Here is a 50,821-nt window from a genome sequence, read left to right on the forward strand (position 1 = left end):
CCAGCGCCTCCTGGGTGCCCGGCTCGACGTGCGCCCAGGTGGTCGCGCCGTCGTCCACCAGGTAGAGCGCGTGCTCGACGTGCCCGTTCGGGGCGCCGGGACCGGCGGCGCTACGGCTTGATGCGGACCACCTGCGGGTCGTGGTCGCTGGCCTGCTGGGCGAACTCGGCGTTGATGTGCACCACGTCGTACTTGGCGTAGCCGACCTCGGGGCTGACCAGGATGTGGTCCAGCACCTGGGAGTTGCCCTGGTAGACGTACGAGTACTGCTCGGTCTCCGGCAGCTCGTTCACCAGGTCGCGCAGCACGCCGTCCTTGGTGAGCGCGGCCAGCGCGGGCGAGAACTGGTAGTCGTTGAAGTCGCCGAGGGAGACGACCTTGGCCTCCTTGTCGGCGGCCAGCAGCTGGGCGACGAAGCCCTGCTCGACGGTGGCCTGCTTGATCCGCTGCACCTCGGAGCCGCGGGTCGGCTGCTGGAAGCGGCTGTCGATGCCCTGGTCGCCGCCCTTGCTGTTGAAGTGGTTGGCGATGACGAAGACCTTCTTGCCGCGGAAGGAGAACTGGCCGACCAGCGGCTTGCGGCTGTTGGTCCAGGCCTCGTCCTCGGGCGCGATCCGGCCGGGCGAGGCGGTCAGCGCGGTGCTCGCGCCGGTGCCGGTCACGCCGACGGCGGTGGTGGCGGTGCCGCCGGGGATGTCGGTGAAGGACACCCGCTGCGGGTTGAACAGGAAGACCTGGCGGATGTTGCCGCCGGGCTCGCCGCCGTCCTTGCCGTCCTGCGGGTCGACCGAGCGCCAGTCGTAGGCCGGGCCGCCGGCCGCCTTGATCGCGGCGACGAACTTGGCGACGGTCTGGCTCGCGTCCACCGTGCCGTCGTTCTTGCTGCCGTTGTTGTCCTGGATCTCCTCCAGGGCGACGATGTCGGGCGAGCGCAGGTTGGTGACGACGCCCTGGGCCAGCTCGGCGAACTTGGCGTCCGGGTTGCCCGGGGCCAGGTTCTCCACGTTGTAGGTGGCGAGGGTGAGTTCGCGGTCGGTCGCCTGGGCGGTGACCTCGCGCTGGAGGTGGTTGTCCTTCAGCGTGCCCATGGTGCCGGCGACCAGGGTGTAGCCGCCGAAGTTGTTGTAGTCCAGCGGACCGGTGGTGGTGCCGGTCAGCTCGTCGCCGACGTTGGCCACCGGGAAGGGCTGCTGGTTGACCGGCGCCTGCTGCTGGATCATCAGGCGGCCGACGTTGGGCTCGCGGTAGGACTCGTACAGCACGCCGCCGCGCTTGCTGCGCTGGTCCTGGCGGTCGGCGGCGACCCACAGCTCGTTGTACTTGTCGGTCGCCTGGATCACCCGGACGTCCTTGACCTGGACGAGCATGCCCTCCAGGGACTCGTAGAAGTCCAGGGTGTACTTCTCCGGGTTGAGCGCCACGCCGTCGATGGAGCCGTCCGGGCCGGCCGGCGGGGCGTAGGTGCCGGGGATGTTGCGGGTGTCCACGACGACCGGGGCGGGCAGCGGGTTTCCGGCCGACAGGACGGTGACGCCCGGGGCGGAGATCTCGGTGAGGGACTGCGAGCCGCCGCCGAGGTTCGGGTAGTACTCGGTGACCTTGCCGCTCACCAGCACGGAGTCGCCGACCTTGACGGTCGGGTTGCCGCCGGTGAAGACGAAGACGCCCTCGCTGGTGGCCGGGTCGGCGTCCGGGTTCGGGTCCTGGAGCCAGAAGCCCTTGGAACTGCCGTACGCGCGCACGCCGGTGACGATGCCGGGCACGCCGGTGACGGCCTTGCCGGCCTGCGGGGATATCCGGGTGGAGCCCTGGATGTCGTGGATCCGCAGCACCCCGGCCTCGGTCGGGGCCGGGGTGGCGGCGGCCGCGGCGTTCGCCACCGGCAGCGGGACGAGCACCAGCGAGGCGGCCAGCGAGGCCGGGATCAGGGCGGCGCGCAGCAGGGCTCTGCGGGGGCGGGGAGCGGGGGCGGTGGTCACCGGGGCAGGACTCCTAGCTCCGTCGTGCGGCACTGGTGTGGCACGGCGGTCCGGGCGGAGGCGCGCTTCGAGCGCGGCTACTCGCGTAGAGAAGAAGCGGAGGACGGGCTCCCGCCCCCCGCGGCGCCCCTAAGATACGCGCGTAGAAAATCCCCCGACAAGACCCTGGCGGTGAACTGTCGGTTCCCGGGAGGTGACGTGACGCCGGGTCAGTCCCGGCTTCTCACAGCCCGCTCCCAGCTGGCTCCCAGGAAGCCTCGATCCGCTCCACGATCAGCTCGCACAGCTCGTGGGTGCGCAGCGCGTCGTGGGCGTCCAGGGTGCGCCCGGCGCGGACGGCCGTCAGGAAGGCGAGCACGCACTGCTCGATGCCGCGCTGGCGGGCCACCGGCACCCAGTCGCCGCGGCGGCGGACGGTGGGCTGGCCGCGGTGGTCGATCACCTCGGCCAGGTTGTGCACCTCGCGCTTGGAGTCCCCGCCGGAGACCTCCAGCACCTCCTCCGTCGAACCGGACACCCGGTTCATGATGCCGAGCGCGGTGAACCCCTCCCCGCCGAGGGTGAGCACCACGTGCTCGACCAGCCCGTCCCGGGTGCGGGCCCGGACGTCCACGTGCTCGATCTCGCCGGGGGCCAGGAAGCGCAGCACGTCCACAACGTGGATGAAGTCGTCGTACACCAGGGTGCGGGCGGCCTCGGCCAGGCCCTCGCGGTTCTTCTGGAGCACGATCAGGTCGCGCGGGCGCTCCTTGGCCTGGGCGTAGCCGGGGGCGTGGCGGCGGTTGAAGCCGACCATCAGCGAGCGGCCGGTGCGGTCGGCGAGGCCGACCAGCCGGCGGGCGCCGTCCAGGGTGTAGTCGAGCGGCTTGTCGACGTAGACGTCCACCCCGGCGGTGAGCAGCTGCTCGACGATCGGGACGTGCTGGTCGGTGGCGGCGTGCACGAAGGCGGCGCGGATGCCGCTGCCGATCAGCGCGCCGAGGTCGGTGAAGCGGTGCTCGGGGGCGATCCGGTGGGCCTCGCCGATCCGGTCGAGCTTGGCCGCGTCCCGGGTCATCAGCCGCAGGTCGAGCCCGGGCAGCGCGGTGAGCACCGGCAGGTAGGCCTTCTGCGCGATGTCGCCGAGGCCGATCACCCCGACCGGGAGCGGGGTCTCGGGGGCGGCGGTCGAACTCATGGGGACTCCTGGTGGTGCGTGATCGTCGGCCGCCCCCACCCTATGTGCCGCGCGCCGGGGCCGTACGGCCGGTCGGGGCCCGGGCGGCCCGGCTCCTCGGGTGCGCGGGGCCGGGGCGCGGCCGGGGCCGGGGCCGGGGTGTCAGGCCGTGAGGAAGGCCGCGCCGGACGCGAGGAGCGGGGGCAGGGGGGCGGCGGCCGGGTGCCACGGGGCCTCGTACTCCCAGCAGATCCAGGCCTCGGGCGGCAGCAGGCGCAGGCAGTCGGCGATCGGCAGGACGCCGGCGCCCAGCGGGAGCGGGGTGCGGTCGTGCGGCCCGGCGATGTCCTTGACCTGGACGTGGCCGAGGTACGGGGCGAGCGCGGCGTGGCTCTCGGCCGGCGTCTCCCCGGCGAGGTGGGTGTGCATCAGGTCCCACAGGGCCCCGACGGCCGGGTGGGCGACCCGGGCCAGCAGGGCGGCCACCGCTCGTCCGCCCCGGTGGGAGTCGTGGGTCTCGACCAGGATCCGCACGCCGAGCGCTCCCGCCTCCTCCGCGACCGCCGCGAGCCGCCGGACGGCCCGGTCGTCGGCCGCCGGACGGGGGCCGTCGCCGCCGCGCGGGAAGACCCGGACGGCGGCCGCGCCAAGGCCGGCGGCGAGCCGCAGGTGGTCGCGGAGCGCGTCGGTCACCGGGCCGTCGGGCCCGGGGGCGGCGACGCCGACGTAGGAGGCGAGGGCGAGCGGGGTGAGGCCGTGGGCCCGCAGGGTGCGGACCGCGGCGCGGCGTTGCGGCCCCGTCATCGCGGGGTGGACCGGCTCGCCTTCGGCGCAGCGCAGTTCGAGCCCGTCCCAGCCGTGGTCGGCGGCGAGCCGGGCGGCCTCGGCCAGCGGGAGCCCGGGGACGCCGAGCGTGGAGTAGGCGAGCGGCATGGCGGCCTCCGTGGCTGGTCGGGCGGCCCGGGAGGGCCGGGCCAAGGATATATTCAAGCCGAGACAAAGTCCTGACCGCCCGGGCGCCGGCCCGGTCCGAGGAGCACGTGATGCCCACGAGCCGCACCCCCGCCACCGCGACGACCCAGACCGTCGCGCAGGTGAACCAGACCGTCCTCCTGGAGGTGCTGCGACGGCACGGCACGCTGTCCCGGCAGCGGCTGGCCGCCGAGAGCGGGCTGAGCACCGCGACCGTGCACCGGCTGGTGGAGGTGCTGCGCGCCGAGGGGCTGGTGGAGGTGGAGACGGAGCGGGCGCCGTCCAGCGGCGGCCGGCCCCCGCAGCTGATCCGCTACAACGCCCGCGCGCAGACCGTCCTGGCGATCGCGATGCGCCCGCGGCGGATCGTCGGCGTGGTGGCGGCGCTGGACGGCACGGTGCTGCACGAGGCCGAGCACCACTGGGCGTTCCCCGGCCCGGACCGGCCGCGGGAGATCGCCGCCGGGGACCTGACCGGCCCGCTGCTGGACCTGGTGGACGGCCTGCGGGACTGGGCCGGCCGCCACGCGGGCGCCCCCCGCGCCCTCGTGGCGGGTGTGCCCGGGGTGGTGCGGGACCGGACCGGGCTGGTGGAGTTCGCGCCCGCGCTGGACTGGCCCGGCCTGCGGCTCGGGGTGCTGCTGCAGGAGCGGTACGGCGTGCCGGTGGCGGTGGAGAGCAACGTCAACCTGGTCGCGCTGGCCGTCCGGGAGTCCCCGGCCGCGTCCGGGGTGCGGGACCTGGCGGCGGTCGTGGTGGGCATCGAGGTCGGCGCCGGGATCGTGCTGGACGGCCGGCTGCACCGCGGCCGGCTGGGCGCGGCCGGGGCGCTGGGCCATCTGATGGCCGGGCACGCGGCGCTGGACCGGCCACTCGGGTGGACCGGCGACACCCAGGCGAGGATCGGCGACCACGCGCTGGACCGGCGGATCACCGAGGCCGGCCTGGCGGTGTCCGGCAGCCCGGCCGAGCGGGTGGCGGGGCTGTTCCGGCTGGGGCGGGAGGGCGATCCGGCGGCCGTCCGGCTGATCGGCGAACTCACCGACGACCTGGCGCTGTTGGTGGCCAATCTCAGCGCCGTGCTGGCGCCGGAGCTGATCGCCCTCGGCGGGCGGCTGTTCTGGGAGAGCGGCGGCGAGCTGCCGGCCGCGATCGAGAGCCGGCTGCAGGGCCGGGTGCCGGTGCTGCCGCGCCTGGTGGTCGTGCACAGCACCACCACCGAGCTGGTCGGCGCGGCCGCGGCGGCGGTCCGGCTCGCGGACGGGGCCACCTTCATCACGCGCTGAGGCCCGGGTCCCGGCCACCCTGCGCCCCTCTCCTCCCGCCACTATTTCTCACTATGATAGAAACTCCTTGTGCGTCAGCGACCCGAGGAGAACCGGATGCCCACCGCCGCCTTCGCGATGGACCCGGAGCGCTTCCCCGACGTCTACGGCCCCGAGGCACGCGCCCGGGTCGCCGCCCGGGCCGAGGTGCTGGCCGATCCGGCCTCCCCCGACGGCGTGTGGAGCGCCGAGCGACTGGCCGCCGCACCGGAGGCGCTGCGCGAGGTCGAGGTGCTGTTCACCGGCTGGGGCGGCCCCGTCCTGGACGCCGCCGCGCTGGCCCGGCTCCCCCGCCTGCGGCTGGTCCTCTACGCCGCCGGATCGGTGCGCCGGATCGCCGGCGAGGCGTTCTGGGCGGCGGACGTCCCGATCGTCACCGCCGCGCACGCCAACGCCGTCCCGGTCGCGGAGTTCACCGTGGCCCAGATCGTCTACGCCCTCAAGGGCGGCTGGCGCCACGTGCTCGCCGCCCGGGCCGCCCGCGCCGCCGTCCCCGCCGCCCGCACCCCCGGCGGCTACGGCTCCACGGTCGGGATCCTGTCGCTCGGCGCGACCGGACGGCTGGTCTGCGAGATGCTGCGCGGCTACGACGTCCGGGTCCTCGCGCACGACCCGTACGCCCCCGCCCCGCCCGGGGTGCACGCCGTCGACCTGGACGAACTCTTCGCCACCGCCGACGTGGTGAGCGTCCACACCCCGCTGCTGCCGGCGACCCGCGGCCTCGTCGGCCGGCGACTGCTCGGCTCGATGCGGCCCGGCGCGACACTGGTCAACACCTCGCGCGGCGCCGTCCTGGACGAGCCCGCGCTGCTGGCGGTGCTCACCGAGCGGCCCGACCTCTTCGCCGTGCTGGACGTGACCGACCCCGAGCCGCCGCTGCCCGGCTCGCCGCTGTTCACCCTGCCCAACGTGGTCGTCACCCCGCACCTGGCGGGCAGCCGGGGGCTGGAGCGCCGCCGCCTCGGGGACCTGGTCGTCGGCGAGTTCGAGCGCTGGCTGCGCGGAGCGCCACTGCGCCGGGCACTCGACCCGCACACCTACGAACGGATGGCCTGACCCGTGCCGGAGCCCCTGAACCGACGCCACCCCGACGTGGTGCTGATCCTCACCGACCAGCAGACCGCGGACGCGATGAGCGCCGCCGGGAACCCGTACCTGCGCACCCCCGCGATGGACGCGCTAGCCGCCGCCGGCACCCGCTACCCCGCCGCCTACTGCGCCCAGCCGCTCTGCACCCCCTCGCGGGCCAGCCTGATGACCGGCCGGCTGCCCAGCACGGTCGGCGTCACCGGCAACACCGGCGGCCCTGAGGACCCGCTGCTCGGACGGCTGTTCACCGGGGCCGGGTACGACTGCGGCTACGGCGGCAAGTGGCACCTGCCCGAACTGGACCTGCCCGCCGACCGGGGCTTCCGCCGGATCCACCCGGCGGGCGACGACGCCGGGCTCGCCCGCGCCGCCGCCGCGTTCGTCCGCGCGCCGCGCGACCGGCCGTTCCTGCTGGTCGCCTCCTTCCTGGAGCCGCACGGCATCTGCGAGTGGGCCCGCGGCCAGGACCCGCGCACCGGCCCGCTCCCGCCCGCGCCGCCCGTCGCCGAACTCCCGCCGCTGCCCGCCAACTTCCCGGTCGCGCCGTACGATCCGGCGCTGCCCCGGCTGGCCCGGCTCGCCCAGCCGCACACCCACCCGACCGCCGAGTGGCGCGAGGACGACTGGCGCCGCTACCGGCACGCCTACTACGCCCTCGTGGAACGGGTGGACCGGCACATCCGCCTGCTGCTGGACGCGCTCGCGGAGCGCGGCGGCGACCGGGAGACCGTGGTGGTGTTCAGCTCCGACCACGGGGACGGCGCGGGCGCCCACCGCTGGAACCAGAAGTGGGCCCTGTACGAGGAGTGCGTGCGGGTGCCGCTGGTGGTCACCGGTCCCGGGGTGCCCGCCGGCGCGGTGGACGAGCGGCTGGTCGCGGCCGGGCTGGACCTCATCCCGACGCTCTGCGACCTGGCCGGCGTCGAGGTGCCCGACGGCCTGCCGGGCCGCAGCGTCCGCGCCGCGCTCCCGCACGACAGCGTGGTGGTCGAGACCCGCTGGGAGATCCCCGGCTTCAACAACGCGCTCGGCCGGATGGTCCGCGCCGGGCGGCACAAGTACGTCTGCTACGCCTGGGGCGACCACCGGGAGCAGCTCTTCGACCTCGCCACCGACCCCGGCGAACTGGTCAACCTCGCGGTGGACGCCCGGCACGCGGCGCTGCTCGCCCGTTTCCGGACCCTGCTGTCCGAGCACTGCGCCCGGCTCTTTGACCCGTTCGCGCGGTTCGTGCCGCGGGCCGTGTCCTGAGGTCTGTCTTCAAACTCGCGTCTGCGGGGGCCGACCCGGGCGGGTCGGCCCCGTCCGCGGGTGGAACTACGGCCGGACGGCGATCAGTTCGCGCCCGCGCAGGGTGTAGAGCACGCCGTCCTCGTCCGCGGCCAGCCGGGCGCCGCTGTACCACTCGGCGTCCAGCTCGACCAGCACGGTGGCGGCCAGGGTGTCGCGGTCCAGCCGGAACAGGGTGCGCTCGCTGACGCCGTACAGGGTGCCGCCGAGGGCCAGCAGCCGGGGATTGGCGCCGGACACCGCCCCCAGGTCGGCCCGGCGCCCGATCACGGCGGCGTACCCGGGCCGCCCGGAGCCCCGCAGGTCGACGGTGAACGCCCGGCCGTTCACGGTGAGCCCGTACAGGGTGTGGCCGTGCACGACCAGGCTGCTGATGCCCGCGCCCAGGTCCGTCGCGGTGCGCCACAGTTCGCGGCCGGCCACCGGGTCCCAGCCGGCGAGGTCGCCGCGCGGACCGGTGGGCCGGGCGTTGTCGCCCCCGAGGAAGGCCTGGCCGCGGCCGGCCGCCACCGCGCGCACCAGCTGGTCGGGGCCGAGCGGGTCGGTGTGCACGGTGGGCCGGCCGCTGCCGGGCCGGTAGGTGACGAAGGAGCCGCCGCCGGTGGTGTCGGCCTGGACGCCGAGCAGCAGCAGGCCGCTGTCCCGGTCCAGCCGGATCACCTGCGGCCGGTTCTGCTCCTGGGGCAGCGCCGCCTCCTGGACGGGTGCCCGGTCGACGCCGGGGCGGTAGCGCCAGATGCCCTGCGAGGAGTAGACGCCCAGGTAGAGGGTGCCGTCGTCGAGGACCAGGGTGTCCTTGGCCTCGCCGGGCACCGGGAGCTTGCGGACGGTGCCGGCGGCCAGGTCGTGCAGGGCGAGCGAGCCGTTGCCGCCCACGTACACCCGCCCGGCGCGGGCCGCGACCGACATCCCGAGCTGGGCGGCGGCCGGCGCGCCCGCCTCGACCAGGTCCCGGGTGGTGACGGCCCGGGTGCCGAGGTCCAGGGTCCACACGGTGCCGCCCTCGGTGACGCCCGCCAGGGTGTCGCCGAGCCGGCCGAGGCCCCAGGAGTTGCCGTCGGGCACCGGCACCGCGAGCTGTTCGAGCGTGCCGGTGGCGAGGTCGTGGTGCCACAGCACGCCGTGCTCGGTGGAGGTGAACCAGAGGTCGTCGCCGCGGCGCTGGAAGTTGGTGACGCTCTTGGTGCCGGGGACGGCGAAGGAGCGCAGCACCCGGTGGTCCGCGGGGTCGAGCAGCGCGACGTGGGCGGGCGCGCCCTCGGTGGACACGGCCAGCAGGTCGTCGCCGAGGACGGCGATCCGGCGGATGATCGTGTCGCCGCGCAGGTCGGGCGGGGTGATGTCGGTGACGGTGCCGGTGGCCCGCTCGACGGCGTACAGGCTCGCCCGGGTGGCTCCGCCGCCGCCCGCGAGGTTGCTGCCGACGCCGAGGTAGGCGTGGGTCGCGGTGGCGGCGACGGCGCGGCCCTGGGTGGCGTTCGGAGCCGGGGAGGCGACCTCGGTGACGGTGCCGGTGGCCGGGCTCCAGGCGTACAGGCCGGGGCCGGCGGCCCGGCCCTTCTGCCGTCCGGTCGCGTAGACGGTGCCGTCGGGGGCGACGGCCACGTCCCGCACGTCGGCGCCGGGGACGTTGCCGAGCGCGGTCAGCGTCCCGTCGTAGCGGTAGAGGTTGGCCGCGCCGGGGGCGTCGGTGACGCCCAGGTGGAGGACGCCGTCCCGGGCGGCGGAGCCCTGGACGAAGTTGCCGGTGGGCAGCTCGACGGTGGCGGTCACCCGGCCGGTCGGCAGGTGGTGGCCGACCACCCGGGCGGGGGCGAGGTTGCGCGAGCCGATCCACAGGGTCTCGCCGATCAGGGTGGCGCTCATCAGGGGGAAGTCGGCGTTGCCGGGGCCGAGTGCGGTCACCTCCGGCGCGGTGGTCGCGGCCGCGCCGGGGGTCGGGCCGAGCACCGAGAGGGCGGCCACCGCGCCGGTGCCGAGCAGGAGTCGGCGGCGCGAGGGGTTGACGGCAGGCATGGGGCTCCAGGGTCCGGTCACGGGCGGGGCGGGGTCACGGGGCGGGGTCACGGTCGGGGCGGGGTCACGGCGCCGGCGGCGGCGAGCAGCTGCCGGGTGTACGGGTGGGCGGGGGCGGCGAACAGCTCCGCGGTGGGGGCCCGTTCGACCACCCGGCCCTGCCGCAGCACCAGCACCTCGTCGCACAGGTGCCGGACCAGCGCGAGGTCGTGCGAGATGAACACCAGTCCGATGCCGGTGCGTTCGCGCAGGTCGGCGAAGAGGTTGAGGATCTGCGCCTGGACGGAGACGTCCAGGGCCGAGGTCGGTTCGTCGGCGACCAGCACCCGCGGGCCGACGGCCAGGGCCCGCGCGATCGCGACCCGCTGGCGCTGTCCGCCGGAGAGGCGGTGCGGCCACGCGTCGAGCACGGCCTCCGGCAGGCCGACGAGCTCGCACAGCCCGGCCGGATCCCGGTCGCGCAGCCCGTGGGTGGCCAGCGGTTCGGCCAGGGCCTCGCGCACCGTCATCCGGGGGCTGAGCGAGGCGTACGGGTCCTGGAAGACCATCTGCACCCGGCGCCGCAGCTCGCGCTCCTCGCCGCGGCCGGACCCGGCCCAGGGCCGGCCGTCCACCCGCACCGTCCCGGCCTGCGGGCGCACCAGTCCGAGCAGCGCCCGGGCCAGGGTGGACTTGCCGGAGCCGGACTCGCCGATCACCCCGACGGCCCGGCCCGGCGCGGCACTCAGTGAGACGTCCGCCAGGGCCGGGGGCCGGCGCCGGCCGTAGCGGACGGTGAGCCCCTCGGCCACCAGGACGGGGTCGGAAGCGACCACCTCCCTTGGCCTGTAAACTTCCTGACGATCGGTCACTGCGGCGCTGCCCACCGGGAGGTGGCAGGCGAAGCCCGAGCCCCCGTCGGCGGTCCACTCCGGTTCCGAGGTCGCGCAGTGGTCCGCGGCGGCCGCGCAGCGCGGGGCGAAGGCGCAGCCGGCCGGTGCCTCGCCGGCCGCCGGCGGGCGTCCGCCGATCACGGTGAGGGGCCGGCCGGGCGGGCCGTCGAGCCGGGGCACCCCGGCCAGCAGCCCGGCGGTGTAGCGGTGCCGGGGCGCGGCGGCCAGCCGCTCGGTCGGGGCCCGTTCGACGATCCGGCCGGCGTACATCACCTGGACGGTGTCGCAGCTGCGGGCCACCACGCCGAGGTCGTGGGTGATCAGCAGCACGGCGGTGCCGGTCTCGTCGCGCAGCCGGACCAGCAGGTCGAGGATCTCCACCCGGGTGCTGGGGTCGAGCGCCGTGGTGGGCTCGTCGGCGATCAGCAGCTCGGGCCGGTTGGCCATCGCCATGGCGATCAGCACCCGCTGGCGCATGCCGCCGGAGAACTCGTGCGGCCGGTCGCGGTAGCGGCGCGCGGGCCCCTCGATGCCGACCAGGTCGAGCAGTTCGAGCGCCCGGGCGCGGGCCTCGCGGCGGCTCGCGCCGTGCACCAGGGCGGCCTCGGCGAGCTGGCGGCCGACCGGCATCCGGGGGTTGAGATGGGCCAGCGGGTCCTGGAAGACCATGCCGATCCGCCGGCCGCGGACCGCCCGCACGGCGGGCTCGGGCAGGGCCAGCAGGTCGGTGCCGTCGAAGCGGACGGTGCCGCCGGTGGTGCGGCAGCCCGGCGGCAGCATCCGGTTGACGGCCAGCGCGGTGAGGGTCTTGCCCGACCCGGACTCGCCGACCAGGCCCAGGATCTCGCCCGGCCGCACGGTGAAGTCCACCCCGCGCACCGCCTCGCCGGCGCCCGCCGTGACGCGCAGGCCGCGCACCTCCAGCAGCGGTGGGCCGGGCACGGCGGCGGGGGTCGGGGTCTGGGCGGTCTCGGTCGTGGTCACCGCAGTCTCTCCCGGTTGAACGAGTCGGCGAGCAGGGTCAGGCCGAACACCAGCAGGCCGAGCAGGACGACCGGTGCCAGGGCGTAACCCGGGTGGAGGAAGAGGTACTTGGAGCCCGTGTTGATCATCGTGCCGAGCGAGGGGGCGGGCGGCTGGATGCCGAGGCCCAGCACACTCAGCCCGCCCTCGATCTTGACGGCGTGCGCCATCGCCACGGCGAGCAGGGCGGTCGTGGCGTCGACGACGTTGGGCAGCACGTGGCGGCGCAGGATCCGGCCGCGCGGCACGCCGAGCACCCGGGCGGCCACCACGTGGTCGCGGGCCAGCTGGCCGAGCAGGGCCGCCCGGGCCTGGCGGCCGAAGGAGGGCAGCGCGCTGAGCACGACGGTGGCCACCACGCTGCCCAGCCCGGGGCGCACCAGCAGGGCGAGCGCGAGGCCGAGCAGCAGGCCGTGCAGGCCGAGCAGCAGGTCGAAGAGCCGCTGGACGGCTTCGCCGAGCAGCCGGTTCAGGCCGCCGAGCAGCCCCAGGGCGGTGCCGAGCACGGCGGCGGCCGGGACGGCCAGCAGGCAGACCAGCAGTTCGGTGCGGATTCCGGCCAGCGCCCGGGCGAGCAGGTCGCGGCCGACCTCGTCGGTGCCCAGCAGGTGGGCCGCGGACGGCCCGGCCAGCGCGTCCGGGCCCTGCCGGTACGGGTCCAGGGCCGCCAGCGGGCCGAGCAGCCCCAGCAGCACCACCAGGAGGACGAGGAGGGCGCCGGTGCGCCCGCGCCGGGTGCGCAGCGCGGCCGGGAGCGCGGGGCGGCCCGGCCCGCGGCGGCGGGCGGCGGCGGTGACGGCGGTCAACGGTCCTCCCCGGTGCCGGCGCGGGCGATCCGCGGGTCGAGCCGGCCGACCAGCAGCTCCGAGCCGAGCTGGACGAGGACGGCGACGGCCACCGCGAGCATGATCAGGGTCTGGGCGACCGGGTAGTCCCGCTGGTTGATGGCGTCCAGCAGCAGCTGCCCGAGGCCGTGGCGGGCGAAGAGCTGTTCGGCGACGACCGCGCCGCCGAGCAGCTCGCCCAGGTGCAGCCCGAACTCCACGCAGAACGGGGCCAGGCTGTTGGGCAGCACGTGGCGTGCCAGGACCCGCCGGGGCGAGGCCCCCTTGGCGACGGCGGTCAGCACGAACTCCTCCTGGCGGGTGCGGCGCAGCTCGGTCGCGAGCAGCCGGGCCAGCACCGCCGCGCCCGGCAGCGCGAGCGCAACGGCGGGCAGGGCGAGGTACTGGACGGCGAGGTCCGGGGCGGCGAACAGGTCCCGCTCGCCGCCGGCGGGCAGCAGGCGCAGCAGCACCGCGAAGACGAGGACGAACAGCACGGCGGTGACGTACACCGGCAGCGCGAGCAGGGCGGTGGCCAGCGGGTCGAGCACCCGGGCGAGCCGGCCGCGGCGCTCGGAGGCCAGGGCGACGCCCAGCAGCAGGCCGAGGATCAGCATCAGCAGGCCCGCGGCGAGGGCGAGTTGGACGGTGCTGCCGACGCTCTGGCCGATCAGGCGGGTGACCGGCTCCCGGTAGTGGAAGGAGCTGCCGGGGTCGCCGGTGAGCAGTCCGCGCAGCCAGCCCAGGTACTGGACGGGCATCGGCCGGTCCACGCCGAGGCTGTCGGCGAGCCGGTCGCGCTGCTCCTGGTCGGCCTCGGCGCCGAGCGCGGCGGACACCGGGTCGCCGGGGGCGAGGCGGAGCAGCAGGAAGACGGCGACGGAGGCGAGCCAGAGCGTGGCCAGCGCGCCGGACGCCTTTCTGGTCCAGTAGGGCACGGGGGTACTCCGGGGGTCGGAACGGTGGGGCGCCGCCCCGGGGCGGTGGGGGGCGTCCCGGGGCGGCCCGTCAGGCGGTGCGGCGGGTGTCGTCGAGCCGCAGGTAGCCGAGCGCGCTGGTGGCCACGCCGCGCACCGAGGAGGCGAGGGCGTACGTCTCCCAGGCGTGCGCGAGGGTGATGTGGAAGGACTCGGTGAGCAGGTACTCGGACAGTTCGTGGTTGACGTCGGCCCGGGCCCCCTCGTCGGCGGCGGCGAACGCGCGGGTCTGGAGCTCGGCGTAGGCGGGGTCGGTGACGTGGGAGGTGTTCCGGCCGACCTGGAGCGGGCCGGAGACGGTGATCCCGCTCAGCGGGGAGACGCTGACCATGCCGTGGTTGGCGATGAACAGCCCTTCCAGCGTGCCCTGTTGGATCTTCGGCTGGAGCGCGGCGTTGTCCAGCAGCTGGACGTCGACGCCGAACCCGGCCTGCTCCAGGTCGTACTTGACCAGTTCCACGAGGGAGGCGAAGACCGGCGAGTTGGCGGCGGTGAGCGGCACCCGGGCACCCTCGGCCCCGGCCTCCCTGAGCAGTCCGCGGGCCTTCTCCGGGTCGTGCGGGTAGCGGGTGACCTGGTCGGGGGTGACGCCGGGGGTGTTGGAGGGCCAGGGCAGGCTGCTCGCCTCGGCGTGGCCGCCGTACACCTGGGCGACGACGCGGTCGCGGTCCACCGCGTACTGGAGGGCCTGGCGCACCCGGCGGTCGTCGAAGGGCCGGCTGGTGACGTTCACGCCGAGGAACGCCTGCTGGTAGGAGGACCGGGCGGACTGGACGGTGAAGGCCGGGTTGCCGCCGAGCACCTTGAGGTCGCGGCCGGGCACCGCGCCGATCAGGTGGGACTGTCCGGACTGGAGGGCGGACAGCGCGGCCTGGCTGCCGGTCACCGAGCGGACGGTGATCCGTTCGAAGTGGGGCCGGCCGCTCTGCCAGTAGCGGTCGTTGCGGGCCAGGTCGAGCTGGTTGCCGCCCTTGAAGGCCTGCCAGGTGAAGGGCCCGGTGCCGTTGACGGTGTCGGCGGCCCTGCCGTCGACGTAGCTGCGGGCGTCCACCACGGGGTTGAAGGCGAGCGCGTCGAACAGGTTGCTGGTGGGCCGGGCGAGGGTGAGGGTGACTTCGCCGGGGGCGCTCGCCCGGATGTCGGCGAGCCGTTCCAGCAGCGGCTTGACCTGGGAGGACTTGGCGGCGCCGGTGAGCGAGAAGACGACGTCGTCCGCGTCCAGCGGGCGGCCGTCGTGGAAGGTGACGTCCTCGCGCAGCTTGAGCACGAGCCGGGTGCGGTCGGCGCTCCACTCCCAGGAGGTGGCCAGCCAGGGCACCGGCTGGAGGGTCTGCGGGTCGAGGTCGACCAGCCGGTCCAGCACCAGGTTGACGAACACCGGGGTGTCCGGGCCGCGGTGGAGCAGCTGGGTGGGGTCGGGGGCGGCGCCGTAGACGATCCGGAGGTCCGGCGCGGAGGCGGCGGAGGGCGCCGCGCCCCCGCCGGCGGCGTCCTCGGTGGCGGAGCGGCAGCCCGCCGCCAGCAGGGCCGCTCCGGCGCTCAGGCCGAGGAAGCCTCTTCGGGGCAGGCCTCGGTGGCGGGCCGCGTCGCTCATGGTGGTGCTACCTCTTCGGTTCTCGGGGGCGGTCGGCTGGTCCGGGGGCGGTTCCCGGCGCCTCGGGGTCAGTACCGGGTGACTCGGGGTCAGTACCGGGTGACGACGACGCTGTCGCTCCAGGCCACCACGTCGGGGCCGCCGGTGGGGTAGGGGATGTTCTTCGCCGGGTTCCAGTTGGCCCGGTAGATACCGGTCTTGAAGTACGGCGACTGGTTCTGGTGGTAGTTGTTGAGGCCGCTGTACGCGCCGACCTGCACGCCGTCGCGGTAGACCGTGACGGCGCCGGGGGTGGTGTCGGTGGACCAGGTGATGTCGAAGGCCCACTGGTTCCAGTGGCCGAACTGCACGTCGCCGAGCGGGACGACGGCCTCCTGGACGGTGCTGGGGTCGGTGAGCCAGTGGACCTTGAGCCGCCAGCTGCCGTCCTTGACGGTGAGGGCGATCGGCGGCTTGGTGTCGCTGCCGTCGGCGAGCGGGTAGCCGTGCCACTGGGCGAGGATCGTCTCGGTGGGGGTGCGCACCCAGTCGGCGGGCAGGTAGTCGGCGAGGGCGAAGCGGTAGCTGCCCCAGCCGAGGGAGTTGACGGCGACCTCGGAGCGGTAGGAGGCGCCGTCGTTCGGCACGGTGAAGCGGGCGGCCTGGCCGCTGCCGCCGGCGGGGGCGGGTGCCACGGTGATGCTGCCGTTGCCGTCGACGCGCTGGCGGGTCCAGGCGGAGAGGGTGCCGGACTCGAAGCCGTCGGTGAAGACGTCGGTGCCGGACACGACGGCGGGCACGGGGGCGGACGCGGCGGGGGCGGCGGCGTGGGCGGGCGCGGCGGTCACGGCCAGGGCGGCGGTGAGCACGGCGGCGGCGAGGCGGCCGGGGAGGCGGGACATGGCGTTTCTCCTTCTGGGGTTCGGGACGGGGCGACCGGTGGTCTGGGCCGGCTGACCCGGGGTCGGGTCAGCCGGCCCGGCGACAGGAGTCGGCCGCTCCCACCCAGGTCGGGCTGGACCAGGCCCACTGGTCGTTCAGCTGTCGTACCCGCACGTGGTAGAAGTCCCCGTCGCCGTCCGGGCGTTCGTCGGTCAGTTCGAAGTCGGCGGCCGCCTCCTGCTCGGGCACGGCGCGGTCGAAGCGGTAGGCGCCGGAGACGAACCCGCCGGTGAAGCCGGTCCGCGCGCCCGCCAGCAGCTCGCCGACGGCGTGGGCGGTCTCGACGCCGTTCACGACGGCGACCAGCCGGGTCCGCGCGTCGCCCTCGACCCGTAGGGAGAAGCCCTGGGTGCTGTCCGTGGCGGTGTTGGGGTTGCCGTCGGTGACCGTCCGCAGCCGGACCTCGCCCGGCCCGGAGCGCTCCCAGGCGGACGGCCGGTAGGTGTCCGGCTCGGCCTCGGCCGGCGCGACCGTCTCCGGGCCGCGCAGCCGGGGCTGGACGTCCAGCAGCCGCCCGCCCTCGACCCGCAGCGTGACGTCCCAGTGCGTCGGCTCGCCCCGCCGGCCCCAGCCGACGGCGAAGCCCAGGGTGCCGGTGAAGGTGTCCGTGGCCGCGGCCCGGGAGAGGAGCTCGGGGCGGCTGACCCGGTGCACCGGGACGCCGTTGCGCAGCAGTTCCACGTGGTCCAGGGCGTCCAGGCCCCGCACGGTGACCCGGATCCGGCGCCGGTCGGCGGAGGCGGTCTCCGCACCCATCGGGGCGCCGTTGACGGAGGTGGCGAGCAGGATGCGGTCCCCGGTGATCGCGTAGGTGCGGCGCTGCCGGACGGCGTTCCAGATGCCGTCGCGGGTCAGCTCCGGGGCCCAGACCGCGACCCGGCCGTGCCCGTGGCTGCCGGGGAAGGCGCTGTGGTGGTCGGTGGAGCCGATCAGCCCGAAGCGGTGGCCCAGCCGCAGGCCGTGGACGGCCGTCGCGGCGGCGGCGCGGGGGCCCATGGTGTGCAGGTAGGTGCGCGGTGCCTCGTCGGACTCGGCGCAGCCGTGCATCGACACCATCTCCACCACCGGGGCGAACTCCTCGGTGTAGGAGGCCCAGTCGATGCCGCGGCGGGCCGGTCCGTAGCCGATGTGGTGCGGCAGGGCCCAGGTCCGCACGCCCTGCGCGGCGAGCTCCCGCAGCCGGGCCCGCAGTCCGTCCAGGTCGGCCGCCCGGATGATCTCGCCGCGCGGGCCGTCGAAGTACACGCAGTGGTCGCCGTACGCGAGGCTGTGCCATTCGAAGGACTGGAAGGTGACGAAGCGGCCGTCCTCGTGCGCGGCGGCGGTGACCTCCTGGACGTGGTCCCAGAGCCGGGCCAGCCGGGCGAAGCCCTCGGTGTGGTAGTCGACCAGGCCCGCCAGCTCGGGGGTGCGCTCCGGCAGGTCGGGCCACCAGCCGTGGCCGGTGACGCTGGCGAAGTCGAGCTGGAGCCGGGCGTTGGCGTAGGCGTCCTCGATGCTCCCGTGGCCGTAGCTGATGCCGCAGTGGTTGTGGAGGTCGCCGACGTACAGGCCCAGGCCGGCGTAGCCGGGCGTGTCGGTGGTGGGGGCGGTCATCGGGGCGGGCTTCCTCGGGTCGGGTCGGCCGGGCCGATCCCTGTTTGATCGACTCTGAGAAAAAGTTAGCCGCGTTCTCCCGGGGACGGTCAAGGGATGTTCGGCCGGTGTCGCGCGATCGCCATCGGGCGAAACATCACCTTCACAGAAGATCCGCTGGTGGAGACAGTACGGTGCTGGTCAGCGAGTCGACCAGCGACCGTCGAAGCCTGCCCGGACTTTTGACCGATCTGATAGAAACCTCTCAGCTCCCGGCTCCACCGCCGGCCGAGGCCCTGCCCCGAGCGCCTCCCCCAGCCCCGAAGGACGGTTCCGATGCCGCACCCCGCCCTGCCCGCCGCCCCCGACCTCCGCGCCTCCCACCTGGTCCGCGGCCCCGAGCACCCCGAACCCGGCTACTGGGCCGGCTGCCCCGGCGTCCGCTACGAACCGGACCGCGACCGCTTCCTGCTCACCTACCGCGAACGCCGCCCGCGCGGCGCGGCCGGCGGCCCCGACCGCGGCTGGCGCTGCGCCGTCGCCGGGAGCACCGACGGCATCGCCTTCGACGACCTGTGGTCCGTGCGGCGCGACGAACTGGACTCCCCCTCGATGGAGCGGTCCGCCCTGCTGCGCCGCGACGACGGCTACCTGCTCCACCTCAGCTACGTCGACCCGGTCGACAACCGCTGGCGCGTCGACGCCCTGAGCGCCGACGATCCCGCCTCCTTCGACCTCGCCGGCCGCACCCCCGTACTCACCGCCGCGACCACCGGCACCGAGGGCGTCAAGGACCCGTACCTGCTGCGGACCGACGCCGGCGTCCACCTGTTCACCACCGTCTCCCGCGCCCGGCCGTTCACCCCCGAGGAGCGCGCCCGCGCCCACGCCGACGCCGACATCCACACCACCGGCCTCACCGTCCAGCCCACCGCGCTGGCGATCTCCCCCGACGGGCTGCGCTTCGACGCCCCGCGGGGCCGCGCCGCCGAGGCCCTGGACGTCGGCCCGGCGGGCGCCTGGGACGGCTACGAGTCCCGGATCACCACCGTCCTCCCCGACGGCCGGGGCGGCTGGCTCGCGCTCTACGACGGCTCGGCGGACGCCGCCGGCAACTACGAGGAGCGCTGCGGCCTGGCCGCCTCCGCCGACCTGCGCGAGTGGCGGCGCCTCACCCCGGACGGCCCCTGGCTGGACGTCCGCTACGCCGACCTGGTCCCCGCCCGCGGCCGCTGGTACCTCTACTACGAGCAGAGCCGCCCGGACGGCGCCCACGAGCTGCGGGTCGCCGTCCTGGACGAGTTCGCCGGCGTACGGCCCGACGGCAGCCCGGTGGCCTGAGGCCCCGCCAGGCCCCGCCAGGCCCCGCCAGGCCCGGCCGGCCCCCGCCCGGCCCCGGCCCGCTCAGGCGGCCGCGGCGGCGGCTTCGGCGAGGGAGTCCAGGACCGGCCGGACCAGCGGGTGGCCGTCGGCGCCGGCCCGGACGGCGGCGAAGACCCGCCGGGTGGCGAGCTCGCTGTCCACCGGGCGCACCGCGACCTCGCCGAGGTCGACGCCGCGCAGCGCCGAGCGCGGCACCAGCGCCACCCCCAGGCCCGCCGAGGCGAGCGCCACCACCGCCCGGAAGTCGTCGGAGGAGTGCAGCAGCCGGGGCTGGAACCCGGCGTGCTCGCAGGCCAGCAGCACCACGTCGTGGCAGGGGTTGCCCGGGTACGGCCCGATCCACGGCTCGTCGGCCAGCGCGGCGACGGCCAGCGGGCCGGACTCGGCGGCCAGCCGGTGGCCGAGCGGCAGGACCGCCTCGAAGGGCTCGGCGTACAGCGGCACCCGGGTCAGCCGGGCGTCGTCGGCGCGCGGGGCGCCCCGGTACTCGACGGCCACCGCGAGATCGGCCCGGCCGTCCAGCACCATCGGCAGGCTGGCGTCGCCCTCGGCGTCCAGCACCTTGAGCCGCACCCCCGGCGCGCGTTCGGCGAGCAGGCCGACGGCGGGGGCGAGCACGGAGGCGATGGCGGTCGCGAAGGAGGCGACGGTGACCTCCCCGGACACGCCCGCGCTGTACGCGGCGAGGTCGGCCTCGGCGCGTTCCAGCTGGGCGAGCACCACGTCGGCGTGGCCGAGCAGGATCTCCCCGGCGGCGGTCAGCCGCACGCCCCGGCCCTCCCGGGCGAGCAGGTGGTGGCCGGTCTCCTGTTCCAGGGCGGCCAGCTGCTGGGAGACCGCGGAGGGGGTCAGGTAGAGGGCGGCCGCCGCGGCGGTCACGGTGCGGTGGTCCGCCACGGCCCGCAGGGTCCGCAGCCGTCGTGCGTCGATCACGGACCAATTCTGCCAGCGCGGCGCGGCGGTCCGGCCCGGGCTGAGCGACCGGACCCCTCCGGAGCAGCGGTTTCGGCCGCGGGGGCCGCCGGAGGCACCGCCGGTGGCGCATTTCCGGACGAGATCGCTCCAGGTCGTTGACCGACCACCCGTGCGGCGCTTGGGTCGTACCGACCGGGCCACGGGGGGCCGAGGGCCCGGGACCGTCATCTGGGGAGGATGATCGATGACCACCGCACGCACCCGGCGCCGACTGGCCCGTACCGCCGCCGTCCTGGTGGCCGCCGCCGTGGCCGGGGCCGCGATGCCCACCGCCGAGGCCAGGCCGCCCAAGGGCGACACCGCCCGGGTCAGCGAGGGCGCCAAGGGCGAGGCGCTGGACGGGCCCTCGCTCGCGCTCGGCCTGAGCGGCGACGGCCGGTACGCGCTGTTCTCCTCGTCGGCGACCAACCTGCTGCCCGGCGGGGCCGGGGCCGTGGGCGACGTCTACGTCCGGGACCTGCGCAACGGCCACACCGAGCGGATCAGCGTCGCCCCGGACGGCTCCGCGCTGGACGCCGGCAGCAACGACGCGGCGATCAGCGGCGACGGCCGGTACGTGGTGTTCAGCAGCTACGCCGGCAACGTGGTGCCGGGCCAGTCGAAGCACCCCACCGACGTCTTCGTCCGCGACCGCCGGACCGGCCGCACCGAGCTGGTCACCGCCGGCGACGGCGCCTCCGGCGCGGGAGACGACCAGAGCGGCCGCAACGCCTTCAACGCCGCCATCAGCGCGGACGGCCGCTACGTGGTCTACTCCTCCGACCGCACCGACCTCGCCCCCGGCGTGCGCCGCGGCAAGTTCAACGTCTTCGTCACCGACCGCTGGACCCGCACCACCCGGCTGGTCTCCACCGGCGCGGACGGCGCCCCGGCCGACAACAACTCCTCCCGCCCGACGATCAGCGCCGACGGCAGCGTCATCGGCTTCACCTCGCGGGCCGGCAACCTGCTCCCGGCCGACGGGACCCCGCCCGAGCCCGCCGCCGCTGCTGCTGCTACCGCCGCCGACGACGCCGACGCGTCCGAAGCCGGGGCCGCGCGGGCCCCGCACACCGCCGGCGCCCGCGCCGAGCTGGCCGGGATCCGCGCCTACCCGTACTACGTCTGGGAGGCCCGCACCGGGAAGATCACCGGCGTCAGCCGGGACGCGGCCGGCGAGCTCGTCGGCGCCGGCAACGACGGGCGGGTCAGCCCCTCCGGCCGCTACGCGGTCTACACCGTCTTCGAGGAGGGCGGCCGGCCCGGCTCGCACGGCCGCCACCAGGACGTCTACGTCCGCGAACTGGCCACCGGCGCGACCACCAAGGTCGACAAACCGCTGTCCGGCAGCACCCTCGAGTCGTCGTACGACCCCGTGATGCCGCTGAGCGACCGCTGGGTGTACTTCACCTCCGAGGTCACCGACCTCGTCCCCGGTGACACCAACGGCCAGGCCGACATCTTCCGCACCGACCCCCGCACCGGGCTCACCGAGCGGGTCTCCCTCACCCAGGACGGCTCGCAGAGCACCACCTCCGCGTTCTTCCCCCAGGTCGACGACGAGGACACGACCCTGCTGTTCAGCGCCGAGGACGGCAACCTGGCGCCCGTCGTCGACAGCGCCACCACGGACGTCTTCCGGCGCCGGCTGTGAGCGCCTGACTCCCCTGCGGAATACGCCTGTTGACGTATTTCCCGACGGGATCACCCGAGCCCGTTGACCACCGGCCCTCCCGGCGGTTGGCTCTGCGAGAGCCCGCCGCCGGGAGGGAGCCCGGCCGGGCGATCACAGGGGAGGACCAGCCATGACCGCACGCACCCGCAGATGGGCGGCCCGCACCGCCGCCGTCCTGGCGGCCGCCGCCGTGGCCGGCACCGCGATGCCCGCCGCCGAGGCCAAGCCGCCCAAGGGCGACACCGCCCGGATCAGCGAGGGCCCCAAGGGCGAGCAGCTCAACGCCTACTCGACCCCGCTCGGGCTGAGCGAGGACGGCCGCTCCGCGCTCTTCACCTCCGCCGCCACCGACCTGCTGCCCGTGGCCGGCACCCCGAACTCCGACGAGGTGTACGTCCGGAACCTGCGCAACGGGCACATCGAGCGGGTCAGCGTCGCCGACGACGGCTCCCCGCTGAACGCCCCCACCAGCATGGCCTCGATCAGCGGCGACGGCCGCTACGTGGCCTTCAGCACCACCGCCACCAACGTGGTGCCCGACCAACCCTCCCACCCCAGCGACGTCTTCGTCCGCGACCGCTGGACCGGGCACACCGAACTGGTCACCGCCCCCGCCTTGCCGGGCAACGGCGACCAGAGCCCGTTCGGGGCCATCAGCCCCAGCATCAGCCGGGACGGCCGCTACGTCGCCTACGTCTCCAACCGCGGCGACCTCGCCCCGGGCACCGTACGGCGCGGCAAGAACAACGTCTACGTCACCGACCGCTGGACCCACACCAGCCGGCTGGTCACCGTCGGCACGGACGGCGAGGGCGCGAACAACAACTCCTTCGCCCCGACGATCAGCGCGGACGGCTCCACCGTCGGCTTCACCTCCCGGGCCGGCAACCTGCTGCCGGAGCCGCCGGCCGACCCCGCCACCGCCGACCCCGCCGCCACCGAGCCCGCAGGCACCGACCCCGCCGGCGCGGACCCCTCGGAGGCCGGCCCCGGGCCGTCCCTGGTGGGCCCCCACTACTACCCGTTCTACGTCTGGAAGGCGGACACCGGAAAGATCGTCGGCGGCAGCCTGGACGGCGCCGGCGAGCTGACCGGCGTCTCGTACGACGCCAAGGTCAGCCCGGACGGCCGCTACGCGATCTACAGCCTCCCGGTGTTCGTCGGCGGCTCCCCCGGCCCGGCCCACGGCATCCGGCTGGACGTGTACGTCCGGGAGCTGGCCACCGGCAAGGTCACCAAGGTCAACACCGACCTGCCGGGCACCGGCACCCAGTGGTCCTCCTCCGGCGGCGTGATGACGGCCGACAGCCGCTGGGTCTACTTCGACTCCAGCGCCGCCACCCTCGTCCCCGGCGACACCAACGGCGTGAGCGACGTGTTCCGACGGGACCTGTGGACCGGCCGGATCGAGCGGGTCAGTCTCACCCGGGACGGCACGCAGAGCACGTCCTCGTCCTACAGCCCGTTCGTGGACGCCACCGGCGGCACGGTGCTCTTCAACGCCGACGACGGCGACCTCGTCCCGGGCGACACCAACGAGGTGCTCGACGTCTTCGTGCGCCACCTGTGACGCCCTGACTCCCTTGCCGCATACGACCGGTGGCGTATTTCCGAACGGAATCGCCACCGGTCGTTGACCGACCACCCGTACGACGCTTGGCTCTCCCCGACCGGGCCGCGGGGGCCGTGGGCCCGGGACCGCCACCAGGGGAGGACCGACCATGACGCACGCACCCGCCCGCCGACGGCTCGCCCGTGCCGCCGCACTGCTGGCGGCCACCGCCGTGGCCGCCGGCGCCGCGCTGCCCGCCGCCGAGGCCAAGCCGCCCAAGGGCGACACCGCCCGGATCAGCGAGGGCCCCAAGGGCGAGCAGCTCAAGGGGAGTTCGTCGGCCCTCGGGCTGAGCGAGGACGGCCGCTCCGCGCTCTTCACCTCCGCCGCCACCGACCTGCTGCCCGTGGCCGGCACCCCGAACTCCGACGAGGTGTACGTCCGCGACCTGCGCAACGGGCACATCGAGCGGGTCAGCGTCGCCGACGACGGCTCCCCGCTGAACGCCCCCACCACCACGGCCTCGATCAGCGGCGACGGCCGCTACGTGGCCTTCAGCACCACCGCCACCAACGTGGTGCCCGACCAACCCTCCCACCCCAGCGACGTCTTCGTCCGCGACCGCTGGACCGGGCACACCGAACTGGTCACCGCGGGGCCCGGTGGCGGCGGGTACTCCGACAGCCCGTCCATCAGCCGGGACGGCCGCTACGTCGCCTACCTGTCCAACCGCGCCGATCTCGCCCCGGGCTCGAACCCGCGCTACTTCAACGTCCTGGTCACCGACCGCCGTACCGGCACCACTCGGGTGGTCACCACCGGCGTGGACGGCGAGGCCGCGAACAACACCTCGTACGGGGTGACGATCAGCGCCGACGGCTCCACCGTCGGCTTCACCTCCCTGGCGAGCAACCTGCTGCCGGAGGCCCCGGCCGCCGCTGCCACCCCCACCGCCACCACCCCCACCGCTGCCGAGGACGGAGCACCCGGGCTGGCCCCGGCCCGCTTCTACCCGTACTTCGTCTGGAAGGCCGACACCGGCAAGGTCTCCGGCGCCAGCCTGGACGAGGAGGGCACCCTGCGCGGCGTCGCCGTCGGCGCCCGGCTCGGCCCCGACGGCAGGCACGCCCTGTTCGCCCTGCCGTTCCGCATCGGAGGGCCCGGCTCGAACCGGTTCCGGATGGACCTCTACGTCCGGGACCTGGACACCGGCGGTCTGACCCGGGCCAACGCCGGTCTGCCCGGCACCACGACCGAGGCCGGGGCCGGCGCCCCCGCCATGACCGCCGACGGCCGCTGGGTCTACTTCGACTCCAGCGCGGACAACCTCGTCCCCGACGACACCAACGGCGTCAGCGACGTGTTCCGACGGGACCTGTGGACCGGCCGGATCGAACGCGTCAGCCTCACCCGGGACGGCGCGCAGGGCACCGCCGACTCGCTGGGCGCGTCCGTGGACGCCACCGGTGGCACGGTGCTCTTCAGCTCCGCCGACGGCAACCTGGTGCCGGGCGACACCAACGCCGCCACGGACGTCGTCGTGCGGCACCTGTGATGGCCTGATTCCCTTTCCCCATACGTCCGTTGACGTATTTTCCGCCGACATCACCCACGGACGTTGACCCCTCGGCCCTCCCGACGATTGGCTCTGCGAAAGCCCGTCGCCGGGAGGGAGCCCGGCCGGGCGACCATTGGGGAGGAACACCTCATGACACGTACCACCCGCAACCGGTGGCTGTCGGGCGCCGGCAGCGTCCTGGCCGCCGCCGCCGTCCTGGCCGTCACCGCCGCGCCCGCCCAGGCCGCCCCGCGGCCGCGGGGCACCGTCCAGGTCAGCGCCGGGGTGAACGGCACCGCGCCGGACTTCCCGTCCGCGGCCCAGGGCCTCAGCGCCGACGGCCGCTACGCCCTGTTCACGTCCCGGGCCACGAACCTGCTGCCCCAGCCCCCGGTGGGCTGGAGCAACGCCTATGTGAAGGACCTGCGCACCGGCCGCGTCGAGCAGGTCAACCTGTCCGACTCGGGCGCGGCGCCGAGCGGCTCGACCGACCAGGCCGGGATCAGCGCCGACGGCCGCTACGTCGTCTTCGAGAGCGACGGCGAGAACGTGGCGCCCGGCGCGCAGGTCAAGGACCGCACCGAGGTGTACATCAGGGACCGCAGGACCGGCCGCACCGAGCTGGTCAGCAGCAGCCCCACCGACACCGACAAGGACCAGTACCACTCCTCGTACAACGCGCAGGTCAGCGGGAACGGCCGGTACGTGGTCTACGTGTCCTCGCGGAACGACCTGGATCCGACCGTCGTGCCGCCGGAGCCGGAGCCCGGCACGGAGCCCGGCACGGAGCCCGGCACGGAGCCCGGCACGGAGCCCACCGCCGGCCCCTCGCTCGCCAGGCCCTACACCTGGAAGATCAACGTCTACCTCACCGACCGCTGGACCCACACCACCCGGCTGGTCTCCCGCGACTACAACGGCCGGGCGGGCGAGAGCACGTCCTTCCGCCCGACGATCAGCACGGACGGCCGGACCATCGGCTTCGGCTCGATCTCCGCGCTGCTGCCGTCCGAGGAGACGCCCGACCCGGCCGCGTCCCTCACCGCCGGCGACGTCGACCTGCCCCCCGGCGCCGAGGCGGCCCCGCCCGCCGCGCCGTCGGTGCTCCTGGCCCGCCCGACCACCGCCACCTACTACACCTACGACGTCGCCTCCCGGACGATCTCGCCCGCGAGCTACGACACCGCGGGCAAGCTCACCAGTGCGGCCTTCGACGCCACCATCAGCCCCGACGGCCGGTACGCGGTCTACGGCCTGCCCGAGCTCGGCGGCTCGACCAACGGTCACCGCTACCACACCGTGCTGCACGTCCGGGACCTGCGGACGGGCACCGTGACGCGGATCAGCGGCGGCCTGCCCGGCACCAGTTCGGTCGGCTCCTCCGGCCACCCCAGCGTCACCGCCGACCACCGCTGGGTCTACTTCTCCTCCGCCGCCGACAACCTGGTGGCGGGCCCGCAGCACCCGGGCTGGGACGTCTACCGCCAGGACCTGCGCACCGGCCGCACCGAGCGGGTCTCCACCGCGCCCGACGGCTCGTTCGGCAACGGCTCGTCGAACGACCCGTACGTGTCGGCCAACGGCAGGACCGTGCTGTTCGACTCGACCAGCGGCAACCTGGTGGCCGGCACCGACGGCCCGGCGGTCGAGGGCTCCCAGGTCTTCGCCAAGCCCACCCGGCTCCACGCGGGCGACGACGACCAGGGCGAGGACGACGACCAGCAGTAGCCCGATCACACCCCGGGAACCACGACGGGGGCGGGACGTCGGCCGGGCCGGCGTCCCGCCCCCGTGCGGGAGGGTGGGGCAGGTGGTGTGCGGGCCGTGCGGCGGAGGCGAATCGAATCGCCCCCGCCGCACGGCGGTCGTGAGCCCGTGGGCCGGTCCGGTTCCGAGCGGTCCGGCCCACGGGCAGCTCTTCGGGGCTACTCGCCCAGTGCGGCGCGGGCGTCGACGAAGGCGGCGACGGCGCGCTCGACGTCCTCGGTGGAGTGCGCCGCGGACAGCTGCACCCGGATCCGGGCCTGGCCGTGCGGCACCACCGGGTAGGAGAAGCCGATGACGTACACGCCGCGCTCCAGCAGCAGTTCGGCGAGCCGGCCGGCCTTGGCCGCGTCGCCGATCATCACCGGGGCGATCGGGTGGTCGCCGGGCAGGATCTCGAACCCGGCCTCGGTCATCTTCGTGCGGAACAGCGCGGTGTTGGCCGCCAGCCGCTCGCGCAGCTCGTTGGACTTCTCGACCAGGTCGAGCACCTTGAGCGAGGCGGCCGCGATCACCGGGGCCAGCGAGTTGGAGAACAGGTACGGGCGGGAGCGCTGGCGCAGCAGGGCGACGATCTCGCGGCGGGCGGCGACGTAGCCGCCGGAGGCGCCGCCGAGGGCCTTGCCGAGGGTGCCGGTGATGATGTCCACGCGGTCCATCACGCCGTGCAGCTCGGGGGTGCCGCGGCCGCCCGCGCCGACGAAGCCGACGGCGTGCGAGTCGTCCACCATGACCATGGCGTCGTAGCGGTCGGCCAGGTCGCAGATCTCGCGCAGCGGGGCGACGTAGCCGTCCATCGAGAACACGCCGTCGGTGACGATCAGTCGGCGGCGGGCGTCCTGGGTGTCCTGGAGCTGCTTCTCCAGGTCGGCCAGGTCGCGGTTGGCGTAGCGGTGGCGGCGGGCCTTGCTGAGCCGGATGCCGTCGATGATGCTGGCGTGGTTCAGCGCGTCGGAGATGACGGCGTCGCGGTCGTCCAGCAGGGTCTCGAAGACGCCGCCGTTGGCGTCGAAGCAGGAGGAGTAGAGGATCGTGTCCTCCTGGCCGAGGAAGGCCGAGAGGCGGTCCTCCAGCTCCTTGTGGACGTCCTGGGTGCCGCAGATGAAGCGGACCGAGGCCATCCCGTAGCCCCAGCGGTCCAGGGCGTCCTTGGCCGCGGCGAGCACCTCGGGGTGGTCGGCCAGGCCGAGGTAGTTGTTGGCGCAGAAGTTCAGCACCTCGCCCGGGCGGCCGCCGGCGGTCACGGTGACCGCGGCGCTCTGCGGGGAGCCGATCACCCGCTCGGGCTTGAACAGGCCGGCCTCGCGGATCTCGTCGAGGGTCGTGGCGATGTCGGCGCGCACGTTGTCGAACACAGCAGGCTCCTTTTGCGTCGGCGGGGTGGCTCAGGCGGTCCAGTCGAGGATGATCTTGCCGCAGTTGCCGCCCGCGGCGTCGTCGAAGGCGGCCTCGAAGTCGGTGGCGGCGTAGCGGCCGGTGATCACCGGGCTGAGGTCCAGGCCGCCCTCCAGCAGCACGGACATCGCGTACCAGGTCTCGAACATCTCGCGGCCGTAGATGCCCTTGATGGTGATCATCGACGTGACGATCGAGGCCCAGTCCACCGGGAACTGCTCGGCGGGCAGGCCGAGCATGGCGATCTTCCCGCCGTGGGTCATGTTGGCGATCATCGACTGCATCGCCTCGGGCCGGCCGGACATCTCCAGGCCGACGTCGAAGCCCTCGCGCAGGCCGAGCTTCCGCTGGCCCTCCTCGATGGTGTGCTGGGAGACGTCGAGCGCCAGCGTCACGCCGACCTCGCGGGCCAGGTCCAGGCGGTACGGCGAGACGTCGGTGATCATCACGTTGCGGGCGCCGGCGTGCTTGGCGACGGCGGCGGCCATGATGCCGATCGGGCCGGCGCCGGTGACCAGCACGTCCTCGCCGACCAGCGGGAAGGACAGCGCGGTGTGCACGGCGTTGCCGAACGGGTCGAAGATCGCGGCCACGTCCAGGTCGACCGGCACCCGGTGCACCCAGACGTTGGAGGCGGGCAGGGCCACGTACTCGGCGAAGGCGCCGTCGCGGTTGACGCCCAGGCCGACGGTGTTGCGGCACAGGTGGCGGCGCCCGGCCAGGCAGTTGCGGCACTTGCCGCAGACCAGGTGGCCCTCGCCGCTGACCAGGTCGCCGATCGCGATGTCCGCGACCCCGGCGCCGATCTCGGCGACCTCGCCGACGAACTCGTGGCCCAGCACCAGCGGTGTCCTGATGGTCTGCTGGGCCCAGCCGTCCCACTTGCGGATGTGCAGGTCGGTGCCGCAGATGCCGGTCCGCAGCACCTTGATCAGCACCTCGCCGGGGCCGATCTCGGGCATGGGGACGTCCATCAGCCAGAGCCCGGGCTCGGCCTGCTGCTTGACGAGTGCCTTCACGGCGGCTCCTGACGTGCGGGTGGGGCGGCCTGCGGGTCGCGGGGGCAGGCCGGAGGAGCCCGGTTCGGCCGCTCCTGACGGGCACGCTCCGGGCAGGCAGAAATCTGCCTGGTCGGAGGGGGTGCGGTCCATCGAGGAATTCTTAAGGGCGGCCACAGCTGGGCTGAACGATCGTGCCCGAGCGGCGGCCGACGGCGGGTGCGGCATGCCGGTGCTCACCCGTCCGGCCGAGCGCGGGGGCGGTCCGCGCGACACCGGACGGGGGCCGGACAGGGCAGGCCGGGGCCCGACCGGGGGTGCCCGGCGGCGGGCCCGACCGGGGGTGCCCGGCCGCGGTCCGCCAGCCGGGCGGGGCACTCGGCTGACCGTGCTCCCGTTCGGTCCAGCCGGGCACCGACCCGCGCGCGGCCGCACCACCCGGGTGCTTACGGTGGCGGCGCTCCCCCCGCGGCCCCGTGGAGCAGCGCTCCGGCCAGGCCGAGCCGCGCTCCGGGGCCCTCCGCCAAGGGGCCGTCCGCCCCAGAGAGGCCCGACTGCGCCGATGACCGACACCCGGCGGCCCCGACCGGCCGTCCCCCGCTCCGTACCGGCGGCCCGCCCTCCGCGCCCGGCCGTCCCCCGGTCCGTACGGGTGGCCTCCGCCGCCCTCGCGCTGAGCGGCCTGCTCGCCGTCTCCGCCTGTTCCGGGGGCTCCGAGCCCGTGAAGAAGGCCGATCCGGCGGTCACCGCCGAGCCGGCCGCGCTCAGCCCCTCCCCGACCGGCAGCCCCACCGGCGGGGTCGTGGCACTCACCCCGGACGTCACGAGCCGGCTGGACACCGCGATCAAGCAGGTGATGAGCCAGGTCTCCATCCCCGGGGTGATCGTCGGCTACACCACCCCCGACGGCAGCTACCAGCGTGCCTTCGGAGTCGCCGACAAGGACACCGGGACGGCGATGTCCCCGGACCTGTACATGCGGATCGGCAGCGTGACCAAGACCTTCACGGCCACCGGCATCCTGCGGCTCGTGGACCAGGGCAAGCTGAGCCTGGACGACCCCGTCTCCAAGTACGTGCCGAACGTGCCCGGCGGCGACGGGATCACCCTGCGCCAGCTCGGCGACATGCGCAGCGGCCTGTTCAACTACACCCTGGACTCCGGTTTCCAGCAGGCGTTCTTCAACGACCCGACCCGGCCGTTCCCCCCGTCCGAACTGCTCGGGTACGCGTTCAAGCACCCGGCGAACTTCGCGCCGGACGCCAAGTTCGAGTACTCCAACACCAACCTGATCCTGCTCGGGCTGGTGGTCGAGAAGGTCGGCGGGCAGCCTCTCAACGACTTCCTGAAGGCCCAGGTCTTCGACCCGGCCGGGCTCACCAGGACGAGCCTGCCGACCGACGCGGCCTTCCCGGACCCGCACGCCCACGGCTACACCAACCAGACGGCCAGCGGCGCGGTCGAGGACGCCACCGACTGGAACCCGTCCTGGGGCTGGGCGGCGGGCGCCGTCATCTCCACCCTCGCCGACCTCCAGACCTGGTCGAAGGAGCTGGCCACCGGCGAACCGCTGCTCAAGCCCGCCACCCAGGCGGAGCGGCTGAAGTTCAAGTCCACCGGGGACACCCCCGACCTCGGCTACGGTTTCGGGGTGTTCACCACCCACGGGTGGATCGGTCACAACGGCTCGCTGCCCGGGTACGAGAGCGTGGTGATCTACCTGCCGCAGGCCAAGGCCAGCCTGGTCATCCTGCTCAACACCGACATCACGCACGACCAGTCGGAGCCCTCGACGTTCCTGGCGCGGGCGATCACCCAGATCGTCTCGCCGAACAACGTCTACACCCTGCCCACTCCGCCCGCCGCGGGCTCGTCGACGGCCTCCCCGTCCCCGACCGCCTCCCCGACGGGCTCACCGACCGCTTCTCCGACGGGCTCGCCCACGGCATCCCCGTCACCGTCCCCGTCACCGTCCCCGACGGTCTCGCCCACCGCCTCGCCGTCGCCCGGGGTCTCGCCCACGGAGACCGGGGCCACCTCGCCCGCACCCACGCTGCACGTCTCCTGAACCACCGTGCGGGGCTGCCCGACCCCACCGGGTCGGGCAGCCCCGCACGTTTCCTGACGATGCGTCAGCTCCCCAGCACCCGGCCGAGGTCGTAGGAGACCGGCTCCTCCAGCTGCGCGTAGGTGCAGCTCTCCGGGGTGCGGTCCGGCCGCCAGCGCCGGAACTGCGCGGTGTGCCGGAACCGGGTGCCCTCCATGTGGTCGTACGCGACCTCGACCACCCGCTCGGGGCGCAGCGCGATCCAGGAGAGGTCCTTGCCGCCGGTCCAGCGGCTGACCGCCCCCGGCAGCCGGCCCTCGGCGTGCGCGGCCTCGTCCGCCCAGCCGCCCCAGGGGTGCCGGGAGAGGTCCGTCATCCGCAACGGGGCCAGTTCCTCGACGAGTTCGCGGCGCCGGGCCATCGGGAAGGCCGCGCAGACCCCGACGTGCTGGAGCCTGCCGTCGTCGTCGAAGATGCCGAGCAGCAGCGAGCCGACCACCGGGCCGCTCTTGTGCTCGCGGTAGCCGGCCACCACGCAGTCGGCGGTGCGCTCGTGCTTGATCTTGTACATGGTCCGCTCGCCCGGCCGGTACGGCTGGTCCAGCGGCTTGGCGACCACCCCGTCCAGGCCGGCGCCCTCGAACTCGGCGAACCAGGTCCGGGCGAGGTCGAGGTCGGTGGTGGCGGGGGCGGTGAACACCGGGTCGGCGGCGTCGGCGAGCGCGGCCTCCAGGGCCGGGCGGCGCACCGACAGCGGCTCGTCCAGCAGGCTCTCCTCCCCGAGGGCGAGGAGGTCGAAGGCCACGAAGGAGGCCGGGGTGCGCTCGGCGAGCAGCTTCACCCGGCTCGCGGCGGGGTGGACGCGCTCCAGCAGCTCCTCGAAGCGCAGCCGTCCGTCCCGGGCGATCACCACCTCGCCGTCCAGCACGCAGCGCGGCGGCAGCTCCCGCCGGAAGGCCTCCACCAGCTCGGGGAAGTACCTGGTCAGCGGCTTGCCGGTGCGGCTGCCGAGCTCCACCTCGTCGCCGTCGCGGAACACGATCGAGCGGAAGCCGTCCCACTTGGCCTCGTACTGCGCCCCGGGCGGGATCCTGGCCACCGACTTGGCGAGCATCGGCGCCACCGGTGGCATCACGGGCAGGTCCATGCGTCCGATCCTCACCCGGTTCGCCCCGGGGCGCGCGCCGGGCGCGCGGCGCTTAGCGTGAGGGGCATGGGCTCAGCCGTGGAACTGGATGTCGCCGGGCGCACCGTCCGGCTGTCGAACCCGGACAAGGTGTACTACCCCGAGCGCGGCTTCACCAAGCTGGACGTCGCTCAGTACTACCTGGCCGTCGCCGACGGGGTGCTGCGCGGACTGCGCGACCGGCCGACCACCCTGCAGCGCTTCCCGGACGGGGTGGAGGGCGAGTTCTTCTACCAGAAGCGCGCGCCCAAGGGCCTGCCGGAGTGGCTGCCCACCGCCCGGATCGAGTTCCCCAGCGGCCGCTCCGCCGACGAGATCTGCCCCACCGAGCCCGCCGCCGTGCTCTGGGCGGCCAACCTGGGCTGCCTCACCTTCCACCCCTGGCCGGTGCGGCGCTCCGACACCGACCACGTGGACGAGCTGCGCATCGACCTCGACCCGCAGCCCGGCACCGACTTCCACGACGCCGTCCGCGCCGCCCACGAGCTGCGCGCCCTGCTGGAGGAGTACGGGCTGCGCGGCTGGCCCAAGTCCTCCGGCGGGCGCGGACTGCACGTCTACGTGCCGCTGGCGCCCGAGTGGACCTTCACCGACGGGCGGCACGCGGTGATCGCGCTCGGCCGGGTGCTGGAGCAGCGGATGCCCGGGAAGGTCACCACCGCCTGGTGGAAGGAGGAGCGCGGCGAGCGGATCTTCGTCGACTACAACCAGATGGCCCGCGACCGCACCATCGCCTCCGCCTACTCGCTGCGCGCCCGCCCGCGCGCCACCGCCTCCGCCCCCCTGCGCTGGGAGGAGCTGGACGACGCCGCGCCCGAGGACTTCGACCTGCGCACCCTGCCCGCCCGGTTCGCCGAACTCGGCGACCTGAACGCCGGGATGGACGGCCAGGCGTTCCGCCTGGAGGCCCTGCTGGAGCTGTACGACAAGCAGCTCCACGACGAGGGCCTCGGCGAACTCCCGTACCCGCCCGACCATCCCAAGGCGAAGGGCGAGCCGCCCAGGGTCCAGCCGAGCCGGGCGAAGAAGAAGTAGGGCCCCCGACAGGGGCCCTCCCCGTCAGGGCCCCTCCTCCCCGGCGCCGGGCCTCAGCGGTGCGCGCCCGCCGGGGCGAGTTCGGCGACGATCCGCACGGCCTCGGCGATCTGCCCGTCCGTCAGATCGCCCCGGGCCGTCAGCCGCAGGCGGGAGATGCCGTCCGGGACGGACGGCGGGCGGAAGCAGCCGACGGCGAGGCCGGCCCGGCGGCAGTCGGCGGCCCACGCGACGGCGGCCTCCGGGCCCGGGGCGCGCACGGAGACCACGGCGGCCTCGGGCTCGCAGCTGTGCAGGCCGGCCGCGGTGAGCTGCCGGGCCAGGGTGCGGGCGACCTCCCGGGCGCGTTCGGCGCGGGCCGGCTCGGCGCGCAGCAGGCGCAGCGCGGCCAGGGCGGCGCCGGCGGCGGCCGGGGCGAGGCCGGTGTCGAAGATGAAGGTGCGGGCGGTCTCGGTGAGGTGCCGGATCACCCGGCGCGGGCCGAGGACGGCGCCGCCCTGCGAGCCGAGCGACTTGGAGAGGGTGGCGGTGGCCACGACGTCCGGCTGCCCGGCCAGCCCGGCCGCCGCGAGCGCCCCGGTGCCGCCGGGGCCGAGCACGCCCAGCCCGTGCGCGTCGTCCACCAGCAGTGCGGCGCCGTGCGCGCGGGCGGCTTCCGCCAGCGCGGGCAGCGGGGCGGCGTCGCCGTCGACCGAGAATACCGAGTCGGTGACCACCAGCGCCCGCGGCTGCGCCCGCCCGGCGAGTGCCTCGGCGACCGCGGCCGGGGCACTGTGCGGGGCCCGGTGGACGTCGGCGCGGGAGAGCCGGCAGCCGTCGATCAGGGAGGCGTGGTTGTACGCGTCGGAGACGATCAGGGTGTCCGGGTCGGTGAGCGCCGTGAGCGCCGCGAGGTTGGCCGTGTACCCGGAGGAGAACACCAGGGCGGCCTCCACTCCGCAGAACTCGGCCAGCTCCGCCTCCAGTTCGGTGTGCAGGGCGGTCGTGCCCGTCACCAGCCGCGAGCCCGTCGAACCCCCGCCCCAGCGCAGCGCCGCGTCCGCCGCCGCCCGGGTGACCACCGGGTGCCTGGTCAGCCCGAGGTAGTCGTTGCCCGCGAGGTCCAGCACCGGGTCGTCCGCCGGCCGGCTGCGCAGCGTGCGCGTCAGCCCGGCGTCGGCCCGCATCGCGGCCGTCTCGTCGAGCCAGTCGAAGACGTGGGCGGGGGCGGCGGAGGCGGCGGTACGCGGCTCGGCCGCGAGCGGATGGTTCATGCCCGGCACTCTGGCATGCCGCCGGGTGCCGGGCAATGTGCGGATCGGCACAGTCCCGACCGGCCGTTCTTGTCGCGATCCGCCCGCCCTGCGCCGCCACCGGTCGGCCCGACCGGTGGCGGCCCGGGGCGCTCAGAGCGGCAGGCCCTGCCAGCCGCCGAGGCCGGTGGCCGAGGTGCCCGCGCGGAAGTAGACCCGGCCGTCGGTGCCGATGGCGAGGACGTGGAGGGCGCCGGCGCCGTCGACGACCGCCGTCGGATAGTCGAGGACGGTGCCGCCGAGGTCCTGCCAGGTGCCGTAGCCGGCGTTCGGGGCGGTCTGCGCCGTGGTGCTCACGCCGCCGCCGCGGTTGCGCTCGAACAGGACGACCCGGCCGCCGAGGGTGGCCGCCGCCGGCTCGCCCACTCCCCCGTGGCCACCGAGGTTGGCCGGGTTCTGGGCCCAGGATCCGCCGGGCCGGACCTGGTGGCTGACCAGCATCGCGCCGGTGCCGACCTCCCGGTAGGCGAGTTCGATGCGGCCGTCCTGGTCGAGCGCGGCCTTGGGCGGGCCGGCCGGGCGGGCGTTCGGGATCTGGCCCGGGCCGCTGAAGGCGCCGTTCGGGGCGCCCTGCCACCAGCCGAGGATCCCGCTGCGCGTGGCGGCGAACACCTCGATCGCCCCGACGCCGTTGCGGATCGCGGTGACCGGGTCCTGGAGGTCGGTGCCGCCGAGGTCCGCCCAGGTGCCCGCCCATCCGCCGCTCGGGGCGGTCTGCCAGGTGCTGCTGAGGCCGCCCCCGCCGTTCTTGACGAAGAGCTCCAGCCGCCCGTCCTGGTCGTTGGCCACCACGGGCACGCCGACCTGGGCCTCGTTGCCGAGTCCGGCGTTGGGGTTGCCGTGGTCGACCCAGGCGTCCTGCCACGCCCCGTTCGGCGCGGCCTGCGGCAGGGAGACGATGTGGTGGTCGGTGAGGCGCCGGGCGAAGACCTCCAGCCTGCCGTCGGCGTTGGTGCCGACCGCGACGCCGGGCGCCAGCCGCCCGCCCGGGTCGGCGAGCCGCAGCTGCCCGCTCCAGCTGCCGTCGGTGCGGCGCCACTGGGTGTGGAGGGCGCCGGCCCGGACGACGAAGACCTGCGGCCGGCCGTCCTGGTTGAGCCCGGCCCAGGAGGTGCCCCGGGACCAGCGGTAGTACATCCGGGAGAACCAGGAGGCGGAGAAGTTGCCCGTCGAATGGTCGTGGCCGGCGTACTCGGAGAAGTGCAGGCCCTTGGTGCCGCTCGTCGTCGGGTCGAGGTTCACCGGGGCGTCGCCGATGTTGTAGTCCCGGTAGTTCACCTGGACCAGGTCGCCGCCGTACAGCAGGGCCGCCTGGCCGGCGAACTTCGCGGCGGTGACGTGGTCGCCGTGGTCGCCCGAGTAGCGGGTGTCCGGGAGTTCGTCCTGGGCCCGGAGCACGGTGGGCCGGTAGGTCTCCATGATCTGCCGCAGCACCTCGACCACGTCGGCGGCCGTGTAGGTGGACGGCCCGGGCAGCGGGCTGCCGACCGGGACGACCGTGGTGTCGGTGCCGCCGTTCAGCACGTTGACGAGCCCGGCGTCGTGCAGGTTGAGGAAGAGCAGGTGCACCGGCCGGTCCTCGAGGACGTACCGTTCGACCTGCTTGCCCGCGACCGTCCAGGCCTCGGCCGTCCAGTGCCCGACCTCGTCGGTGTCCGGGTCGGTGTCGCCGGCCCCGGCCATCCGGGAGTAGGCGTTGACGGCGCCCATCTGCCGGTTCCAGGTGCGCAGCGGCTCGCCGGCGGTGTCCCAGCAGACGGTGGAGCACGGGTCGCCGGTCCCGTTCCCCGCGGTGACGAACACCGTGACGGACGGGGTGCCGTCGGCGATCGCGTTGGACAGGTCCGGGTTCATGAACAGGATGTCGTCGTCCTCGTGGGCGACGATCTGCAGGAAGAGCGGCCCGGAGCCGGTGACCGCATCGGGGCCGGCTGCTCTGCCCGCCTGCTCGGCCGCGGCCGCGCGGCTCGCGCTCCCTCTGGCCAGGACGGGCGCGGCGAGGGCGGTGAGTGCGACGGAGGCGAGAAGTCGCCGTCGTCCGATTGCCATGTGATTCCTCCCGATGAGGGACCGGAATGTGATGACGCCAAGAGGAGGCTAGCCCATCGCCGGGCCGGCATTGCGCCGGATCGCATTTCTCGGAATTGCCCGGTGGGAAAGTGAATTGACGCGCATTTCGGCGCGGCGCCGGTCGCCCGCCGGGGCCCGCCGTGCCACCGCCGCGGCGCTCCGGCCTTCCCCGCGCGGCCCGCCGCCCCCGGCCGCGGCCGTGCGCTGACCCGCCCGGCACGGCCCCGGGCTTTGCCCGGGGTGGCGGCGAACAGGCAAGATAGCCGGGTGACCCTCCTTGATCTGATGCCGAAGCCCGCCACCCCCGACGCGTTGTACGAGACGTTCGCAGCCTGGGCGGAGGAGCGGGGGATCACGCTGTACCCGGCGCAGGAGGAGGCGCTGATCGAGTTGGTGTCGGGGAACAACGTCATCCTCGCGACGCCGACCGGCTCGGGCAAGAGCCTGGTGGCGGCGGGTGCGCACTTCGCGGCGCTGGCGGAGGGGCAGCGGACCTTCTACACCGCCCCGATCAAGGCGCTGGTGTCGGAGAAGTTCTTCGACCTGGTGAAGATGTTCGGCACCGAGCAGGTCGGCATGATGACCGGCGACGCGAGCGTGAACCCGACCGCGCCGATCATCTGCTGCACCGCCGAGGTGCTCGCCCAGATCGCGCTGCGCGACGGTGCCCGGGCCGACATCGGCCAGGTGGTCATGGACGAGTTCCACTTCTACGCGGAGCCGGACCGCGGCTGGGCCTGGCAGATCCCGCTGCTGGAGCTGCCGCAGGCGCAGTTCCTGCTGATGTCGGCGACGCTCGGCGACGTCCGCCGCTTCGAGGAGGACCTGACCCGCCGCACCGGCCGTCCGACCACGGTGGTGCGCAACGCGACCCGCCCGGTGCCGCTGTTCTACGAGTACCGCCGCACCTCGCTGCACGACACCCTGGAGGAGCTGCTGCAGACCGGCCAGGCGCCGGTCTACGTCGTGCACTTCACCCAGAAGGAAGCGGTGGAGCGGGCCCAGTCGCTGATGAGCATCAACATGTGCTCGAAGGCGGAGAAGGAGGCCATCGCCGATCTGATCGGCGGTTTCCGCTTCACCACCAAGTTCGGCCGCAATCTGTCCCGCTACGTGCGCCACGGCATCGGCGTGCACCACGCGGGCATGCTGCCGAAGTACCGCCGGCTGGTCGAACGCCTCGCCCAGGCGGGCCTGTTGAAGGTCATCTGCGGCACCGACACGCTCGGCGTCGGCGTCAATGTGCCGATCCGCACGGTGCTGTTCACCGCCCTGTCCAAGTACGACGGACAGCGCGTGCGCATCCTGCGCGCCCGCGAGTTCCACCAGATCGCCGGCCGGGCCGGCCGGGCCGGCTTCGACACCGTCGGCCAGGTGGTCGCACAGGCGCCCGAGCACGTGATCGAGAACGACAAGGCGATCGCCAAGGCCGGGGACGACCCGAAGAAGAAGCGCAAGGTCGTCCGGAAGAAGGCCCCGGAGGGCTTCGTCGGCTGGACCGAGGAGACCTTCGACAAGCTGATCGGCGCCGACCCGGAGCCGCTGGTCTCCCGGTTCAAGGTGAGCCACGCGATGCTGCTGTCGGTGATCGGCCGCCCGGGCAACGCCTTCGAGGCGATGCGCAAGCTGCTGACCGACAACCACGAGGACCGGGCCGCGCAGCGCCGGCACATCCGCACCGCGATCGCCATCTACCGCTCGCTGCTGGAGGGCGGCGTGGTGGAGCGGCTGCCCGAGCCGGACGCCGAGGGCCGGATCGTGCGGCTCACCCTGGACCTCCAGGAGAACTTCGCGCTCAACCAGCCGCTGTCCACCTTCGCGCTGGCCGCCTTCGAACTGCTCGACCCGACCTCGCCCTCGTACGCGATGGACGTCGTCTCGGTCGTCGAGGCGACCCTGGACGACCCGCGCCAGATCCTCGCCTCGCAGCAGAACAAGGCGCGCGGCGAGGCCGTCGGCGAGATGAAGCGGGACGGCATCGAGTACGAGGAGCGGATGGAGCGGCTCCAGGAGATCACCTACCCGAAGCCGCTGGAGGAGCTCCTCACCCACGCCTACGAGGTGTACCGCCGGGCGCACCCGTGGATCGGCGACCACCAGCTGCAGCCGAAGTCGGTGGTCCGCGACCTGTACGAGCGGGCGATGACCTTCACGGACTACGTCGGCTTCTACGAGCTGGCCCGCACCGAGGGCATCGTGCTGCGCTACCTGGCCGGCGCGTTCAAGGCGCTGGAGCAGACCGTCCCCGAGGACGTGAAGACCGACGACCTCAAGGACGTCATCGCCTGGCTCGGCGAGCTGGTCCGCCAGGTCGACTCCAGCCTGCTGGACGAGTGGGAGCAGCTGGCCAACCCGACCGAGCCGCAGGCCGCCGAGGTGCGGCTGGACGACAAGCCGGCGCCGGTCACCGCCAACGCCCGCGCCTTCCGCGTCCTGGTGCGCAACGAGATGTTCCGCCGGGTCGAGCTGTGCGCGCTGGAGCACTACGAGGAGCTCGGCGCGCTGGACGGCGAGTACGGCTGGGACGCGGACCGCTGGGCGGACGCCATGGACGGGTACTGGGAGGAGTACGACGACCTGGGCACCGGTCCGGACGCGCGCGGCCCGAAGATGCTGATCATCGAGGAGGAGGACTCCGCCTGGCGGGTCCGGCAGATCTTCGACGACCCGGAGGGCGACCACGACTGGGGCATCAGCGCCGAGGTCGACCTGTACGGCTCGGACGAGGAGGGCCGGGCGGTGGTCCGGGTGACCGCCGTGGACCGGCTCGGCGGCTGAGCCCGGGCCGGGCCGGATGCCTGTCCGCCCGGCCTTGCCACGGCTCTCGACATCCTGTCCGTCCGGTGGTCGGCGGGGCCCTGTGCCGCCGCCGTCGACCGCCGTCCCGGCACGACGGAGGCGAGCGCTCGGCCGGGAGGACCGGCCGGGCGCTCGCCGAGGTGGCGGGACGAAGGTCAGAACCGGGTGCTGACCGTGACGCCGCTGAAGTCAGTGACCGCGTACAGGCTGAGGTAGCGGTAGCCGGCGGTGGGGTTGGTGACGGTGAGGGACTGGCTGGTGCCGGTGGCGGTGGAGGAGGCCGTGAAGGCCTTCGGCGACGCCCAGGTGTCCGCGTTGTAGTAGAGGTGCGCGGTGCCGGTGCCGCCGGAGGTGGTGACCGTCAGCGTGGTGGTCCCGGCGGGCAGGTAGACGTACAGGTAGTCGAGGTTGCCGGCGGTGGCGGTGCGGCCGGTGCGCGAGCAGTTGCGGCCCATCGCGTCGGCACGCTGCTCGGTGCAGGCGGGCAGGGTCACGGGGCCGGCGGTGACGGTGACGGTGGTCGGGGTGGTGGAGATCCGGCCGGTGTCGTCGGTGGCGGTGAGGGCGACGGTGTAGCTGCCGGAGGCCGCGTAGGTGTGGCTCGGGTTGCGCTCCTCGGAGGAGGTTCCGTCGCCGAAGGTCCAGTGCCAGGCGGTGATGCGGCCGGAACCGGTCTGTACGGAGCGGTCGTTCGCGGTGACGGTCGCGCCGTTCACCGAGGTGTCGAACAGGGCGGTCGGGCCGGGGTTGTAGCAGGCGCCGGCGGCACAGGCGTCGAGCCAGAGGTCGAAGTCGGCGTCGTAGGAGGTGCCGAGGCCGTTGTAGACCGCGTAGCCGCCCTGGTAGTCACCGGCGCGGAAGCGGGTCAGCATGGCCTGGACATCGGCCGGGTGCTTCTCCAGCATGTACCGGGTGGCCAGGTAGCCCCACGGGTAGACCCTGGTGGAGTCCGAGTTGCGGGGGGTGCTCTGGAAGAGGTCGCTGAGCTTGTAGGTGTGCTTGGCGGCCTGGGTCATGGCGTCGGTGTCGGTGGCGCCGCGGTAGCGGTGCGAGACGTACTCGGCGAGGCCCTCGACCCACCAGATGTCCGGGACGGACATCTGGGTGGGGTAGTTGCCCTTGAGGTCGTAGATGCTGTCCAGGTAGTGGGTGTACTCGTGGTTCAGGTTCCACACCCGGGCGGGGTCGTTGAGGTTCCAGGACTTCTGGTACATCACCGTCACAGCCGGCACGTTCGGGTCGGTGGCGTCCATGACGGTCTCGCCGCCGTTGTCGGTGTCGTTGCCGAAGATCGCCCACGAGTAGGTGGTGTAGTCGGTCTTGTTGGCGAAGATCCCGAAGGTGACGTTCTGGGCGTACTGGCCGGGGATCGGCCCGTTGTCCTTGACCACGTCGTGGAACAGCGCGTCCTGGTTGCGCAGGCTGGCGCAGACGGTGGCCAGTTCCTCGGCGGACAGCGCCTGGGACTTGATGGTGCGGTTGTCGCAGACCAGTTGCTTCGGCAGGACGACCGAGGTGAGCTTGGCGGGCAGGTCGCAGGTGCCGTAGTACGAGCACTGGCCGCCGTTGTACCAGTTGGCCTGGACGGCCGTGTGCACGTACAGCGGCGCGGCGGGCGTCAGCAGCGGCGCGGCGTCCAGCACCTTCTTGACCAGCGGCTTGACCAGGGGCTCGACGGCGGCGCCGCTCCCGGCCAACCGGGCGAGATCGTTGCCGGCATTGGTGGACAGGACCTCGTTGGACCCGCCGATCAGGTCCTTGTGGTTGATCGCGAAGTCGGCGAGCGAGCGGGCGACGCCCGGGTCCGCGGCGACGGCCCTGACGAAGTCCGGGTTCGAGTTGCCGCGCCAAAGCGGGTACTGCAGCACGGAGTTGACCGCGCCGACCATCTTCGGGATCGCGTTGTAGGAATTGTCGTAGTCGTCGAGTATCCGCTTGTAGGCGTTCAGGTAGCCGGCCTGGACGTTGGCGCTGTCGGTGAGCCACACGACGTCCTTGAGCACGATGCCGTTGCTCTCGCTGACGTCGTGCCAGCGGGAGCCGGCGAAGAAGGCGTCCAGGGCGGCCCGGACGGCGGTGGTGAGCTCGCCGGTGTACGGGCCGGTGGCGTCGGGGTGGTTGAACTGGATGTAGTAGCCGACCTGGAGGTAGAGCGCCAGCTGCTGGACGCCGGTCGAGTTGTCGCCGGTGTAGCCGGCGGCCAGTTCCTTGAAGGCGGCGGCGACGGACAGCATCCGGGACTGCTTGAAGATGGCCGGGTCGGTGCCGCCGCTGCTGTACAGGCCCCGGACGCAGTCCGGGGTCGAGCTCCTGATGAACGCGACCAGGTCGGCCCCGCTGCGCGCGGCGAAGTCCGCCGGGGTGCAGGGCTGTGCGGCCAGGGACTCGGCCGCGACGGGGACGTCTGCCGCGGCCGTGTCGGCGGCGTCGGCCGACGCCGTCATCAGGCGCTCGCCGATCAGCGCGGCGGGCAGCGGCGCCCCGGGCGCGGCGGGCTCCTCGGACCCCGTCCGCGCGCCGGTGGCGGGAGCGGAGGGTGCGCTGGGGCCGGTCGCGGCCTTGGCGGGGGCGGCGACGGGGGCCGCGGTGAGGACCGCGGGTGCCGCGAGGGCTTGGACCGGCAGCACGGCCGTGGCGGTGGCGCAACAGGCGACGACGCCGGCTGCGAGCGTGGAGAGTCTAGTGCGCAGGAGCACGCCGAATCCTTCTTCGAGTGGGGGCAGTCCGACGGGAAGTCGGGCTGAGTGAAGGAGATTTGGCGTGGATCCTGTCACTGACTGAAGGTCAGAACAATGTCACAGGTCATATGATACGAACGTTTCGGCCACCTCCCCGTCCCCCGCCCCCGCCACCCGGCTGACCTGCGGCACTCGCCGTCGACCGTGACGCGCCCCACGCCCACCGGAGGCCCATCACGTCACGAACCGGGTGATTCGGCAGGGCGGCCCGGCCCGCCGGTCCGCCCGTAGTGGCCGATCCGCACCCTCGGCGGCAGGTCACCATGCGGATCAGGGACTTCCTCCCGCACCGCCCCCGTACCCGCCGCCTTCACCCGCCTCCGCCGACGGCTCCCGCCGGACGCTCAGGAGCCGGGCCGGGGATGCCCCGGCCCCCCACCGACCCGCGCCCTCGGGGGAGTCCGCCGCCTCCGGCGGTCCGTCACATCCAGGCGAACGGCGAGCCCGCCGCGTAGGAGAGCGCCCGGGTCGCCTCGTCCAGGTTCTGCTCGGTGGCGACCGCGGTGCCGGCGGTCGTCGGCGCCGTGGCGGGCGGCGTCCCGGTGCCGCTCGGGGCGGCAGCCGCCGGGCGGCCGTCGCCCGGCCGCGAGCTGGTGACCGTCACGTAGCGCCCGACCGCCTCGACCCGCGGGTCCCCGCCCGGCTTGGCGCCGGGGGCCTGGGGCGGCGCGGTGGTGGCGTCGGCGAGGATGAAGGCGATCGCGCCGGGCTTGGCCCGCAGGGCGTCGGCGGCCCGGGCCGCGGAGGGCTGGTCGGGGAAGCGGAGCAGGGTGACACTGCTGAGCACCGGGCGGTCCTGGCCGCTGAAGCTGACGGCCAGGTAGCCCTGGCAGCCGGTGTCCTTCAGCGGGTCCTGGGCGCGGTCCTGGAGCGCCTCGCCGCAGTTCTCGCCCTGCCGGACGCCGTTGCGCCGCGCCTTGTACGCACCGACCTCGACCGGCCGCTGGGCGGGGAAGAGGTTGTCGACGTTGAGGGCCTCGGGGTCGGTGCGCGGCGGCGGGGCCCCCACCACCTTCGGCGTCGCCGAGGCGTCCTTGCTGGACGGGCCGAGCCCGGGTATGTAGTCACCGGGCATCGGGCGGGTGATGATCCATCCGCCGGCCGCGACCACCCCGACCATGACGACCCAGCCGGCCGTCCGGCGGGCCGTCAGCCGGCGGCCCCGCCTGCGTTCCGTCCCCCCATCGGTGTCGGCGCCCCCGCCGACCCGCTGCTCTGCCCGGCCGTCCCGGCCCTCTCCCGGAGTCGGGGTGCGCTCCCCCTGCGTGGTCATGGCGCAGATTCTAAGCACCCCCGGGGTGGCACAGATCACTGGGTCCGGAGGTTGTCGATCATCCTCCGCCGGGGCCGTCCGCCGCGCGCCCGGCCCGCTTCCGGCACTCGCCCCCTACCCGTCGGTAACCGGAGGGTCGACCCCCCGTCAAGCTCGTGACCAGCGGCGGAGCCGTGACCTTCGACACTGTGGCAATCGGCACATCCTCACACCGATCTTCTGGCGGGTTTGCTCTGGCGCCGCTCGATCACCACCAGGCAGGATCGGCCCCATGGATCTGCTCTCTACCCTCACCGCCAAGGGCCTGCGCGGCGAAGTCCCGACCCGCGAGGAGGCCCTGGCCGTCCTCGCCACCACCGACGACGAGCTGCTCGACGTGGTCGCCGCGGCCGGCAAGGTGCGCCGCCGCTGGTTCGGCCGCCGGGTCAAGCTCAACTACCTGGTGAACCTGAAGAGCGGGCTCTGCCCGGAGGACTGCTCGTACTGCTCGCAGCGGCTCGGGTCCAAGGCCGAGATCCTCAAGTACACCTGGCTCAAGCCGGACCAGGCCGCCGACGCCGCCCGCGCCGGGGTGGCCGGCGGGGCCAAGCGGGTCTGCCTGGTCGCCAGCGGGCGCGGCCCGACGGACCGTGACATCGACCGGGTCACCGACACCATGGCCGCCATCAAGGACGCCGACCCCGAGGTCGAGATCTGCGTCTGCCTCGGCCTGCTCTCCGACAACCAGGCGGAGCGGCTCAAGGCGGCCGGCGCCGACGCCTACAACCACAACCTCAACACCTCCGAGGGCACCTACGGCGACATCGCCACCACCCACACCTACGCGGACCGGGTGGACACCGTGCAGAAGGCCCACGGCGCCGGCCTGTCCGCCTGCTCCGGCCTGATCGCCGGCATGGGCGAGAGCGACGAGGACCTGGTCGACGTCGTCTTCGCGCTGCGCGAGCTGGGCTCGGACTCCGTCCCGGTCAACTTCCTGATCCCGTTCGAGGGCACCCCGCTCGCCAAGGAGTGGAACCTCACCCCGCAGCGCTGCCTGCGCATCCTGTCGATGGTCCGCTTCGTCAACCCGGACACCGAGGTGCGGATCGCGGGCGGGCGCGAGGTGCACCTGCGCTCGATGCAGCCGCTCGGCCTGCACGTCGCCAACTCCATCTTCCTGGGCGACTACCTGACCAGCGAGGGCCAGGCCGGGCAGGCCGACCTCGACATGATCAAGGACGCCGGCTTCGAGGTCGAGGGCGCCGGCGAGGCCACCCTGCCGCGCCACCGGGCGGACGTCGCCGAGGCCGCCCGGGCCGCCCACGCGGGCGGCGGCTGCGGCACCGCGGCCTCGGCCTGCGGCAGCGGCGGTGGCTGCGGTCCGTGCGGCGGGCACGCGCACGCGCCGTCGGCGGCCGACGCGCCCTTGCCGGCCGAAGCGCCCCCGGCGGCCGGCACCGAGGACGAGCTCCGCAGCGACCTCGTGAAGGTCCGCCGCCGCGGCGCCGGCACCGAACTCGCGCCCAACGCCTGACAGTTCCGACCCCACCGGAGAAAGCACCATGCTCCAGCCGATCCCGTCCGCGACCGACCTGCTCGCCCTCGACCGCGCCCACGTCTGGCACCCGTACGGGCCGATGCCCGGGACCGCCACCCCGTACGTGGTCGAGTCCGCCTCGGGGGTGCGGCTGCGCCTGGCCGAGCCGGTCGCGGGCGGGCGGCGCGAACTGGTCGACGGGATGTCGTCCTGGTGGGCGGCGATCCACGGCTACCGGCACCCCGTACTGGACGAGGCGGTGCGCGACCAGCTGGGGCGGATGAGCCATGTGATGTTCGGCGGGCTCACCCACGAGCCCGCCGTCCGGCTGGCCTCGACCCTGGTGGAGATCACCCCGGAGCCGCTGCGGCACGTCTTCCTCGCCGACTCGGGCTCGGTGGCCGTCGAGGTCGCGATGAAGATGTGCCTCCAGTACTGGCGGTCCATCGGCCGGCCGGCCAAGCGCCGGCTGCTCACCTGGCGCGGCGGCTACCACGGGGACACCTTCCACCCGATGTCGGTCTGCGACCCGGACGGCGGGATGCACCACCTGTGGGGCGGGGTGCTGCCCGGACAGCTGTTCGCCCCGGAGCCCCCGGCCGGGTTCGACGCCCCGCTCGACCCGCGGTACGCGGCGGAGTTCGAGGAGCTGATGGCCCGGCACGCCGACGAGCTGGCCGCCGTCATCGTCGAACCGGTCGTCCAGGGCGCGGGCGGGATGCGCTTCCACTCGCCCGCCTACCTGCGGATGCTGCGCGAACTGTGCGACCGCTACGGCGTGTTGCTGGTCTTCGACGAGATCGCCACCGGCTTCGGGCGCAGCGGCGCGCTGTTCGCCGCCGACCACGCCGGCGTCTCCCCGGACGTCATGTGCCTCGGCAAGGCGCTCACCGGCGGCTACCTGACGCTGGCCGCCACGCTGTGCACCGGCGAGGTCGCCGACGGGATCAGCCGCGGCGAGGTGCCGGTGCTCGCCCACGGGCCGACGTTCATGGGCAACCCGCTGGCCTGCGCCGTCGCCAACGCCTCGCTGGAGCTGCTGCTCGGGCAGGACTGGGCGGTGGAGGTGAAGCGGATCGAGGCGGGGCTCGCCGAGGGCCTCGCGGCGGCCGCGGACGTCCCCGGCGTGCTCGACGTCCGGGTCCGCGGGGCCATCGGCGTCGTGCAGTTGGACCACCCGGTGGACGTCGCGGCGGCCACCGAGGCGGCGGCGCGGGAAGGCGTGTGGCTACGGCCCTTCCGGGACCTGATCTACACCATGCCCCCCTACGTCGCCCAGGACGAGGACGTGGCGCGGATCGCCGCCGCCGTCACCGCCGCGGCGGTGACGGGATGAGCGCCCGCATCCTGTTCGTGACGGGGACGAACACCGACGTCGGCAAGACCGTCGCCACCGCGGCACTCGCCTCGGCGGCGCTGCGGGCCGGACGGAAGGTCGCGGTGCTCAAGCCCGGGCAGACCGGCGTGACGGCCGGCGAGCCCGGCGACGCGGCCGAGGTCCGGCGGCTGGCGGGCGGTTCGACCGTCCGCGAGCTGGTGCGCTACCCCGAGCCGCTGGCCCCCGACACCGCCGCCCGGCGGGCCGGGATGCCGTACCTCTCCCCCGCCGAGGTGGTCGCCGAGGTCGCCGAGCTGGCGTCCACCCACGACCTGGTCCTGGTGGAGGGCGCGGGCGGGCTGCTGGTCCGCTACGACGACGAGGGCCGCACGCTCGCCGACCAGGCCCGGGCCGTGCTCGACGCCGGACTCCCCGCCGAGGTCCTGCTGATCGCCTCCGCCGGGCTCGGCACGCTCAACATCGTCTCCCTCACCGCGGAGGCCCTGGCGGCCCGCCGGCTGCCGCTCGCGGGTGTCGTCGTCGGCTCCTGGCCCGCCGAGCCCGGCCTCGCCGAACGCTGCAACCTGGCCGACCTGCCCCGTTCCGCCGGCGCACCGCTGCTCGGCGCGCTGCCGGAACGGGCGGGCGGCGCCGAGGACTTCGCCGCCCTCGCGTACGCCTCGCTCGCCCCCGAGCTGGGCGGCGGCTGGGACGCGGAGCACTTCGCCCACGCCCACCGGCCCGAATCGGCCCCGCTTCGCTCGAAGGGGTGATCCGGGCTTCCCGCACTGTCGCGAGCGGGTACGGCTCAATACCGTTCCTTCCATGACAGACGGGCTCACCCCTGACGAGGCCCTGCGGGCCCTGGCCGCCCTGGAGGCGGCCTGGAAGGACGACGACGAGGCGCTGTCCGCCCTGGCGGCGGGCGGCGCCGACGAACGGCCGCTCCCGGCACTGGTCGCCGCGTACGGCGAGCATGCGATGGACACCCTGATGGCGCTCGCCTTCGGCCTGCGCGCCACCATGAGCGACGAGGAGATCGCCGAGATCTCCGACGCCGTCAGCTCCAACATCGGCGCCCGGATGAGCGCGCTGCTGACCCAGACCCTCAAGTCCTGGGGCGCCCTGGCTCCCGCGGACGACCTCGCGGTGACGAAGATCATCGCCCACACGGTGATCGACGCGATGCGGGCCGTCACCGAGGACCCCAGCAAGACCGAAGTACTGCCGCTCCTGGCCACCTTCCGCAGCTACGCCCTCAACGGCACCTGAACAGAACGGAATCGGCGTGGGCTTCGAGGCAATCGAAGCCCACGCCGTCATGCGCGCACTCTCATCCATCCGGCGGCGAAGGCAAACCCGCCGGTCGAGGACGCGAGGAACACGAGGACGTACGCCATGGCACTCGCCGAAGCGGAGACGCCCTCGGGGATGAGGAGGGTGGCGACACCGGCGATCGCGAGACTCCCGGCGGTGATGACGCCGGCGGCGACTACGGCCGCATACCTCTGCGGAGGACGACGACCAGCCGCTCGATGACGTCCGGCCGGGCGGCCCCGAGGTCGATCAGGACGACGCCGGTGGCCTTGGCCGAGCGCCAGTCGATCCCGAGGGACGGGAGTTGCACGGAGGCGGCGTTCAGGACGGCCCGGAGGTCGTCGAGGACGTCGGCGGCGGTGCGACGGTCGTCCGCCGTGATCTTGTCGATCTTGCTGCTCATCGGGCATCTCACTGTTCGGTGTCGGAGATCCAGCGCGCTTCGGTGTCCCACTCGACGCCCCCGTCGAGGGGCCGGAGGTAGGCGCGGCCGTGCTGCCACCCCATGAAGGCGGCCCACCGGCCGGAGCGGACGTCGAAGACCCGCTCGCCGGTGGTCGACGGCCGGTAGGGGACGGGCGGCGGCGCCACCCGTCGCGCGGGCGGCGCCGCCGGGGTGAGGGCGGAGGGGTTCATCCGCGCCTCGGGGATGGAGTCGCCGCACTGCGGGCACCGGCAGGCCGGAAAGTTCCGCCGCAGGAGCAGGCTTTCACCGGATTGATTGTTCGTCATATCCACCGACTAGTCTCTCTCTGTTGTTACCCCCTCACCAAGAGTGTCCAATCGGGGCTACCATGGGAAGCACTTCACTTTGACAGCGAGCACTGTGGAATGGGTGGTCACCATGCCCGAGCGGGTAGTAGACCCGACCTCATCTCCGAACGCGGCCATCGGCGTTCAGCTTCGAAGGTTCCGCAAGGCCAGAGGGCTCACGCAGATCGAGCTCGGCCGGCGGACCAACTACAGCGACTCGCTCATCTCGATGATCGAGAACGGAGAGCGTCCCGCGCCGCTGAACCTCGTCCGCCGCTGCGACAAGGAGCTCGACACCTGCGAGGCGCTTGAACTCCTGTACTGGACCGCCAAGAGCAGTACTTTGATCGGCGGGTTCCTCGCCTTCATCGAGCACGAACGCAAGTCCACCGCGTTCAAGGTCTACGAGCTGAACGTCATTCCCGGTTTGCTTCAGACTCGGGCCTACGCCACCGCGATCGTCAGCGCCGAGGCCCGGCGAGGCGAGATCCCTCAGGACAAGGTCAGCGAACGCGTGAATGTCCGCATGGCGCGGCAAGCCGTGCTCTACAAGGACCCTGCACCCTCGATTCGCATTGTCATGGAAGAGAGCTGCCTGCGGCCCGTCGGCGGTCCCTTCGTCATGGCAGAACAGCTTCGTCGACTCGAGAGCGTGGCCAGCCTCCCGCACGTGATGATGCAGATCGCGCCGTCCAGCCTCGGCGAAGATCTTCCGTCGCTCTTGCCGTACACACTCCTCACCTCCCCCAGCGGTACATGGATGGCCTACCTCGAAACCATCCAACGGGGTTACGTGGAACGGGAGAACGAGGAGAACATCCGGTCTCTCGGAAGGACTTACGATTGGCTCCAGGCCCAAGCCCTCTCATGTGCGGACACGCTGACTGTCATCCGCACGCGTCTCAAGGAGTTCCACGCCATGTCCCCCATCGCGGCCGCCAAGCCCAACTCCTGGCTGAAGTCCTCGTACAGCAGCGGCGGTGGCAACTGCATCGAGGTCGCGCCCGGCTTCCCGGGCGTCCTGCCGGTCCGCGACAGCAAGGACCCCGACGGCCCGCAGCTCGGCTTCCGTCCGGACGCCTGGCAGTCCTTCATCACCGGCGTCAAGTCCGGCGAGTTCGGGAGCATCTGACGCCCTCGCCGCCCTGCCGAAGCGACAGGGCGGCGGCACTTCCCCTCAGCGGCCCTCGGCGATCAGGAAGCGGCCGGAGCGCCAGTGCAGGCGGGCCGGGCCGCCGGTGGGCCAGTCGTGGTTGAGGTGGCGGCGGTCGCGGCCGAGCGCGCCCAGCTCGCGCGGACGCAGGGTGCCGCTCGTCAGGCCGGCGGCCTCGCCGTCCGTCACCGGCATGATCGTCACGTACTGGGCGTCGTCCCCGCCCATCCAGTCGACGACCTCGGTGAAGATCCACACGAACCGCTGCGAGCAGTCCCGGCAGCGCCGGAGGTCGACGGAGAAGCGAGAGCCGTCCACCACCTCCGTCTCGTGCTCGAAGCCCTCCCGCTGCCGGCCCCACACCGCCCGTTCGTCCTCGCCGTAGCACTTCGCGCAGCCGAACTCCGCCATCGGCCTTCCCATTCGGTCGACTCCTGTTCCGCGACGTCCCGTGTCGCGGCCCATGATGCCCGCAGGACCCCGCCGACCGGCCGGGCCGTCACTCGACCGGGGAACAATTCACGGGCCGTTCCCGCGCTGTTGGCACCTTGGGGCTGATCGCCGACAGACCGGTTGACGACAGAGTGACGCGTACATGTCCCAGATTTCTGGGATACTCACCGCCCCCGGCACCGCGCAGAATCGACGACAGGTGCACCGCCCAGCGGACACCGACAAATCGTCGATTCGATCCAGGAGTTGATCTACCATGACACGCTCCTTCAAGCGCGCCGGCGCCGTCCTCGCGGCGGCCGCGATCGCGTTCTCCCTGTCCGGCGCGGCCACGGCCGTCGCCCAGCCCGCGGCGACCGGGAGCACGGCCGGACACTGCGTGGTGAGCGCGGAGGGCGGGCAGTCGCACTGCTTCGGCACCTACCGGGAGGCCATCAAGTTCGCCACCGGCGGGCGGGTCGCCGACGCTCCGCTGAGTGCTGCGGCGGCCGCCCGCGACAGCGCGTTCGCCGACAAGCTGAACAGCCCGGACGGCATCGACCTGGTGGTCCTGGGAACGATCTACGACGACTTCTTCTTCGAGGGTCAGTCGATCACCTACACCGGCCCGCACGGCTGCTACAACGGGAACGCCGCCGACTACTCGTTCGACATCGCCGCCCCGCTCACCAACCACGTGTACTCGCTGCGCCCGTACGCCAACTGCTGGTTCAACCTGTACACCGGGCTCCAGGCCAGCGGCTACGGCAGCCCCAGCTACAAGGGCGAGACCGTGCAGGTGGACGAGGCCTGGCGGACCCACTCCAAGTCACTGACGCTCGGCTGAGCACCGACCGCTCCTGACGCCCGCACCCCACCCCGCTCGGCGCTCGCCTCCCGGTGACCGCCCGGGCTGTTGCTCCCCGGCCACCGGTCAGGGCACCAGCGTGGCCCTGACCGCCGCCTACGTCCTGGCGGGCGAACTGCACGCGGCCGA

At 74.0% G+C, this 50,821-nt stretch carries 38 protein-coding genes; 17 read left to right on the forward strand and 21 right to left on the reverse strand.

Annotated features, from left to right (window positions below):
- Window positions 1-110 precede the first annotated feature (110 nt).
- The 3 genes from ACWD4P_RS23505 to ACWD4P_RS23515 form a co-directional block, all read right to left on the reverse strand.
- Window positions 111-1,979: an endonuclease/exonuclease/phosphatase family protein gene (locus tag ACWD4P_RS23505; RefSeq protein WP_449780924.1), complete on the reverse strand. Its 1,869-nt coding sequence runs from the start codon at window positions 1,977-1,979 to the stop codon at window positions 111-113.
- 223 nt (window positions 1,980-2,202) lie between these two features.
- The gene (locus tag ACWD4P_RS23510) at window positions 2,203-3,156 is read right to left on the reverse strand and encodes a Gfo/Idh/MocA family protein (protein WP_359820700.1); all 954 of its coding nucleotides are present in this window, start codon (window positions 3,154-3,156) and stop codon (window positions 2,203-2,205) included.
- A 141-nt stretch (window positions 3,157-3,297) separates the two neighbouring features.
- The gene (locus tag ACWD4P_RS23515) at window positions 3,298-4,068 is read right to left on the reverse strand and encodes a sugar phosphate isomerase/epimerase family protein (protein ID WP_359820702.1); all 771 of its coding nucleotides are present in this window, start codon (window positions 4,066-4,068) and stop codon (window positions 3,298-3,300) included.
- A gap of 110 nt (window positions 4,069-4,178) precedes the next feature.
- Between ACWD4P_RS23515 and ACWD4P_RS23520 the strand changes: the two genes are divergently transcribed.
- The 3 genes from ACWD4P_RS23520 to ACWD4P_RS23530 all read left to right on the forward strand — a co-directional run bounded on the left by ACWD4P_RS23520 (window position 4,179) and on the right by ACWD4P_RS23530 (window position 7,772).
- A complete protein-coding gene (locus ACWD4P_RS23520; protein ID WP_359820704.1) occupies window positions 4,179-5,393 on the forward strand; it encodes an ROK family transcriptional regulator in 1,215 nt (404 codons plus the stop codon).
- Between the two features lie 96 nt (window positions 5,394-5,489).
- Window positions 5,490-6,488 (forward strand): hydroxyacid dehydrogenase, encoded by a 999-nt coding sequence (locus ACWD4P_RS23525; protein WP_449780925.1) that lies wholly within the window; start codon window positions 5,490-5,492, stop codon window positions 6,486-6,488.
- Window positions 6,489-6,491: 3 nt separating this feature from the next.
- Window positions 6,492-7,772, forward strand: a complete 1,281-nt coding sequence (locus ACWD4P_RS23530) for a sulfatase family protein (RefSeq protein ID WP_449780926.1) — start codon at window positions 6,492-6,494, stop codon at window positions 7,770-7,772.
- A gap of 66 nt (window positions 7,773-7,838) precedes the next feature.
- On the opposite strand, the gene ACWD4P_RS23535 is transcribed toward ACWD4P_RS23530, so the two are convergent.
- From ACWD4P_RS23535 to ACWD4P_RS23565, 7 genes are all read right to left on the reverse strand, one after another.
- Window positions 7,839-9,827 (reverse strand): hypothetical protein, encoded by a 1,989-nt coding sequence (locus tag ACWD4P_RS23535; RefSeq protein WP_449780927.1) that lies wholly within the window; start codon window positions 9,825-9,827, stop codon window positions 7,839-7,841.
- A 47-nt stretch (window positions 9,828-9,874) separates the two neighbouring features.
- A complete protein-coding gene (locus tag ACWD4P_RS23540) occupies window positions 9,875-11,683 on the reverse strand; it encodes a dipeptide ABC transporter ATP-binding protein (RefSeq protein ID WP_449780928.1) in 1,809 nt (602 codons plus the stop codon).
- On the reverse strand, window positions 11,680-12,528 hold the full coding sequence (locus ACWD4P_RS23545; RefSeq protein WP_449780929.1) for an ABC transporter permease: 849 nt from the start codon (window positions 12,526-12,528) through the stop codon (window positions 11,680-11,682). The genes ACWD4P_RS23540 and ACWD4P_RS23545 overlap by 4 nt, the downstream gene beginning before the upstream one ends.
- Window positions 12,525-13,484, reverse strand: a complete 960-nt coding sequence (locus tag ACWD4P_RS23550; RefSeq protein ID WP_359829942.1) for an ABC transporter permease — start codon at window positions 13,482-13,484, stop codon at window positions 12,525-12,527. The genes ACWD4P_RS23545 and ACWD4P_RS23550 overlap by 4 nt, the downstream gene beginning before the upstream one ends.
- 70 nt (window positions 13,485-13,554) lie before the next feature.
- Window positions 13,555-15,117 (reverse strand): ABC transporter substrate-binding protein, encoded by a 1,563-nt coding sequence (locus ACWD4P_RS23555; RefSeq protein ID WP_449780930.1) that lies wholly within the window; start codon window positions 15,115-15,117, stop codon window positions 13,555-13,557.
- A gap of 89 nt (window positions 15,118-15,206) precedes the next feature.
- Entirely contained in the window at window positions 15,207-15,998 is a 792-nt protein-coding gene (locus ACWD4P_RS23560; RefSeq protein ID WP_449780931.1) for a polysaccharide lyase, read from the reverse strand.
- 67 nt (window positions 15,999-16,065) lie between these two features.
- Window positions 16,066-17,634, reverse strand: a complete 1,569-nt coding sequence (locus tag ACWD4P_RS23565) for a DUF3604 domain-containing protein (protein WP_449780932.1) — start codon at window positions 17,632-17,634, stop codon at window positions 16,066-16,068.
- A 315-nt stretch (window positions 17,635-17,949) separates the two neighbouring features.
- On the opposite strand from ACWD4P_RS23565, the gene ACWD4P_RS23570 reads away from it, so the two are divergent.
- Entirely contained in the window at window positions 17,950-18,954 is a 1,005-nt protein-coding gene (locus ACWD4P_RS23570; protein ID WP_449780933.1) for a hypothetical protein, read from the forward strand.
- 63 nt (window positions 18,955-19,017) lie between these two features.
- Here ACWD4P_RS23570 and ACWD4P_RS23575 read toward each other — a convergent pair whose 3' ends face one another.
- Entirely contained in the window at window positions 19,018-19,929 is a 912-nt protein-coding gene (locus tag ACWD4P_RS23575; protein WP_359829952.1) for a LysR family transcriptional regulator, read from the reverse strand.
- A 226-nt stretch (window positions 19,930-20,155) separates the two neighbouring features.
- On the opposite strand from ACWD4P_RS23575, the gene ACWD4P_RS23580 reads away from it, so the two are divergent.
- From ACWD4P_RS23580 to ACWD4P_RS23595, 4 genes are all read left to right on the forward strand, one after another.
- Window positions 20,156-21,604, forward strand: coding sequence for a TolB family protein (locus ACWD4P_RS23580; RefSeq protein WP_449780934.1), 1,449 nt, complete (start codon window positions 20,156-20,158; stop codon window positions 21,602-21,604).
- A gap of 151 nt (window positions 21,605-21,755) precedes the next feature.
- Window positions 21,756-23,195 carry a hypothetical protein gene (locus ACWD4P_RS23585; RefSeq protein ID WP_449780935.1) on the forward strand — a complete coding sequence of 480 codons (1,440 nt, stop codon included), beginning with the start codon at window positions 21,756-21,758 and terminating at the stop codon, window positions 23,193-23,195.
- Window positions 23,196-23,346: 151 nt separating this feature from the next.
- Window positions 23,347-24,732, forward strand: a complete 1,386-nt coding sequence (locus ACWD4P_RS23590) for a TolB family protein (RefSeq protein ID WP_449780936.1) — start codon at window positions 23,347-23,349, stop codon at window positions 24,730-24,732.
- Window positions 24,733-24,885: 153 nt separating this feature from the next.
- Window positions 24,886-26,463 (forward strand): hypothetical protein, encoded by a 1,578-nt coding sequence (locus tag ACWD4P_RS23595; protein WP_449780937.1) that lies wholly within the window; start codon window positions 24,886-24,888, stop codon window positions 26,461-26,463.
- Window positions 26,464-26,660: 197 nt separating this feature from the next.
- Here ACWD4P_RS23595 and ACWD4P_RS23600 read toward each other — a convergent pair whose 3' ends face one another.
- Window positions 26,661-27,854, reverse strand: a complete 1,194-nt coding sequence (locus ACWD4P_RS23600; RefSeq protein WP_380704996.1) for a glycine C-acetyltransferase — start codon at window positions 27,852-27,854, stop codon at window positions 26,661-26,663.
- 30 nt (window positions 27,855-27,884) lie between these two features.
- Window positions 27,885-28,913, reverse strand: a complete 1,029-nt coding sequence (gene tdh / locus ACWD4P_RS23605) for an L-threonine 3-dehydrogenase (RefSeq protein WP_359829015.1) — start codon at window positions 28,911-28,913, stop codon at window positions 27,885-27,887.
- Window positions 28,914-29,454: 541 nt separating this feature from the next.
- Here tdh and ACWD4P_RS23610 point away from each other — a divergent pair.
- The gene (locus ACWD4P_RS23610) at window positions 29,455-30,960 is read left to right on the forward strand and encodes a serine hydrolase domain-containing protein (protein WP_449780938.1); all 1,506 of its coding nucleotides are present in this window, start codon (window positions 29,455-29,457) and stop codon (window positions 30,958-30,960) included.
- A 64-nt stretch (window positions 30,961-31,024) separates the two neighbouring features.
- Here the strand turns inward: ACWD4P_RS23610 and ACWD4P_RS23615 are convergent, their stop codons facing one another.
- The gene (locus ACWD4P_RS23615) at window positions 31,025-32,086 is read right to left on the reverse strand and encodes an ATP-dependent DNA ligase (RefSeq protein WP_449780939.1); all 1,062 of its coding nucleotides are present in this window, start codon (window positions 32,084-32,086) and stop codon (window positions 31,025-31,027) included.
- A gap of 66 nt (window positions 32,087-32,152) precedes the next feature.
- Between ACWD4P_RS23615 and ligD the strand changes: the two genes are divergently transcribed.
- Window positions 32,153-33,160 (forward strand): non-homologous end-joining DNA ligase, encoded by a 1,008-nt coding sequence (gene ligD / locus ACWD4P_RS23620; RefSeq protein ID WP_359829018.1) that lies wholly within the window; start codon window positions 32,153-32,155, stop codon window positions 33,158-33,160.
- 53 nt (window positions 33,161-33,213) lie between these two features.
- On the opposite strand, the gene ACWD4P_RS23625 is transcribed toward ligD, so the two are convergent.
- Window positions 33,214-34,413, reverse strand: coding sequence for an 8-amino-7-oxononanoate synthase (locus ACWD4P_RS23625; RefSeq protein WP_449780940.1), 1,200 nt, complete (start codon window positions 34,411-34,413; stop codon window positions 33,214-33,216).
- A gap of 132 nt (window positions 34,414-34,545) precedes the next feature.
- The gene (locus ACWD4P_RS23630; RefSeq protein ID WP_449780941.1) at window positions 34,546-36,501 is read right to left on the reverse strand and encodes a PIG-L family deacetylase; all 1,956 of its coding nucleotides are present in this window, start codon (window positions 36,499-36,501) and stop codon (window positions 34,546-34,548) included.
- 306 nt (window positions 36,502-36,807) lie between these two features.
- Here ACWD4P_RS23630 and ACWD4P_RS23635 point away from each other — a divergent pair, with 306 nt between their 5' ends.
- A complete protein-coding gene (locus tag ACWD4P_RS23635; protein ID WP_449780950.1) occupies window positions 36,808-39,300 on the forward strand; it encodes a DEAD/DEAH box helicase in 2,493 nt (830 codons plus the stop codon).
- Window positions 39,301-39,476: 176 nt separating this feature from the next.
- Here the strand turns inward: ACWD4P_RS23635 and ACWD4P_RS23640 are convergent, their stop codons facing one another.
- Window positions 39,477-42,017 (reverse strand): collagenase, encoded by a 2,541-nt coding sequence (locus ACWD4P_RS23640; protein WP_449780942.1) that lies wholly within the window; start codon window positions 42,015-42,017, stop codon window positions 39,477-39,479.
- A 463-nt stretch (window positions 42,018-42,480) separates the two neighbouring features.
- Window positions 42,481-43,332 carry a hypothetical protein gene (locus ACWD4P_RS23645; RefSeq protein ID WP_359831671.1) on the reverse strand — a complete coding sequence of 284 codons (852 nt, stop codon included), beginning with the start codon at window positions 43,330-43,332 and terminating at the stop codon, window positions 42,481-42,483.
- A 271-nt stretch (window positions 43,333-43,603) separates the two neighbouring features.
- On the opposite strand from ACWD4P_RS23645, the gene bioB reads away from it, so the two are divergent.
- Genes bioB through ACWD4P_RS23665 form a run of 4 tightly spaced genes read left to right on the forward strand, consistent with a single transcriptional unit; the run spans window position 43,604 to window position 47,441 of the window.
- Window positions 43,604-44,848 (forward strand): biotin synthase BioB, encoded by a 1,245-nt coding sequence (gene bioB / locus ACWD4P_RS23650; protein ID WP_449780943.1) that lies wholly within the window; start codon window positions 43,604-43,606, stop codon window positions 44,846-44,848.
- Window positions 44,849-44,876: 28 nt separating this feature from the next.
- Complete coding sequence (locus tag ACWD4P_RS23655) at window positions 44,877-46,187, forward strand: adenosylmethionine--8-amino-7-oxononanoate transaminase (protein WP_449780944.1); 1,311 nt, start codon at window positions 44,877-44,879, stop codon at window positions 46,185-46,187.
- A complete protein-coding gene (gene bioD / locus ACWD4P_RS23660) occupies window positions 46,184-46,942 on the forward strand; it encodes a dethiobiotin synthase (RefSeq protein ID WP_449780945.1) in 759 nt (252 codons plus the stop codon). Before ACWD4P_RS23655 ends, bioD begins: the two co-directional genes overlap by 4 nt.
- Before the next feature lie 52 nt (window positions 46,943-46,994).
- Window positions 46,995-47,441: a hypothetical protein gene (locus ACWD4P_RS23665; RefSeq protein WP_359826424.1), complete on the forward strand. Its 447-nt coding sequence runs from the start codon at window positions 46,995-46,997 to the stop codon at window positions 47,439-47,441.
- A gap of 220 nt (window positions 47,442-47,661) precedes the next feature.
- On the opposite strand, the gene ACWD4P_RS23670 is transcribed toward ACWD4P_RS23665, so the two are convergent.
- Entirely contained in the window at window positions 47,662-47,889 is a 228-nt protein-coding gene (locus ACWD4P_RS23670) for a hypothetical protein (RefSeq protein WP_449780946.1), read from the reverse strand.
- 8 nt (window positions 47,890-47,897) lie between these two features.
- Entirely contained in the window at window positions 47,898-48,122 is a 225-nt protein-coding gene (locus tag ACWD4P_RS23675; RefSeq protein WP_449780947.1) for a hypothetical protein, read from the reverse strand.
- Window positions 48,123-48,330: 208 nt separating this feature from the next.
- Between ACWD4P_RS23675 and ACWD4P_RS23680 the strand changes: the two genes are divergently transcribed.
- Entirely contained in the window at window positions 48,331-49,371 is a 1,041-nt protein-coding gene (locus tag ACWD4P_RS23680) for a helix-turn-helix domain-containing protein (protein WP_449780951.1), read from the forward strand.
- A 45-nt stretch (window positions 49,372-49,416) separates the two neighbouring features.
- Here the strand turns inward: ACWD4P_RS23680 and ACWD4P_RS23685 are convergent, their stop codons facing one another.
- Entirely contained in the window at window positions 49,417-49,815 is a 399-nt protein-coding gene (locus ACWD4P_RS23685; RefSeq protein ID WP_449780948.1) for a hypothetical protein, read from the reverse strand.
- 286 nt (window positions 49,816-50,101) lie between these two features.
- On the opposite strand from ACWD4P_RS23685, the gene ACWD4P_RS23690 reads away from it, so the two are divergent.
- Window positions 50,102-50,671, forward strand: a complete 570-nt coding sequence (locus ACWD4P_RS23690; protein WP_449780949.1) for a hypothetical protein — start codon at window positions 50,102-50,104, stop codon at window positions 50,669-50,671.
- Window positions 50,672-50,821 lie beyond the last annotated feature (150 nt).

Source organism: Kitasatospora sp. NPDC002543 (assembly GCF_053594915.1).

Excerpts from the sequence above, each read along its gene's own strand:
- ACWD4P_RS23510 (WP_359820700.1), bottom strand. The coding sequence starts at position 3,156 with ATGAGTTCGACCGCCGCCCCCGAGACCCCGCTCCCGGTCGGGGTGATC.
- ACWD4P_RS23515 (WP_359820702.1), bottom strand. The coding sequence starts at position 4,068 with ATGCCGCTCGCCTACTCCACGCTCGGCGTCCCCGGGCTCCCGCTGGCC.
- ACWD4P_RS23520 (WP_359820704.1), top strand. The coding sequence starts at position 4,179 with ATGCCCACGAGCCGCACCCCCGCCACCGCGACGACCCAGACCGTCGCG.
- ACWD4P_RS23525 (WP_449780925.1), top strand. The coding sequence starts at position 5,490 with ATGCCCACCGCCGCCTTCGCGATGGACCCGGAGCGCTTCCCCGACGTC.
- ACWD4P_RS23535 (WP_449780927.1), bottom strand. The coding sequence starts at position 9,827 with ATGCCTGCCGTCAACCCCTCGCGCCGCCGACTCCTGCTCGGCACCGGC.
- ACWD4P_RS23555 (WP_449780930.1), bottom strand. The coding sequence starts at position 15,117 with ATGAGCGACGCGGCCCGCCACCGAGGCCTGCCCCGAAGAGGCTTCCTC.
- ACWD4P_RS23560 (WP_449780931.1), bottom strand. The coding sequence starts at position 15,998 with ATGTCCCGCCTCCCCGGCCGCCTCGCCGCCGCCGTGCTCACCGCCGCC.
- ACWD4P_RS23565 (WP_449780932.1), bottom strand. The coding sequence starts at position 17,634 with ATGACCGCCCCCACCACCGACACGCCCGGCTACGCCGGCCTGGGCCTG.
- ACWD4P_RS23570 (WP_449780933.1), top strand. The coding sequence starts at position 17,950 with ATGCCGCACCCCGCCCTGCCCGCCGCCCCCGACCTCCGCGCCTCCCAC.
- ACWD4P_RS23580 (WP_449780934.1), top strand. The coding sequence starts at position 20,156 with ATGACCACCGCACGCACCCGGCGCCGACTGGCCCGTACCGCCGCCGTC.
- ACWD4P_RS23585 (WP_449780935.1), top strand. The coding sequence starts at position 21,756 with ATGACCGCACGCACCCGCAGATGGGCGGCCCGCACCGCCGCCGTCCTG.
- ACWD4P_RS23590 (WP_449780936.1), top strand. The coding sequence starts at position 23,347 with ATGACGCACGCACCCGCCCGCCGACGGCTCGCCCGTGCCGCCGCACTG.
- ACWD4P_RS23595 (WP_449780937.1), top strand. The coding sequence starts at position 24,886 with ATGACACGTACCACCCGCAACCGGTGGCTGTCGGGCGCCGGCAGCGTC.
- ACWD4P_RS23610 (WP_449780938.1), top strand. The coding sequence starts at position 29,455 with ATGACCGACACCCGGCGGCCCCGACCGGCCGTCCCCCGCTCCGTACCG.
- ACWD4P_RS23615 (WP_449780939.1), bottom strand. The coding sequence starts at position 32,086 with ATGGACCTGCCCGTGATGCCACCGGTGGCGCCGATGCTCGCCAAGTCG.
- ligD (WP_359829018.1), top strand. The coding sequence starts at position 32,153 with ATGGGCTCAGCCGTGGAACTGGATGTCGCCGGGCGCACCGTCCGGCTG.
- ACWD4P_RS23625 (WP_449780940.1), bottom strand. The coding sequence starts at position 34,413 with ATGAACCATCCGCTCGCGGCCGAGCCGCGTACCGCCGCCTCCGCCGCC.
- ACWD4P_RS23630 (WP_449780941.1), bottom strand. The coding sequence starts at position 36,501 with ATGGCAATCGGACGACGGCGACTTCTCGCCTCCGTCGCACTCACCGCC.
- ACWD4P_RS23635 (WP_449780950.1), top strand. The coding sequence starts at position 36,808 with ATGCCGAAGCCCGCCACCCCCGACGCGTTGTACGAGACGTTCGCAGCC.
- ACWD4P_RS23645 (WP_359831671.1), bottom strand. The coding sequence starts at position 43,332 with ATGACCACGCAGGGGGAGCGCACCCCGACTCCGGGAGAGGGCCGGGAC.
- bioB (WP_449780943.1), top strand. The coding sequence starts at position 43,604 with ATGGATCTGCTCTCTACCCTCACCGCCAAGGGCCTGCGCGGCGAAGTC.
- ACWD4P_RS23655 (WP_449780944.1), top strand. The coding sequence starts at position 44,877 with ATGCTCCAGCCGATCCCGTCCGCGACCGACCTGCTCGCCCTCGACCGC.
- bioD (WP_449780945.1), top strand. The coding sequence starts at position 46,184 with ATGAGCGCCCGCATCCTGTTCGTGACGGGGACGAACACCGACGTCGGC.
- ACWD4P_RS23665 (WP_359826424.1), top strand. The coding sequence starts at position 46,995 with ATGACAGACGGGCTCACCCCTGACGAGGCCCTGCGGGCCCTGGCCGCC.
- ACWD4P_RS23670 (WP_449780946.1), bottom strand. The coding sequence starts at position 47,889 with ATGAGCAGCAAGATCGACAAGATCACGGCGGACGACCGTCGCACCGCC.
- ACWD4P_RS23675 (WP_449780947.1), bottom strand. The coding sequence starts at position 48,122 with ATGAACCCCTCCGCCCTCACCCCGGCGGCGCCGCCCGCGCGACGGGTG.
- ACWD4P_RS23680 (WP_449780951.1), top strand. The coding sequence starts at position 48,331 with ATGCCCGAGCGGGTAGTAGACCCGACCTCATCTCCGAACGCGGCCATC.
- ACWD4P_RS23685 (WP_449780948.1), bottom strand. The coding sequence starts at position 49,815 with ATGGGAAGGCCGATGGCGGAGTTCGGCTGCGCGAAGTGCTACGGCGAG.
- ACWD4P_RS23690 (WP_449780949.1), top strand. The coding sequence starts at position 50,102 with ATGACACGCTCCTTCAAGCGCGCCGGCGCCGTCCTCGCGGCGGCCGCG.